The sequence below is a fragment of the Paraburkholderia sp. J94 genome (assembly GCF_905220285.1).
Taxonomy (GTDB): Bacteria; Pseudomonadota; Gammaproteobacteria; order Burkholderiales; family Burkholderiaceae; genus Paraburkholderia; species Paraburkholderia tropica_A.
The window spans coordinates 115344-173014 of sequence record NZ_CAJMZH010000011.1 but is presented as its reverse complement, the minus strand read 5'-3'; the positions used below and the strand labels follow the sequence as shown (position 1 = coordinate 173014).

General features: G+C 65.1%; 50 protein-coding genes and 1 pseudogene (2 of these 51 cut by a window edge). 28 read left to right on the top strand and 23 right to left on the bottom strand.

All coding sequences use genetic code 11. The features are described from left to right. The 4 genes in view from U4Y88_RS24105 to otnK are tightly spaced (at most 57 nt apart) and all read right to left on the bottom strand, a layout consistent with a single transcriptional unit that may run on beyond the window. A protein-coding gene (locus U4Y88_RS24105; protein ID WP_321786926.1) for an amidohydrolase family protein crosses the window boundary here: on the bottom strand, nt 1-605 show its 5' portion. It extends 325 nt beyond the left edge of the window; 605 of the gene's 930 nt are visible here — the first part of the coding sequence; the start codon lies at nt 603-605; its stop codon lies beyond the left edge, outside the window. Then, the gene (locus tag U4Y88_RS24100; protein ID WP_321786924.1) at nt 602-1999 is read right to left on the bottom strand and encodes an MFS transporter; all 1398 of its coding nucleotides are present in this window, start codon (nt 1997-1999) and stop codon (nt 602-604) included. The genes U4Y88_RS24105 and U4Y88_RS24100 overlap by 4 nt, the downstream gene beginning before the upstream one ends. Before the next feature lie 57 nt (nt 2000-2056). After that, nucleotides 2057-2704, bottom strand: a complete 648-nt coding sequence (locus U4Y88_RS24095) for an aldolase (protein ID WP_310633372.1) — start codon at nt 2702-2704, stop codon at nt 2057-2059. An 11-nt stretch (nt 2705-2715) separates the two neighbouring features. Beyond that, nucleotides 2716-4008 (bottom strand): 3-oxo-tetronate kinase, encoded by a 1293-nt coding sequence (gene otnK, locus U4Y88_RS24090; protein ID WP_321786922.1) that lies wholly within the window; start codon nt 4006-4008, stop codon nt 2716-2718. Nucleotides 4009-4200: 192 nt separating this feature from the next. Between otnK and U4Y88_RS24085 the strand changes: the two genes are divergently transcribed. The 4 genes and pseudogenes from U4Y88_RS24085 to U4Y88_RS24070 all read left to right on the top strand — a co-directional run. Continuing rightward, nucleotides 4201-5586 (top strand): homoserine dehydrogenase, encoded by a 1386-nt coding sequence (locus tag U4Y88_RS24085; protein WP_321786920.1) that lies wholly within the window; start codon nt 4201-4203, stop codon nt 5584-5586. Nucleotides 5587-5707: 121 nt separating this feature from the next. Continuing rightward, nucleotides 5708-7060, top strand: coding sequence for a gluconate:H+ symporter (locus U4Y88_RS24080; protein ID WP_321786918.1), 1353 nt, complete (start codon nt 5708-5710; stop codon nt 7058-7060). A 48-nt stretch (nt 7061-7108) separates the two neighbouring features. After that, entirely contained in the window at nt 7109-7939 is an 831-nt protein-coding gene (locus tag U4Y88_RS24075; RefSeq protein WP_310634213.1) for a DeoR/GlpR family DNA-binding transcription regulator, read from the top strand. Between the two features lie 191 nt (nt 7940-8130). Continuing rightward, a pseudogene (locus U4Y88_RS24070) lies at nt 8131-8403 on the top strand (transposase); the annotation flags it as partial. Between the two features lie 140 nt (nt 8404-8543). On the opposite strand, the gene U4Y88_RS24065 reads toward U4Y88_RS24070, so the two are convergent. Next, on the bottom strand, nt 8544-9494 hold the full coding sequence (locus tag U4Y88_RS24065) for a LysR substrate-binding domain-containing protein (RefSeq protein ID WP_321786916.1): 951 nt from the start codon (nt 9492-9494) through the stop codon (nt 8544-8546). Between the two features lie 246 nt (nt 9495-9740). On the opposite strand from U4Y88_RS24065, the gene U4Y88_RS24060 reads away from it, so the two are divergent. Beyond that, on the top strand, nt 9741-10157 hold the full coding sequence (locus U4Y88_RS24060; RefSeq protein ID WP_310633449.1) for a nuclear transport factor 2 family protein: 417 nt from the start codon (nt 9741-9743) through the stop codon (nt 10155-10157). Nucleotides 10158-10252: 95 nt separating this feature from the next. On the opposite strand, the gene U4Y88_RS24055 is transcribed toward U4Y88_RS24060, so the two are convergent. Next, a complete protein-coding gene (locus U4Y88_RS24055) occupies nt 10253-10384 on the bottom strand; it encodes a hypothetical protein (protein ID WP_321786914.1) in 132 nt (43 codons plus the stop codon). A 190-nt stretch (nt 10385-10574) separates the two neighbouring features. Between U4Y88_RS24055 and U4Y88_RS24050 the strand changes: the two genes are divergently transcribed. After that, the gene (locus U4Y88_RS24050) at nt 10575-11123 is read left to right on the top strand and encodes a YbhB/YbcL family Raf kinase inhibitor-like protein (protein WP_321786912.1); all 549 of its coding nucleotides are present in this window, start codon (nt 10575-10577) and stop codon (nt 11121-11123) included. A 469-nt stretch (nt 11124-11592) separates the two neighbouring features. Here U4Y88_RS24050 and U4Y88_RS24045 read toward each other — a convergent pair whose 3' ends face one another. After that, nucleotides 11593-12366: a helix-turn-helix transcriptional regulator gene (locus U4Y88_RS24045; protein WP_321786909.1), complete on the bottom strand. Its 774-nt coding sequence runs from the start codon at nt 12364-12366 to the stop codon at nt 11593-11595. 116 nt (nt 12367-12482) lie between these two features. Here U4Y88_RS24045 and U4Y88_RS24040 point away from each other — a divergent pair, with 116 nt between their 5' ends. Beyond that, nucleotides 12483-13424, top strand: a complete 942-nt coding sequence (locus tag U4Y88_RS24040) for an EamA family transporter (protein WP_321786907.1) — start codon at nt 12483-12485, stop codon at nt 13422-13424. Here the strand turns inward: U4Y88_RS24040 and U4Y88_RS24035 are convergent. Continuing rightward, on the bottom strand, nt 13372-14274 hold the full coding sequence (locus tag U4Y88_RS24035; RefSeq protein ID WP_321786906.1) for a LysR family transcriptional regulator: 903 nt from the start codon (nt 14272-14274) through the stop codon (nt 13372-13374). The two genes, U4Y88_RS24040 and U4Y88_RS24035, sit on opposite strands and share 53 nt — an antisense overlap. A 193-nt stretch (nt 14275-14467) precedes the next feature. Between U4Y88_RS24035 and U4Y88_RS24030 the strand changes: the two genes are divergently transcribed. The 3 genes from U4Y88_RS24030 to U4Y88_RS24020 all read left to right on the top strand — a co-directional run bounded on the left by U4Y88_RS24030 (nt 14468) and on the right by U4Y88_RS24020 (nt 20085). Then, nucleotides 14468-15496 (top strand): D-alanine--D-alanine ligase, encoded by a 1029-nt coding sequence (locus tag U4Y88_RS24030; protein ID WP_321786904.1) that lies wholly within the window; start codon nt 14468-14470, stop codon nt 15494-15496. After that, a complete protein-coding gene (locus U4Y88_RS24025; RefSeq protein WP_321786902.1) occupies nt 15493-16602 on the top strand; it encodes a D-cysteine desulfhydrase family protein in 1110 nt (369 codons plus the stop codon). The genes U4Y88_RS24030 and U4Y88_RS24025 overlap by 4 nt, the downstream gene beginning before the upstream one ends. A gap of 912 nt (nt 16603-17514) precedes the next feature. After that, the gene (locus U4Y88_RS24020) at nt 17515-20085 is read left to right on the top strand and encodes an autotransporter outer membrane beta-barrel domain-containing protein (RefSeq protein ID WP_321786900.1); all 2571 of its coding nucleotides are present in this window, start codon (nt 17515-17517) and stop codon (nt 20083-20085) included. Between the two features lie 222 nt (nt 20086-20307). On the opposite strand, the gene U4Y88_RS24015 is transcribed toward U4Y88_RS24020, so the two are convergent. The 3 genes from U4Y88_RS24015 to U4Y88_RS24005 form a co-directional block, all read right to left on the bottom strand. Next, nucleotides 20308-20943, bottom strand: coding sequence for a flavin reductase family protein (locus U4Y88_RS24015; protein WP_310633458.1), 636 nt, complete (start codon nt 20941-20943; stop codon nt 20308-20310). 66 nt (nt 20944-21009) lie between these two features. Further along, complete coding sequence (locus U4Y88_RS24010) at nt 21010-21723, bottom strand: GntR family transcriptional regulator (protein ID WP_310633462.1); 714 nt, start codon at nt 21721-21723, stop codon at nt 21010-21012. Between the two features lie 198 nt (nt 21724-21921). Next, nucleotides 21922-22926, bottom strand: a complete 1005-nt coding sequence (locus U4Y88_RS24005) for a polysaccharide deacetylase family protein (protein ID WP_321787080.1) — start codon at nt 22924-22926, stop codon at nt 21922-21924. A 323-nt stretch (nt 22927-23249) separates the two neighbouring features. Between U4Y88_RS24005 and U4Y88_RS24000 the strand changes: the two genes are divergently transcribed. Genes U4Y88_RS24000 through U4Y88_RS23985 form a run of 4 tightly spaced genes read left to right on the top strand, consistent with a single transcriptional unit; the run spans nt 23250 to nt 29674 of the window. Beyond that, entirely contained in the window at nt 23250-24500 is a 1251-nt protein-coding gene (locus U4Y88_RS24000; RefSeq protein ID WP_224011230.1) for an ABC transporter substrate-binding protein, read from the top strand. Between the two features lie 25 nt (nt 24501-24525). Further along, nucleotides 24526-25404: a branched-chain amino acid ABC transporter permease gene (locus tag U4Y88_RS23995; protein ID WP_224011231.1), complete on the top strand. Its 879-nt coding sequence runs from the start codon at nt 24526-24528 to the stop codon at nt 25402-25404. Continuing rightward, complete coding sequence (locus U4Y88_RS23990; protein ID WP_321786898.1) at nt 25401-28028, top strand: branched-chain amino acid ABC transporter ATP-binding protein/permease; 2628 nt, start codon at nt 25401-25403, stop codon at nt 28026-28028. The genes U4Y88_RS23995 and U4Y88_RS23990 overlap by 4 nt, the downstream gene beginning before the upstream one ends. Then, on the top strand, nt 28025-29674 hold the full coding sequence (locus tag U4Y88_RS23985) for a gamma-glutamyltransferase family protein (protein WP_321786896.1): 1650 nt from the start codon (nt 28025-28027) through the stop codon (nt 29672-29674). The genes U4Y88_RS23990 and U4Y88_RS23985 overlap by 4 nt, the downstream gene beginning before the upstream one ends. A 130-nt stretch (nt 29675-29804) precedes the next feature. On the opposite strand, the gene U4Y88_RS23980 is transcribed toward U4Y88_RS23985, so the two are convergent. The 4 genes from U4Y88_RS23980 to U4Y88_RS23965 all read right to left on the bottom strand — a co-directional run bounded on the left by U4Y88_RS23980 (nt 29805) and on the right by U4Y88_RS23965 (nt 32659). Continuing rightward, nucleotides 29805-30257, bottom strand: coding sequence for a phosphate-starvation-inducible protein PsiE (locus U4Y88_RS23980; protein WP_224011236.1), 453 nt, complete (start codon nt 30255-30257; stop codon nt 29805-29807). Between the two features lie 97 nt (nt 30258-30354). Beyond that, nucleotides 30355-31071: an amino acid ABC transporter permease gene (locus U4Y88_RS23975; RefSeq protein ID WP_415774493.1), complete on the bottom strand. Its 717-nt coding sequence runs from the start codon at nt 31069-31071 to the stop codon at nt 30355-30357. Beyond that, nucleotides 31071-31847, bottom strand: coding sequence for an amino acid ABC transporter permease (locus U4Y88_RS23970; protein WP_321786892.1), 777 nt, complete (start codon nt 31845-31847; stop codon nt 31071-31073). Before U4Y88_RS23970 ends, U4Y88_RS23975 begins: the two co-directional genes overlap by 1 nt. After that, nucleotides 31847-32659, bottom strand: a complete 813-nt coding sequence (locus U4Y88_RS23965; protein ID WP_321786890.1) for an ABC transporter substrate-binding protein — start codon at nt 32657-32659, stop codon at nt 31847-31849. The genes U4Y88_RS23970 and U4Y88_RS23965 overlap by 1 nt, the downstream gene beginning before the upstream one ends. A 137-nt stretch (nt 32660-32796) precedes the next feature. On the opposite strand from U4Y88_RS23965, the gene U4Y88_RS23960 reads away from it, so the two are divergent. Further along, nucleotides 32797-33636 (top strand): phosphate/phosphite/phosphonate ABC transporter substrate-binding protein, encoded by an 840-nt coding sequence (locus U4Y88_RS23960; protein ID WP_321786888.1) that lies wholly within the window; start codon nt 32797-32799, stop codon nt 33634-33636. Nucleotides 33637-33833: 197 nt separating this feature from the next. Then, complete coding sequence (locus U4Y88_RS23955; RefSeq protein WP_321786886.1) at nt 33834-34853, top strand: sulfate ABC transporter substrate-binding protein; 1020 nt, start codon at nt 33834-33836, stop codon at nt 34851-34853. A 9-nt stretch (nt 34854-34862) separates the two neighbouring features. On the opposite strand, the gene U4Y88_RS23950 is transcribed toward U4Y88_RS23955, so the two are convergent. Then, complete coding sequence (locus U4Y88_RS23950; protein WP_321786884.1) at nt 34863-35822, bottom strand: zinc-binding alcohol dehydrogenase family protein; 960 nt, start codon at nt 35820-35822, stop codon at nt 34863-34865. Nucleotides 35823-35977: 155 nt separating this feature from the next. Here U4Y88_RS23950 and U4Y88_RS23945 point away from each other — a divergent pair, with 155 nt between their 5' ends. Beyond that, nucleotides 35978-36790, top strand: coding sequence for a helix-turn-helix transcriptional regulator (locus U4Y88_RS23945; protein ID WP_321786882.1), 813 nt, complete (start codon nt 35978-35980; stop codon nt 36788-36790). A gap of 27 nt (nt 36791-36817) precedes the next feature. Here U4Y88_RS23945 and U4Y88_RS23940 read toward each other — a convergent pair whose 3' ends face one another. Together U4Y88_RS23940 and U4Y88_RS23935 are read right to left on the bottom strand one after the other, a co-directional pair. After that, entirely contained in the window at nt 36818-37735 is a 918-nt protein-coding gene (locus tag U4Y88_RS23940) for a TauD/TfdA dioxygenase family protein (RefSeq protein WP_415774492.1), read from the bottom strand. A gap of 134 nt (nt 37736-37869) precedes the next feature. Further along, nucleotides 37870-39108: an acyl-CoA dehydrogenase family protein gene (locus U4Y88_RS23935; protein ID WP_321786880.1), complete on the bottom strand. Its 1239-nt coding sequence runs from the start codon at nt 39106-39108 to the stop codon at nt 37870-37872. 254 nt (nt 39109-39362) lie between these two features. Between U4Y88_RS23935 and U4Y88_RS23930 the strand changes: the two genes are divergently transcribed. Then, a complete protein-coding gene (locus U4Y88_RS23930; RefSeq protein WP_321786878.1) occupies nt 39363-40595 on the top strand; it encodes an acyl-CoA dehydrogenase family protein in 1233 nt (410 codons plus the stop codon). A 24-nt stretch (nt 40596-40619) separates the two neighbouring features. Here the strand turns inward: U4Y88_RS23930 and U4Y88_RS23925 are convergent, their stop codons facing one another. Further along, the gene (locus tag U4Y88_RS23925) at nt 40620-41501 is read right to left on the bottom strand and encodes a LysR family transcriptional regulator (protein WP_321786876.1); all 882 of its coding nucleotides are present in this window, start codon (nt 41499-41501) and stop codon (nt 40620-40622) included. Nucleotides 41502-41606: 105 nt separating this feature from the next. Here U4Y88_RS23925 and U4Y88_RS23920 point away from each other — a divergent pair, with 105 nt between their 5' ends. Together U4Y88_RS23920 and U4Y88_RS23915 are read left to right on the top strand one after the other, a co-directional pair. After that, the gene (locus U4Y88_RS23920) at nt 41607-42143 is read left to right on the top strand and encodes a lactoylglutathione lyase family protein (protein WP_224011257.1); all 537 of its coding nucleotides are present in this window, start codon (nt 41607-41609) and stop codon (nt 42141-42143) included. After that, nucleotides 42140-43144 (top strand): zinc-binding dehydrogenase, encoded by a 1005-nt coding sequence (locus U4Y88_RS23915; RefSeq protein ID WP_321786874.1) that lies wholly within the window; start codon nt 42140-42142, stop codon nt 43142-43144. Before U4Y88_RS23920 ends, U4Y88_RS23915 begins: the two co-directional genes overlap by 4 nt. Nucleotides 43145-43184: 40 nt before the next feature. Here U4Y88_RS23915 and U4Y88_RS23910 read toward each other — a convergent pair whose 3' ends face one another. Continuing rightward, a complete protein-coding gene (locus tag U4Y88_RS23910; protein ID WP_224011260.1) occupies nt 43185-44306 on the bottom strand; it encodes an NADH:flavin oxidoreductase/NADH oxidase in 1122 nt (373 codons plus the stop codon). Between the two features lie 137 nt (nt 44307-44443). Then, a complete protein-coding gene (locus tag U4Y88_RS23905; RefSeq protein ID WP_224011262.1) occupies nt 44444-44962 on the bottom strand; it encodes an SRPBCC domain-containing protein in 519 nt (172 codons plus the stop codon). Nucleotides 44963-45296: 334 nt separating this feature from the next. Between U4Y88_RS23905 and U4Y88_RS23900 the strand changes: the two genes are divergently transcribed. The 3 genes from U4Y88_RS23900 (at nt 45297) to fusA (ending at nt 49905) form a co-directional block, all read left to right on the top strand. After that, entirely contained in the window at nt 45297-46874 is a 1578-nt protein-coding gene (locus tag U4Y88_RS23900; protein ID WP_321786872.1) for a nodulation protein NfeD, read from the top strand. Next, the gene (locus U4Y88_RS23895) at nt 46871-47638 is read left to right on the top strand and encodes a slipin family protein (RefSeq protein WP_224011266.1); all 768 of its coding nucleotides are present in this window, start codon (nt 46871-46873) and stop codon (nt 47636-47638) included. Before U4Y88_RS23900 ends, U4Y88_RS23895 begins: the two co-directional genes overlap by 4 nt. Nucleotides 47639-47853: 215 nt before the next feature. Next, on the top strand, nt 47854-49905 hold the full coding sequence (gene fusA / locus U4Y88_RS23890; RefSeq protein ID WP_310633990.1) for an elongation factor G: 2052 nt from the start codon (nt 47854-47856) through the stop codon (nt 49903-49905). A 54-nt stretch (nt 49906-49959) separates the two neighbouring features. On the opposite strand, the gene U4Y88_RS23885 is transcribed toward fusA, so the two are convergent. Continuing rightward, a complete protein-coding gene (locus U4Y88_RS23885) occupies nt 49960-50991 on the bottom strand; it encodes a LacI family DNA-binding transcriptional regulator (protein ID WP_310633989.1) in 1032 nt (343 codons plus the stop codon). A 240-nt stretch (nt 50992-51231) separates the two neighbouring features. On the opposite strand from U4Y88_RS23885, the gene U4Y88_RS23880 reads away from it, so the two are divergent. The 3 genes from U4Y88_RS23880 to U4Y88_RS23870 all read left to right on the top strand — a co-directional run bounded on the left by U4Y88_RS23880 (nt 51232) and on the right by U4Y88_RS23870 (nt 54069). Beyond that, nucleotides 51232-52284, top strand: a complete 1053-nt coding sequence (locus U4Y88_RS23880; RefSeq protein ID WP_321786870.1) for a sugar ABC transporter substrate-binding protein — start codon at nt 51232-51234, stop codon at nt 52282-52284. 31 nt (nt 52285-52315) lie between these two features. Next, nucleotides 52316-53314: a fatty acid desaturase gene (locus U4Y88_RS23875; RefSeq protein WP_321786868.1), complete on the top strand. Its 999-nt coding sequence runs from the start codon at nt 52316-52318 to the stop codon at nt 53312-53314. Nucleotides 53315-53457: 143 nt separating this feature from the next. Then, a complete protein-coding gene (locus U4Y88_RS23870) occupies nt 53458-54069 on the top strand; it encodes a glycine zipper 2TM domain-containing protein (RefSeq protein ID WP_224011345.1) in 612 nt (203 codons plus the stop codon). A gap of 269 nt (nt 54070-54338) precedes the next feature. On the opposite strand, the gene U4Y88_RS23865 is transcribed toward U4Y88_RS23870, so the two are convergent. Continuing rightward, entirely contained in the window at nt 54339-55295 is a 957-nt protein-coding gene (locus U4Y88_RS23865; RefSeq protein WP_224011276.1) for a LysR family transcriptional regulator, read from the bottom strand. A gap of 240 nt (nt 55296-55535) precedes the next feature. Here U4Y88_RS23865 and U4Y88_RS23860 point away from each other — a divergent pair, with 240 nt between their 5' ends. Together U4Y88_RS23860 and U4Y88_RS23855 are read left to right on the top strand one after the other, a co-directional pair. Further along, the gene (locus tag U4Y88_RS23860; RefSeq protein ID WP_321786866.1) at nt 55536-56726 is read left to right on the top strand and encodes a M20 aminoacylase family protein; all 1191 of its coding nucleotides are present in this window, start codon (nt 55536-55538) and stop codon (nt 56724-56726) included. After that, nucleotides 56723-57671: the 5' portion of an MFS transporter gene (locus U4Y88_RS23855; protein WP_310633985.1), read on the top strand. It continues 359 nt past the right edge of the window; 949 of the gene's 1308 nt are visible here — the first part of the coding sequence; the start codon lies at nt 56723-56725; the stop codon falls past the right edge of the window. Before U4Y88_RS23860 ends, U4Y88_RS23855 begins: the two co-directional genes overlap by 4 nt.

Below are 57671 nucleotides of genomic sequence, written 5' to 3'. Positions count from 1 at the left end.
CGCCATCCGTGCAGCGTGCTGGCCGAGCGGTCGCCGGGCACGCCCGCGTGATTGACGATCAGCAGCGTGTCGGGAAAATCGCGCGCGAGCGCCGCCGCTTCGCGCAGGTGGTGCCACGGCGTTTGCAGCTCGAAATGCAGGCCGTATTGCGCGAGTTGCGCGTAGCCGTCGCGCCAGCGGCCGTTCGACATCAGCGTGTTGCCCGACGAGGCGTGCGCGTGCGCGGGTTTGTGGCGCACGCTGCGCACGAGTTCGAAGCGGCTTTGCGCGGCCAGCACCTCGCCGACATCGGCGGCGTCGAGCCAGGCCTGCGCCGCCATCGCGTTCGGCAAACCGTGCTCGCGCGCGAGCGCCGTGACGAAGCGCGTTTCGTCGAGCGGCGTGGCCGGGTCCCATTCCGCTTCCACGTAGACGGTGGCGGCCACGTCGTGGCCGGCCGCGTCGCGGCGGTAGTCGGCGGGCAGATAGTCGCGCTTGATGGCGTCGTAGTCGCCGTAACGATGCGGCACGCGCACGCCCGGCGCGAGCCACGGATGATGTCGCCCCGCGAGCGCCCAGAAGTGCTGATGCGCGTCGACGATGGGGCCGTCGTACTTCGTGTTCATGTGCGTTCCGCCGTGTGCGTTGCGGCGCTTGCTGCGCTCGCGCTGCCTGTATGGCCTGCATGGCTCGCAACCGGCTTCGCGCCGAAGTCGATCAGCAGCGAGCCGATCAGATAGGTCAGCGCGCTCGCCGCGAGAAACAGCAGCGCCATGTGATATCCGCCCGTCATCTGCACGATCACGCCGACCACGATCGGCACCGCGATCGCCCCGCCCGTGCCCGCGAAGTTCATCACGCCGCCCACCAGGCCGACTTGCTCGCGCGGCGCGAGCATCGCGGGAATCAGCCAGTAAAGGCCGCCCCACAAGTGGAAAAACACGCCGATCGAGAGCACGGCTACGGCAAGGCGCACGTCCTCGACGAACGGCAGCGCGACGAGGCACAGCAGCGACATGCCGCCCGACACGCCGAACAGCAGTTTCATCGCCCGCGCGCGCGGCATCACGCGTTGCAGCCAGTCGGCGATCGCGCCCGAGAAAATTTCGCCCAGCGCGCCCGCGAGAAAGATCGCGAACGTGGCGATGCCCATGCTGCGGATATCGAGTCCGCGTCCCGCCGAGAGATAGTTAGGACCCCAAGTGACCAGACCGAAGAACACCGTGGCCCAGCCGATGCGCCCGATCACCATGGCGGCGAGCGTGCCGCGCGTGAGCGGCGCGCGTGCGGCGCCGCCGGGCATTTCGCCGGCCACGCGTTTGGCTTCGCGAATCTCGTGCGCTTCCTCCGCGTCGAGGCGCGCGTGCTGCTCGGGCGTTTCGCGCAGCATCAGATACACGGCGACGCCGAGCACCACGGTCGAAATGCCGACCACGATGAACGCGGTGCGCCACGAGCCCGACGCGCCAATCAGCGCGCTGATGACGAGCCCGCCCACCGCCGATCCGAGCGGCGCGCCGCTGTCGATCAGCGTGAGGCCGCGCGCGCGTTCGCCGGGCGGCAGCCACGCGGCGGCGAGCTTGGTCGCGGAAGGCATGTAGGGCGCTTCGAACACGCCGAGGCCGATACGCGTGAGCAGCAGCATCACGCCGTTGATCGCGAATCCGGCGACGCACTGGAAGCCGCCCCACAGCACCGCGGCGATGCCGATCATGCGGCGCGCGCCGAAGCGGTCGGCGGCCCAGCCCGCGGGAATCTGGAACGTGCTGTAGGTCCAGAAGAACGAGGAAAGCACGAGACCTTGCATCGCCGGACTCAGCGCGAATTCATGCACGATCGACGGCATGCCCACCGAGAGCGACATGCGGTCGATGCAGTTCACCGTGTAGAGCGCGAACAGCATCAGGATCATGCGCCAGCGCGTGGTGGCGAGCAGCGCGCGCAGCGAGCGCGGCTTGCCCTGCGCCGGCTGAAGCGCATGGGGCGCATCGGGCGAATGAGCGTCGGTATCGGTTTGCATGGTCTCCTCCGGGTATCGTCTCGTCTATCGCGTGGCGGGCGTCGCCGCCGAATCCGCTTACCAGCGCGCGCCGAACGTCGTGCGCAACTCGTCGATCTGCTCCTCGCCGAGCGGCTCGACGCTCCTGCCCTGCGCCTGCATCATCAGAACGAGGCGCGCCGTTTCCTCGAGTTCTTCGAGCATCGCGGACGCTTCGCGCAGGCTGCGATGCCATACCACCGGCCCGAGCCGTTCGAGCAGCACGCCGCGCACGCTGCCCGCCAGCTCGCGCACGCGCTCGGCCACCTGCGGGTCGCCGGGGCGGCAATAGGGAATCAGCGGAACGTGGCCGACCTTCATCACGTAGTACGGCGTGATCGGCGGCAGCACATCGTCCGCGCGCCAGACGCCCGCGAGCGTGAGCGCGACGAGATGCGTCGAATGCGTGTGCACGACCGCGTGCATGTCGGGCTGATGGTCGTAGACGGCGCGATGCAGCGCGAGCGTCTTGGACGGCTTGTCGCCGGCCACCCACTCGCCCGCCGCGCTCACCTTGGCGATGCGCGCGGGATCGAGATCGCCGAGACACGCGTCGGTGGGCGTGATGAGCCAGCCGTCGTCGAGCCGCGCGCTGATGTTGCCCGCCGTGCCCGCCGCGTAACCGCGATCGAAGAGACTTTTGCCGATGCGCGCGATCTCTTCGCGCAGCGTGCTTTCCTGATTCATGGAGATCCTGGTCATGACTGAAGCGCGAGGGCGCGCGTGAAGAAGTCCGTGCCGCCGAAATTGCCGGATTTGAGCGCGAGCGCGATGGGGCCTTGCGGGCCGTCGCCGAGCGTCCAGGGCACGCCCGGATCGATGGGCGCGCCGATGCGCAGCCGCGACACGCCCAGCGCCTGCACCACCGCGCCCGAGGTTTCGCCGCCCGCCACCACGAAGCGATGCACACCGCGCTGCGCGAGTTCGCGCGCGATGGCGGCCAGCGCGCCTTCCACGAGTTGCCCGGCCCGTTCGACGCCCAGTTGCGCCTGGATCGCGCCCAGTTCCTCGGGCGCGGCCGTCGCGTAGATCAGCACGGTTTCGTCGGGGTGTTGATCGAAGAACGCGAGCGCCGCGTCCACTACCGGCTCGCCGGCGGCGAGCGCGAGCGGATCGATGCGCAGCGCGGGGCGGCTCGCGCGCCAGTGCGCGACCTGCGCCTGGCTCGCGCGCGAGCTGCTGCCGGCGAGCACCGCCGCGCGGCCGCCCACGGCGGGCAGTTGCGCGGCCTCTTCGCCCGCGCCGAGCAAACCGGCGCGGCGGAAGTTGTCGGGCAGACCGATGGCGAGGCCCGAGCCGCCGGTGAGCAGCGGCGCGTCGGCGAAAGCCTGGCCCAGCGAGCGCAGGTCGTCGTTCGACACGGCGTCGGCGATCGCGAGGCCCACGCCTTGCGCGCGCAGCTTCGCCGCCGCCTCGCGCGTGGCCTGCTCGCCCGCGGCGATGGCGTCGTAGCGCAGCAGGCCGACCGGCAGCGTGCTTTGCGCGGCCAGCACGCGCACGAGGTTCGGGTCGGTCATCGGCGTGAGCGGATGCTTTTCCATCCCCGATTCGCTGAGCAGCGCGTCGGCGACGAACAGATAGCCGCGATACACCGTGCGGCCGTTCTCGGGGAACGCGGGACAGGCGATGGCGAAATCCGTCCCGAGCGCCTTCATCAGCGCCTCGGCGACCGGGCCGATATTGCCGGCGGGCGTCGAGTCGAAGGTCGAGCAGTATTTGAAATAGAACTGGCGGCAGCCCTGCGCCTGAAGCCAGGCGAGCGCGGCGAGCGACTGCGCGACGGCCTCGTCGGCGGGGATCGTGCGCGACTTGAGCGCGACCACGAGGGCGTCGGCCGCGACGGGTTCCGCGCCGCCCGGCACGTCGATGAGCTGCACCGTGCGCATGCCGCCGCGCACCAGCATGCTGGCGAGGTCGGTCGCGCCGGTGAAGTCGTCCGCGATGCAGCCGAGCAGTGGCGCGTTCGGGGCTGTTTGCAGAATAGGGGTCATTGCCTTCTTCTCCTCAATGTCAACCGATTATAGCCTCGATGTTCGAATATGTTAAAGCCTGATAGAAAAGTTGACGACGATGGTAATGAAAGTTAAATTCGCGTTCAGACAACGTGCGATCCGTAGCTCGCGCATCCGTTCGCTGGCGAAGTGCGCAGCCGAGCGGCCACCCAACCACTGGGGACACCCTTTATGAACTTCGAACTGCTTTTCCGCGCGGCTTCCGCGTCCCGCTCGCCCGCCAGCCCGGTCATCCGCTACGCGCTGACCGGCGCGGGCGGCGGCTTCGCGCGCACGCTGCTCGCACAGACGCGCCTGATCGACCGCCTCGCGCCCACGGTGCTCTGCGATCTCGATCTCGCGGGCCTGCGCGCGCTGTGCCTCGAACTCGGCTACGACGCGGCGTCGCTCGTCGAATGCAGCGACGCCGCCGCCGTGCGCGCGCTCGCGCCGGGCCAGATCGCGCTGGTGCGCGACGTGGCGCTGCTCGATCCGGCCGCGTTCGACATTCTTGTCGAAGGCACGGGCAATCCGTCGGTCGGCTACCGCGCCGCGCGCGCTGCGCTCGAAGCGAAGCGCCATGTCGCGATGGTCAGCAAGGAAGTCGACGCCGTGGCGGGCGTGTCGCTCGCGCAATTCGCGGCGCAGCAAGGCGTGGTCTACACCACGGCGGACGGCGACCAGCCGTCGAACCTGATCGGCTGGGTCTCGTGGGCGCGCACGCTGGGTCTCGATATCGTGGCGGCGGGCAAGTCGAGCGAATACGACCTCGTGTTCGACGAGGCCACCGGAGAAGTGACGCAGCTCGATCAGCGCTTTGCCGCGCCCGAACTGGCGAACCTGATGACGCTCGGCGACGACGTCGCCGCCACGCTCGCCGCGCGCCGCGAAGCGCTGCGCGGCCGCAAGACCTCGGCCACGGCCGACTACTGCGAGATGACCGTGGTGGCGACCAACACCGGTCTCGTGCCCGACGTCGAACTGCTGCACTACCCGGTCGCGCGCACCACCGAACTCGCCGATATCTACGCGCTGCGCGAAGACGGCGGCGTGCTCTCGCGCACCGGTGTGATCGACGTGTTCAACATGCTGCGCCGCCCGGACGAGGCGAGTTTCGCGGGCGGCGTGTTCGTGGTCGTGCGCACGACCGACGCGCCCACCTGGGCGCTGCTCGCGCAGAAGGGCCACGTGGTGAGCCGCAACGGCCGCTATGCGTGTCTCTATCTGCCGTATCACTTCATGGGCGTCGAAACCCCGATCACGCTGCTCGAAGCCGTGCTGCACGGCCGGCCCACGGGCGCCGCGCAACCGACCCAATGCGCGGTGCTCGCAGGCCGCGCGACGGGCGACATCAAGGCGGGCACGGTGCTGCACATGGGCGGCCACCATCACGACGTGACCGGCGTGCAAGCCGTGCTGCTGCCGCGCGAAGCGGCGGGCGCGAATGTCGCGCCGCTCTATCTGGCGGCGCATGCGACGCTCGCGCGCGACGTGGCGGCCGGCGAACTGCTGACGCTCGATCATCTGCAAAACGCGGACGAAGCGCTGCTGGCCGCGTGGCGAGCCGGCGCGAAGTGAGACAGGCGTCGGCGACGCGGCCCGGCAGGCGCGTCGTCGCGGCGATTGCCGCCAGGGCTGCGGTTGCAGCGATGCGCGCCTGAGCCCGCGCGGCGACGCGAAATAAAGACAGGGAGACACCATGCGGGGAGAGATCGCAACCATCGCGATGGCCGTGAGCGCCATCGTCGTGCTGATCTTGCTGATTGTGCGCGTACGGCTGAGCCCGTTCGTGGCGCTGACCTTGTCGGCGCTCGGGCTCGGCCTGCTGGCCGGCGTCACGCCGGAGCACAGCATCGAAAGTTTCACCAAAGGCTTTGGCGGCGCACTCGCGCGCACGGGGCCGGTCGTCGGCCTGGGCGCCGTGCTCGGCGGCATCCTGATCGGCACGGGCGGCGCGGATCGCATCGCCAATGCGTTCGTCGGCAAGCGGCCGCTCTGGCTCACGCCGTGGACGATCTGCGCGGCGGCGCTGCTGGTCGGTATGCCGCATCTGTTCGACGTGAGCTTCATCATGCTCGCGCCGCTCGTCTACACGATCGCGCGGCGCACGAACAGCCATCTGCTCTATATCGGCTTGCCGGTCGCGGCGGGCCTGTACGTGTCGCACGGCTTGCTGCCGCCGCATCCGGCGCCCACGCAGGCGGTGTCGGCCTATCACGCGAATACGGGGCTCACGCTGCTCTACGGGCTGACGATTGCGATTCCGAGCGCGATTCTCTGCGGCCCGCTATTCACGCTCGCGGCGCGGCGTTTCTTCGGCCCCGCGCCCGATCTCGCGGCGGGCCCCGGCGGCACGCGCAGCGAGGACGTGCGCGAATCGACGGCCTCGCTGCCGTTGTCCGTGATCTCGCTGCTGATTCCGCCAGGCCTGATGTTGGCGGGCACGGTGGGCATGGGGCATGTCGCGAAAGACAGCGGCGCGTTCGTGTTCTTCCAGGCACTCAACGACCCGATTCTTTCGCTGCTCGCCGCCGTGGTGTTCGCGTGGTTCGCGCTGGGCGTGCGCGGCGGCTACGCGCTGGCGACGATGCAGAAAATGGTCAACAAGGGCGTGGCGCCGCTGAGCACGATCCTGCTGATTCTGGGCGCGGGCGGCGGCTTCAGCCAGATGCTCAAGTCGATTCACCTCGACACGATCATCGTCGACCATTCGATGCACTGGGCGATCAGCCCGCTGCTGCTCGCCTGGGCGCTCGCCGCGCTGCTGCGCATCTGCGTGGGTTCGGCGACGGTGGCGACCGTGGCCGCGAGCGGTATCGTCGCGCCGCTGCTCGTGGCGCATCCGGGCGTCTCGCCGGAACTGATGGCGCTGGCGACGGCCTCGGGCGCGGTGATGCTCTCGCATGTGAACGATTCCGGCTTCTGGCTGTTCAAGGAATACTTCCAGCTCTCCGTCGCGCAGACGCTGCGCACGTGGACGCTCATGCTCTCGCTGCAATCGCTGGTCGGGCTCGCGGGCGTGATGCTGCTGAGCACGTTGATCGGCCGTTAACATCGGTTAACATAGCGGCGTTCCGAACGGCCCCCGCAGAGATTCCGTATGCCGAGCAAGACCAAACCCGACGAAACCCAGACGGCGCCGCTGATTCCCGATCAGCGTCGCGAAGCCATGCTGCGCCTGCTGCGGCGCGACAAGGTGCTGTCGCTGCATCAGTTGATGGAGTCGCTGGGCTGCTCGCACATGACGGTGCGGCGCGATATCGCGCTGCTGGAGCGCGAAGGGCTCGTGCATTCGGTGCCCGGCGGCGTGCGCGTGGCGAGCCAGCTGGCGACCGAGCCGAGCCATGTCTCGAAGGCGCTGATCGATCCCACGGAAAAGCGCGCGATCGCGCAAGTCGCGGCGTCGTTTCTGCGGCCCGGCATGACGGCGTATCTGGACGCGGGCACCACCACGCTCGCGCTGGTGCCGCACATTCTCGCGCTGCCCGACATCACGGTCATCACCAACGACTTTCCGATCATGCAGGAGTTGATGAACGCCGGGCATGTCGCCGCGATTCACACTGGCGGCCTGCTGGACCATGCGAACCAGTCGAGCGTCGGCGAACTCGCGGCGGCGACGCTGCGCCAGCTCGCTGTGGATGTTGCGTTTATCTCGGCGAGTTCGTGGGATTTGCGCCGCGGCGTGACCACGCCCTCGCCGCCCAAGATCGACGTAAAGCGCGCGGCGATGGAAGTGGCCGAGCAAACCGTGCTGCTCGCGACCAGCGCGAAATACGGCACCTTCAGCACGTACAAGATTGCCGGGCTGGAACGCTTCGACCATATCGTCAGCGACTCGGCGCTACCCGAGGCTGCCGCTTCGGGCATTCATGCAGCGGGGCTTTCGTTGAAGCTGGCGTCGATGGGTAAGAAGGCGGTTGATTCGTAGCGGGGGGGAAGCGTCGATGGGTTTTGGTGGGAATGAGACGCGGATGTGAAGTGCGCGCGTGAGTTGTTGCGGGGCCACTCTTACAGAACATCAATCGACGACTGCCACTGTAGTTGAGGGGCACCGGTATGGCGCCGCGCGATGCGGCCAGGTGCTTGAGCTGCGATTTTCTCAATGCTGCTGTTCGGCCACCCACCGACTACCGGCGTCACGAAGCGGTGCTTGAGGCGATGCAGTCCAGGCTGGATCGCCAGCTCGACGCCATGACGATGCGACGGCGGACGGTCGAGCACGTGTTCGGCACACTCAAGCACCGGATGAGGGCGACGCATTTCCAGACGCGCGTACTTGGCCATGTAGCCGCAGAAATGAGTTTGCACGTGCTGGCCTGCAACCTAAAACGGGTCATCAGGATTCTCGGGTTCGTGAAGTCGGTGCGTGCAATGAAGCTGGCAGGCGAGTGAACCCCGGCGCGCCGACGTCGTTTGCCAGCAAGCACGATCACGTCACCTGCCTGCGCCTCGGCCTAACACAACTGCGCTGCCAACAGGGCGTCACCGGAGGGCCATTCTGCTCGTTTTTACACGACCCGAAGAATCGGCATTCAAGCCGGCCGCCGAGCCTTTTGTCGTTTCGGCTCTTCGGATTTAGTGACCAGGTGCTTGCCGAAATGAGCGTGCACGAAGTCCACGAATACCCGCACTTTTGGCGTCATTTTCCGACTGCTCGGCCACACCACGTGGATACTGTTGGAGTCCGTCACGTACGGGTGCAGTATGGCTTTCAAGCGGCCATCGGCGAGCGCGTTCTTGACAGAAAAATCGGGCACGCATGCGATCCCACGTCCTGCCATCGCCATATAAAGCAACATGTCCAGGCTGTTGCACACCGCCGTCAAAGGCAGCGACGAGCCTGCCGCTGTGAATGTCGAATGCCGCAGAGGCCATTCGTACAGTTTTCCAGTGGGCGTCCAACGATAGTGCAGACATGCATGATTCAAAAGGTCGTCCGGATTCCTGGGGGTTCCGTTTCGTTTCAGATACTCCGGCGCGGCGACCAGACAAGCGTGCCAGGAACCCAGCGGACGAGATACCAGCCGTGAATCCCGAAGCGCACTCCCGCGAATGACGACATCAAATCCTTCATCGATGACATCGACCAGTCGATCAGTGAAATCAAGATCGAGTTCAATCTCGGGATGTTGCTCCATGAACGCGGAAAGTACCGGAAATGGTAGTCCCGCCGAAAGTGACAGCCCCACCCTTAGTCTTCCTCGAGGATGTTGAGCCATTGCGCTGAGTTCATCTTCGGCCGCCTGAACTTCCCCGAAAATCCGTCTGCACCGCTCCAGGAAGACCTCGCCTTCCGACGTCAGCCGGACGCTTCTCGTGCTGCGCTGGAAAAGCCGCACGCCAACGCGCTCTTCAAGCCTCGAAATGCTTTTGCTGATGGCCGACGCCGAGATGCCGAGTTCCCGCCCTGTGGCCGCAAAGCTCCGCGTTCGCGCAGTGTGAACAAAGACTTCCAGCCCGCCCAGCGCACTCAGGTTTTCCACATTAGCTCCCCCACGTGGGATTCGTGACATTTTTGTCATGACATATATGAACGCTACCCCGATTACTGATGAGGGGTCAACGGCTTTACGATGGATTTGAGAGGCGGCCCGCACGAGCACCATGCCGGCCGCGCTTCATCCAGTCCTTGGCGCACCTGTGTGCAGTGATCGAACAATGGGAGCGCCAGTGTTTTGGCAACTCAACGCGCCGTGCCGGCGCATCGGTTCTTCCAGGAGAATATTGTTATGGTCACCACTGAACATCTCGACGCTTACCTCCAGGCCATGGGCAATCGCGACGTCGAAGGGACCAAGGTCCACATGGCAGATAATGTCGTCCTTAGAAGTCCAATCGTGCCTGCCCCGTTCGTGGGGAAGGAGCGCGTCGCAGCTGTGCTGACGCAGCTTCTCGCGACAGTGGACGCCTTCGAGCCGAAGCTTCTCTTGCGCGACGGTGCGGACTTTGTCGCTGTGTTCACGATCAGATTCGGTGAGCACGTGATTGACGGCATGGATCACATGCATCTAAACGAAGCGGGCCTTGTCGATAGCATGACCGTGGCATGGCGTCCGCTTCCGTCGGTGGTCGCGGTCCAGCAGAAGCTTGCGCCGAAACTCGGAGGAAAGGCGATGATGCTGATTCCAGCGGATCAAACTGCGTGAATCATCATCAGCGCGGTGGGTGGCCACATTCAGCCGTTCGCCAGAGACAGGCAGTTCGTTCGCAATCTGGGATGGCATGGTCGAGACGACATTGTTCATTCGATAAGCGTTCGCTGTTTCACCCGCCCCTCGATTTCCGCGCCTAATGCGAGCGCGCCATCGACGCACAGATCGGCCAGTGTGAGATCGAGGTCGCCGACCTTCAACTCGGCATTGGCATTACTCAAGTTTGACTCCCACATGATTGACCAAAGGCGACCGGCCTTCGCCGACGGCGATATCGAGGGTCAACGTGTGCCGAGTAGCGCGAATACCGGTATCGCTGCTTGTCTTGTTCACATCGATGGAGATCGCAACAATCGTGCTCAGGCTCGGCGTTCGACGAGTCATCGCGTGATCAGCCCAAGGAGCTATCCGATGAAAAAGACAATGTGGACAGCCGTTTTGAGTGCCGCGGCCATGTGTGCGAGTCATGCACGCGCCGGTGACCTTGCTATTGAGAGCATCGATATCGGACACGGTCGGTTTCGCGATGCGCAGATTTCAAACGGCTTCGGCTGTCATGGCGGCAACGTGTCGCCCGCGATCAAGTGGTCGGGCGAACCAGGCGAAACGCGGAGCTTGATGATCTCGATGTACGACCTCGACGCCCCGACGGGATCGGGTTTCTGGCACTGGGTCGTGGCGGACATTCCCGCATCCGTTCACTCGCTCGCGGCGGGTGCGGGCACCGACGTCGCGAAGTTGCCGGCCGGCGCGCTGCCCATCCGCAACGACACGGGAAGCACGGCATATCTCGGCCCCTGCCCGCCGCAGGGCGAAAAGCATCGCTATCTGATCACCGTGACCGCGCTGAAAGTCCCGAAGCTCCCGGTCGAGGCAACCGCGACACCGGCGGTCGTCGGATTCGTTGCGCATTACCAGCAGTTGGCAAAAGCGACGATGACGATTGAGATGGAACGTTAGTCCGCCTCGTATGCACCACTCAGGGAGTTAATGCGCGCCATGCACTACGACTTCAAAGTCGTCGCCTACATGAACGACCACCTGAACGATCTCCGTGCGGTCGACATACCAGTGCTGCTGATGGTGGGAGATCGGAGTCCGCAGTACCTTAAAGCGGCGCCTCCAACATTGCAAGGACATGTCCAATTGCAAACGGGTCGATCATCGTCGACGCATCATCTGAACGACACGCAAGAGTTGGCGGACATTTTCTTTCGACTCACTGAAGGTCCGCAACGGGGTCGCATTCCACCAGTCGTTCAACTGCATAGCGGAGCGCGATCCTCCACCGACTATGTACAGCCGTTCGTCGTGCGCCGGACGCCGACATTCGGATGCACGCGACTCAAAGATAGCAGCCGCACACAGACGGAATCATCCAGGCGGAGTCGGCGCCCGCTCCCGGCCAACCAGGGCGGCACGCCGCGGCTCATTGCGCAAAGTACCGACTAGGCGCTTCACCCAGTGCCGCCTTGAACGCCGTCGAGAACGCGCTCGGACTACTGTAGCCAAGCTCCATGGCCACCCGCGTGACGGGTTCGCCGCGACCTAGCCGCACCACGGCGGCTAACAGGCAAGCCTGCTGCCGCCATTCGAGATAACTGATGCCCGTGTGCAGGCGGAACTGGCGGGTGAACGTGCGGCGGCTCATGCCGGCGCTCGCGGCCATCTCATCGATGCCGATCTCAAGCGAGGGCTTGGCCAGGAAATCGCCGCACGCTCGCGCAAGACGCGGCTCGCCAGGCAACGGCGCATTGAGTGACAGCGCGGGCATGTCGGCGATCTCATGCAGCAAGAGCCCCATCAGGTGCCCCTCGCGCCCTTCCGTGCGATATCGGGCAGGAAGATCGACGGCTTGCTCCAGCAGTTGCCTCAGCAGCAGAGAAACGCCAAACACCTCGCAATGTTCAGGCAAGCCCACGCGCCGCGCTGCCTGCGGGCGGATGTAGGTATTGAGCATCGTGACGGGGCCGCGCATCTGCATGGCATGCGCGAGGCCCGCGGGCACCCAGATCGCCCTCAGCGGCGGAACGGCCCAATTGCCCTCGTTGGTTTCTACCGTAATGACGCCGCTTGCCGCATAGGCGAACTGACCACGGCGATGACTATGGGATGGAAACCGCTCGCCATCGACATAGGTCTGCGCGGTCACGACCACATCGCGCGGTATGTTTTCGTGCGGATCAAGGGCAATTTCAGGCATGGCCCAATTTTAAACATAAATGACCTTGAATCGAAGGCGGGCCAGCCGTCGGCGAGGCACATTCTCCTCTGTGCCAACGCTCCCTGCCCTGACTTTCTCCAACGCGCCCGCCGACCATGCAAAGAAAGCACCTGATCCTCGCCGTCTTCGTCACGGCAATCTGGGGACTCAATTTCCCCATCACCAAACTGGGCCTAGCCCAGATCAATCCACTACTCCTGACCGCGATACGGTTCACGTTCGCCGCGTTTCCGTGGGTGTTCGTGGTGAGAAAACCGAACGTGGCCAACCGATGGCTGGCCGCATACGGACTGATCTTTGGTGTCGCGATGTGGGCGTTGATCAATCTGGGCATCTCGATGGGCGTACCGCCTGGAGACGCGTCGCTATTGATTCAGTTCAGCGCCTTTTTCACGCTCGGCTGGGGCGTCGTGCTCTTTCGGGAAAAGCTGATGGCGTCTCAGATGACCGGTATCGTCATGGCAGCGGCCGGACTGATCGGCATCCTTCACGGCAGCCCCGGCAAGGCAACCACCATCGGCTTCGCGCTGGTCATGGTCAGCGCGCTGGCGTGGAGCATCGGCAACGTCGTGATCAAGATTTCGAAGGTGCGGGAAATATTGGCATTCGTGGTGTGGGCCAGCCTGATTCCGCCGATCCCGCTGTTCCTGCTCACCTGGTGCTTGTACGGATCACAGCCCTTCGTCGCGCTCGCATCGCACGTGAGCGCCGTCGCGCTGTTCTCATTGGCCTTCCAGGTGTATGCCGCGACGCACTTCTGCTACTGGGGCTGGAACCTGCTATTGCGCGAATATCCAGCCTCGACCGTTGCGCCGCTTTCACTGCTGATACCGGTGTTCGGTACCCTCAGTTCGATTTTCATCGTTCATCAGGTTCCGAATACCGCAAGCTGGATTTCCATCGCGCTAATTTTGTCAGCATTACTTATCAGTCTGAGCGAAAGACGCCCCGGTCCGGGCTCGGGAAGCGAAGGACTCGACTCAACTAGCCCGGAATGCTCGATACCGCCCGAACGATTTCCTCGACGAACACCTTGATCGTTGGATGATTACGTTCTCCGCGACGATAAGCGACATAAATCTTGCGACGCACCTCCGGCTTCAACTTGATCCACGCCACACCGGCAGGCGCCCGCAGCACGCGCAGGCCAGGAGCAACCGATACCGAGCAGCCGGAGGCCACCATCGCTTCGACCATTTCGGAGCCGCGGCATTTCGCGTTGATACGAGGCTCGAAGCCGGCGCGGCGGCATAACTCAATGACGAAACGGCCGAAGGTGCTCCACGTCGATTCCATCGCCCAGGTTTCGTCACGGAGATCGGCAACACCCAGCGATCGCCTTTTGCTCAACGGATGATCCGTCGCGACCGCCACGTAAAGGACATCTTCTGCGAGCGGGACCAGCTCGATGTTCTCTCTGTCTTTACCGGCTTCGATCGATAGATCGTCGATCAGCGCGATGTCGGTTCGCCACGCCCGCAGCGCCGCAACCGCATCAATAGGCTCCAGTTCCTCCAGTCCGATTTCCAGCCGCGGCCAGGCGAGCCGCAACCGCTTGACCGCATCAGGCAGGATGAGCGAAGCAATCGAAGGAAACGCAGCAATACGAAGTTCTCCGACGATCTCGCGCCGCAACTCCGCCAGCTCCGAACGCGCCTCGTCCAGCACAACCATCACCCGTTCGGCATGCGTGACCAATGCGTGACCGGCCGGCGTCAACCTGACGCCGCGGCCGATTCGTTCCGTCAGTTGAACGCCCGCCTCCTCTTCCAGTTGAGCAATCTGCTGTGATACGGCTGATGGCGTCAGGTGCAAAGCCTCCGCAGCGGCCGCCATCGTCCCATGCCTCGCGAGTTCCAGAAGCGCCTTCAGTCGACCGAACTCCAACACTCACCTCCACCCGACAAATCATTAAGATTGGCTAATGCATTACGCCAAAAACAATAAACATACATGGATGAAATGGCAACTTACAGTGGCCAGCCAGTAGCAACAGAACGGACGGATTTTTCCCCCGCTACATTTCGCGCGAGGGAACGTTGCGCTGTCCCCCACTATTTTTCATCGCGTGAAGAGAACAATGCACGACCCCAAACTGAAGATCGCGGTACTTTTCGGCGGCACCAGCGAAGAGAGAGAGGTCTCGATTTCCAGCGCGGCTCAAGTGATCGAGGCACTGCGCAGCATCGGTCACAGCGTGGCGGCCATCGACACGGCACTCGGCCCACTCTCGCCAGAAGAGGACGCGCGCATCCTGACGTCGAGCGTGAACGACACACCGCCGCCGCCCAATGTCTTGGCCCAATTGCCGTCGGCGGCTTTCGACCTGCTCCGTTTTCGCGAACTGACCGATGCCGATGTCGTGTTTCTCGCACTGCACGGTGGCACAGGCGAGGACGGCACCATTCAGGCGATGCTCGACATGGCGGGCGTGCCCTACACAGGCAGCGGGCACGTGGGCAGCGCGATTGCCATGAACAAGAACGTTGCGAAGCGCCTGTTCTCCGCGGGCGGCATCCGTACGCCCCGCTGGTCGATGCTGCCGGGCGACGCCGATGACATAGTCAGGCGCGTCGGCTATCCGCTCATCGTCAAACCGAATCGGCAAGGCTCGACCGTTGGACTGTCGCTGGTGCGCGCTCCCGATGCACTGGACGACGCGGTGAAGCTCGCTCGCCGGTTCGATACCCAGGTGATGGTGGAGCAATACATCGAGGGCCGGGAGCTTACGGTCGGCGTGCTGGGCGCGCGCGCGTTGAGTGTCGGTGAAATCTTCGTGAAGGCTGGTGAGGTTTTCGACTACCGGTCGAAATATCAGGCAGGCCATGTGGTCGAACAGTTTCCGGCCGACTTGCCCGCGGACACGCTGGAAGCGGCGCAACGCATCGCCTTGCGTGCTCATGCACTGCTGGAACTCGACGGCTACAGCCGCACTGACTTCAGACTCGATGCTCAGGGAAATCTGTGGTGTCTCGAAGTCAACACGCTGCCCGGCATGACCGCTACGAGCCTGCTCCCGCAGTCCGCAGCGGCATCCGGCATTGAGTTCTCGCATCTGTGCGAGCAGATCTGTCTTGCAGCCATTCATCGCCACAAGGTGCTTGCATGAGTATCGACATGTCAGCCGCTTTCGCGCGCAATGCACGAGTGCGCTCCGAGGGTTTGTTCGGCTTCGATTCTTCGATCCGGTTACCGCAATATCGTCTTCTTGACGGCGCAACGCCAATCCACGCGTTGCCTCGCCTCAGCGCGCATCTCGGAGGTGCGAACATCTATGTCAAGCGGGACGACCTGGGTAGCGTGGGAGGTGGCGGCAACAAGTTGCGGAAGCTGGAACTCCTGATCGGCGAAGCATTGCAAGGCGGCGCCGACACGGTCATCACGGTGGGCGCGCGGCAGTCGAATCACGCGCGGCTGACTGCGGCTGCGGCATCCCGCGCGGGCCTGCAATGCGAGGTCGTTCTCGTACGATCGGTGCCGCGCGAGGACGCCGACTACGTCGAAAGCGGCAACGTCTTGCTCGATAGCCTGTTCGGCGCGCGCGTGCACGACTTGCCGGCTTGCGCCGATGCGATGGCCTACGCAAACGCCCGCGCGGATGAATTGCGCGCCGCTGGCCGCCGGGTCTATGTCTGCCCGTTCGGTGGATCGAGTCCGATTGGCTGCGTCGCCTATGCGGCTTGCGCAGCCGAAATCGTGCAACAGTCGAAGGTTGCCGGCCTGCACTTCGATCGTGTCGTTGTGCCGAATGGAAGTGGAGGCACGCATGCCGGGCTCGTCGCCGGGTTTGCGGCGCTCGGTTACGGCGCAATCGAAATCGACGCCTACACCGTCTATGCCCCTGCCGCAGACGCTCATCGCATCACGCTCGACAAAGCAAGACAGACGACCCGCATCCTCAATTTCCAGGGGGAGATTGCGCCCGATGCCGTTCGCGTCGACGCCTCGCAACTCGGGCAAGGCTACGGATTACCCACGGACTCCATGCGCAGCGCCGTCCGGTTGCTGGCCTCGCAAGAAGGACTGCTGCTCGATCCCGTCTATAGCGGTAAAGCGTTCGCGGGGCTGATTGAAGGTGTCACGTCAGGTCGTTATGCATCGGATAAAAACATTCTCTTTGTCATGACCGGCGGATTGCCTGGCTTATTCGCCTACCGGAAAGAATTTCAGGCTCCCCGAAATCATTTCGCCGGGCGGCAGCTTTCGCGATATTGAAATGCCTGCGCATAAACGGTGATGCTTGTCTACACATGCATCAACTTGACAATCGTTCACATTATTTCGATGCGCCCACAACGGAATCGGGAAAGACCACACAGCATTACTCATACGAAATAAATACTTCGCATATAAATTGTTATCGAAGTTCCAAAAGACGTTAAAAGCTATTTATTTTCAACTGAACCCACTTTGGCTGCGTCGCCTGCGTTGAATCGGGCGCGCCACATTTTGTTCCATAGGCGAACCACAAGCCAAGCCAAAACACCCCCTATCTCCTTGTAGTTAAAGGATTTCGAAGGAAATCCGTCACTCCTTTTCCTTTGGGATTCATTGCGCATCGACTGTTGCTCTGCCGCTGCATGGCCATTTTCACCACCAAATTCTTACCAATCGTTCTGATATCTTTCGCGCCGATAAGAATTGCGGCGGTTGATTAAATAATCAGAACGGAGGTCGGAATTGAAAGTGCAAGGCATGGGTGGTGGTTTCAGCGCTTCAGCAGGGAGACGCAGTAAAAGCGGCTTTTCGAAGAAGGAATCAACGCGCAGCAAGCGACGTGACCTTTTTTCTCTTTCGTGCCTCACGCTCGCCGTTGCGGGAACACTGCCCGAATCGGGTCACGCCGCAACCTACCTGGTATCCAACTCGACCGAATTGTCTCAGGCCATCAGCGATGCCAATGCGTCGAGCGACGCCAGCTCGACGATCCTGCTGACCAGCAGTTTTTCAGTGGCCGGTGGCACTCTGCCGCAGGCAACGAAGGCGATCACGCTCGATACGAACGGTTACACGTTGACAAGCAGCAGCAACGTCGTCTGGTCGGGGACACCGCTGACATTTGACGGCACATTCGTCGGCACGCCGGCAACCACGACCACATCGGCGACACCGATACAGCTGACAGGAGTGGCCACAACCACGACCGCTGTGAACAACGGGACGATGACGGGCGGCGCGGCTGGAGCGGGTCAAGTCGGCGGCGCGGGCGCATTGCTGACTGCCGTCACCTTCGTCAACAACGGCACGCTCAAAGGCGGAAGTGCCTCTGCAACAGGTACGTCTGGGGTGGGCGTCACCATTGGCCGTGGCACGATACTGACCAACAATGGAACGATCGCCGGGGGCGATGACGTCGATGGAACAGGATCGGCCGGAACAGGCATCACCTATGGCGTCAACGGCGGAACGATCATCAATAACGGCACGATCAAGGGCGGGAATGACCTGTCGGGGACCGCGGTCGGTGCTGTTGCTATCAGCGTTCGGGTTGCAGGGAAGACCTCGTCCATCACGAACACGGGGACGATCGTCGGAGGCAACAGCGCAATCGCCATTGCAGCCTCGACTGGGCTGAGCCTGGTCAACAGCGGCACAATCGAGGCAGGGGCCGGTCAGGACATCGCGATCCGAATGACGGGCGGCGCAGCTTCGCCATTAACGCTCGAACTCCAGGCGGGATCGAACATTGTTGGCGAAGTCGTCGCCAGTGCTCTGGCGACGAACACGCTGAAACTTGGCGGCGCGGCGAACGACGTGTTCGACGTTTCGTCGATCGGTTCAACGGCGCAATACCAGAACTTCACCGCCTTCCAGAAAACCGGCACGAGCACGTGGGCGTTGATCGGCACGGGCACCACCTCCACGCCCTGGTCGATCCAGCAAGGCACGTTGCAGATCGGCAATGGCGGCACGAGCGGCAGCGTCATCGGCGACATCACCGATAACGCCACGCTCGCCTTCGACCGCAGTGACGTGTTCACCTTCGACAATCTGGTGAGTGGCACCGGCGTCGTGAATCAGGTCGGCACGGGCACCACGATTCTCACCGCAGCGAACACCTACACGGGCGACACGAACGTGCTCTCCGGCGCGCTCGCGATCGGCGACGCGGCGCACACCAACGCCTCCATCGCCTCGGGTCTCACCACGGTCGCGGCGGGCGCGATGCTCGGCGGCTACGGCACCGTGTCCGGTTCGGTGGACAACAACGGCACGATCGCAGCTGCCAACGCGCTGGCCGCATTTGCGTCGTCGACCAACGGCACGCTCGCCATCGGCGGCGATCTGAACAACGCGGGCGTCATCAATCTGGCGGCCGCGTCGGGCAGCATCGGCAACGTGCTCGATGTCGCGGGTAACTACTCGGCCACGAACGGCCTGCTCGTGCTCAACACGGTGCTCAACGCGGGCGGCGCGGATTCGCAGAGCGACCGGCTCGTGGTCGGCGGCAATGCGAGCGGCACCACTGCGATCAAGCTGAACGCGTCCGGCACGGGCGCGCTGACCGTTGGCGATGGCATCGAGCTGGTTCAGGTCAACGGCACGTCGAGCGCAAACAGCTTCCATCTCGCGACGCCGGTTCAGGCGGGCGCCTATGAGTACCTGCTGTATCGCGGCGGTGCGGCCGATGCGAACAGCTGGTATCTGCGCTCGGAACTCGAAGCCGCGCAAACGACGTCGCCCTCGGACTCGTCCGCTGTCGGCAGCGGCGGCGTGGTGGCCTATCGTCCCGCAACCGTTGGCTATTCCGTCACGCCGCTGCTCGATGCGGACTACGGCTTCGATATTCTCGGACGCCTGCACGAACGCGTCGGCGATGTGGCGAATCTCGATGCCGCGCAACCGGCGCACGGGAATAGTGTGAATGGCGTGTGGGGCCGCATTGGCGGGCAGAATCTCGAAGCCGACGCAGGCGACCGCTTCTCCACCGACGAACACACGTTCTTCGCGCAGTTCGGCAAGGACTGGACGCTCTCGCGCGACACCAACGGCGGCAGCACGCACACCGGCGCGACGATCACGATCGGCTCGACATCGGCGAACTTCGCCGATAGCGCGCGCAGCATCGCGGGCCTGTCCGATGCAACCGGCAGTGTCGAGACGCAAGCGCAATCGATCGGCGGCTACTGGACGAAATATCTGCCCGACGGCACCTATTTCGACGGCGTGGGCCAGCTGACGCACTACCACAACCGTTACGGCGATATCTACGGCGGCAGCGCGAGCCAGAATGGCGTGGGCGCGGGTGTCTCGGGCGAGGTGGGCAAGCCGTTCGCGATCGGCGCGACCGGCGTGGCGATCGAACCGCAAGCGCAACTGCTTTATCAATACCTGCATCTGAATGGTTTTGATGACGGCATCGCACAGGTAAGCTCGAACACGACGAATGGATTGCGCGGCCGGATCGGCTTCCGTGTGTTCAGCGCGAACCTGAGCAACGATTCGAAGACGTCGAGCGTCACGCCGTATTTCACGGCCGACGTGCTGCACGACTTCTTCTCGCCGGGGCAAACGACGGTCGGCGATACGCCGTTCGACAACGCGATGCAGAAGACCTGGTATGACGTGGGCTTTGGGATCACGGGCAGCTTCGGCAAGCATTCCGAAGTCTATGCGAGCGTGAAATACGAACACAGTCTGGGTGGCGAATACCGCCGCAATGTGTTCGGTCAGGCTGGCTACCGGTTTAGCTGGTAATTCGACCTGTCATTGCCGCTTTGCGCGGAAATTGAGCCGTCGTTGCCCAGCGCGACGACGGCTTCAGCGCTGGCAGCAGACGTTCGCGTGGATGGCAGAGGGCGACGGCGCCGCAGCACTGCTCCGATGCTGACACCTTCGCTATCTGAGGCGAATAATCGACAGCATTCGATTAGCAATGCCACGTTATAAACGTGCCAAAATACCCCCTCCCGCACCGCCTCACATCTCATCCACCGCCGTACTCGCAGCCCCCGCACCACCCTGCCCTTCCATAGAAAATCGATTGCGCGTATCGACATAAAAACTCGCGCCAAAACGCCCGACCGGAAAGTAATGCTGCAAACGCACGCGACAGCGCTCGCGGTCGATCAGATCGTCGCGCGCATGCAGTCGTTCCACGCGTCCGATGAAGATATGGCGGCTCGGTGTTTCGAGCGTCTCCCATAGCGTGCATTCAAACGCCACCGGCGCTTCGGCGATACGCGGCGGACCGCCGCGCGTCGATGGCACCGACGTGAATCCCGCATGCGCAAGCTCGCTCTCCGAAGCAGGCAGACGCTCCCCGCAGGCATGCATTTTTGCGGCGATCGCTTCGTCGGTCAGATGCACGACGAACTCGCGCTCGCGCAGGATATTGGCGGCGGTGTCCTTGAGCGAATCGTCGTCGTGGCGATTCACGGACAGCATCACGATCGGCGGCTCCTCGCCGAGCATGTTGAACATCGAGAACGGCGCAGCGTTGATCACGCCGCCGGGGCTCAGCGTCGTCACGAGTGCGATCGGACGCGGCACGATGAGGCCCGCCATCAGCTTGTAGCGCTCGTAGGCCGTGAGTTCGTTGAAGTCGATTTCCATAGCGTTCCCGCACCTTCATGTGCGTTCGTTGGCGTTCGTTCGGTTCGCGGCGCCGCGCCGCGCGCATCAGCCGCGCACGCTGGCCGCCTTCGGTTCTTTCGGTTCAGCCAGCCCGAGCAGCGAGGCAAGGCTCTTTTCGCCGCGCATGCGAGTGGTTTCGATGCGCTGTTCGAGATCGACGAGGTGTGCCTGCATGCGCGCAATCGCGCCTTCAGCATCACGCCGTGCAATGCACTCGACGATGGCCGCGTGTTCGTCGTGCTCGCAGGGCGCATAGCCCGGCGGCTCATACAGCCCGACGATCAGCGAGCAGCGCGACACCAGTTCGACCAGATAACGTTGCAGCACCGCATTGCCCGCCAGCGCCGCCACGCGCAGATGAAAATCGCTCGCCAGACGCGCCCATGAAGGCTGATCGAAACGGTGCATGGCCGCGTGTTCGTCGTCGAGTTGCTTGCGCAATTGCGCGAGGTCGGCATCGGTCACGCGCGCAACGGCCAGTTCGACCAGCGCGCGTTCGAGCGCGCGGCGCGCCTCGAAAATCGTGCGCGTTTCTTCGGGCGTGGGCTCCGCGATCACCGCGCCCTTGTTGGGCCGCAGCGTGACGATGCCGTCGTGCGCGAGCTTTTCGAGCACGCGCCGCACGCTCGCACGGCCCACGTCGAACAGCTGGCACAACTCCGGCTCCGGCAGTTTCGTGCCGGGCGTGAGCCGGTGCGCGAGCACGCCATCGACAATGGAACGGTACATCTGCATTTCGATGCCCGTTTCGGTCTGCATCGCGTCAGGCTCGCTCGCGCTCGCTTCGTGGCTCGTTTCGCGCACGCTGGACTGCTTCGCGGCGGCTTGCTTCGCGGCAGGTTTCTTGACGGCGGCTTTTTTCGCGGCAATCGATCGGTCAGGTCGGGTCGGTCGGCTAGTGGACATGATGTGCAAGGCGTGCGGCGCAGGCGTGGGTAACGGGAATCGTGAGCCAGTTTAGCGGATCGTCGCCGCTCTATCGTTACCGGATTGGCTGCCGACTGCGGCTTCGCCCCCGGCCTCCAGCGCGTCCATGTGCGCGCCGAGCGCGCCTGGCGTCGTCATCCAGATCGTGCCCGCGCGCGCCGCCTGTGCGATGTGGGCGAGCGCGCGTCGGAGATGGCGCAGGCGATACGGCTGCCCCACCAGATACGGATGCAGCGCGATCCCCATCACCAGCGGCTGCCCGCGCGTCGGGTGCGTGGCCTGCGCGAGCATCTCGTCGAACTGATCGACGATCATGTCGGCGAACGCGGCGCCGTCGAGATGCCGCCCGACGATCATCGGAATGTCGTTCACTTCCTGCGGATACGGAATCGACCACAGCGGCCCATGTTCGGTGCGCATGCGCACGGGACGGTCGTCGTGACACCAGTTGAGCGTATAGCGATAGCCCGCCTGCGCGAGCAGATCGGGCGTGTCGAGCGTCTCCGAGATCCACGGCGACAGCCAGCCCGTGGGCGCTTCACCCGTGAGCGCCGCGAGCCGCTCACGGCAATGCACGATCAGATCGCGTTCGTGTGCGCGCTCGAAGTCGCTTTGCCGATGCGCATTGGTGTGCCCGTGCGCGATCAGTTCGTCGCCGCGCTTCACGCAGGCTTCGATCAACTCCGGGCAATGATCGAGCAGCGCCGTATTCATGACGATGCCCGCCGGCAACGCGAGATCGTCGAACAGATCGAGGCAGCGCCACGCGCCCACGCGATTGCCGTATTCGCGCCAGCTGTAGTTGAGCACGTCCGGCTGCGGCGAAAGCGGACCGAGATTCGCGCCCAGCCCTTCGCCGAACGCGAAGTGCTCCAGATTGAAGCCGAGATAGACAGCGAGGCGCGCGCCATTGGGCCAGCAATACGTATCGCGCGCGACGATCGGCTGATAGTCGAAGCGTCCATGCGTGCGCAGCGCACCGAAGCGCGGGTCGTCGCGCTGGGTGGTGCTCGCATCGATCGGCGCAGCGTCCATAAAGGTAGTGCTCATTGTGTCCTTGCGTAGTGTGCGATTGCAGTCGGCGGCGGCGTGCACCGCTTTGTGGCCATCACGGGGTGCCTGTCGTTGCGCATTCCGCACCGCGGTTGTGCGAACGCGAACCGATTTGGCGCACCGCAAATGGTTAACCATCCGCCACTCAAATCGTATGCAATTGGCGTTCCATATCGTTCGCACATTGTGCTTATTGATGTCGCGAGCAATCTCCACGAATCGCGAACGAAATGGCATGGCTCTTGCGTGAAGCGACGCGTCCGCGGTCTCGCCCGCGTCCGTCAAACTCACTGGAGAACCGTCTCATGCCGCTACGCCACGCCGCCCTCAAGGCCGTCCGCCCTGCTTCCTCGCCGCGCCGCCAGTGGTTCAAGACCAGTGCGGTCGCCCTCGCGCTCACGGCGGCGGCGCTGTCGTGCGGCGTCGCTTACGCCGCCGACACCATCAAGATCGGCCTCGTCACCGCGCTCTCGGGCCAGTCGGCGCGCGCGGGCGAAGCGCTCACGCGCGGCATGACCATCGCCATCGACGAGATCAATGCAAGCGGCGGCGTGCTCGGCGGGCGCAAGCTCGAACTCGTGCGCCGCGACGACGAAGGCAATCCCGCCAAGGGCGTGCTGGCCGCGCGCGAGCTGATCTACAAGGACAAGGTGGCGGTGCTGTTCGGCGGCCTCGATACGCCGGTTTCCATGGCGATCGTGCCGCTCGCCAATCACGAGAAAGTGCCGTTCATGGACCCGTGGGCCGCGGGCACGCAGATCACGCACAACGGCGCGAATCCGAACTTCGCGTTCCGCGTGTCCGCCGTCGACGAACTGGTGGACGTGGCGATGGTCGCGCACGCGCAGCAGGCGTTCGGCGCGAAGAAGCTGGGCCTCGTGCTCGTCAACAATCCGTGGGGCCAATCGAACGAGAAAGGCATCGTCGCGGCGCTCGCCGCCAAGGGCATGAAGCCGGCCGGCATCGAAAAAATCGAGGCCACCGACGTGGACGTCACGCCGCAACTCGGCCGCCTGAAGGCCGCGGGCGCCGATACCTTGCTGATGGTCGGCAACGTCGGACCGTCGGCGCAGGTCGTGAAATCGCTCGACCGCATGGGCTGGAAGGTGCCGATCGTCTCGCACTGGGGCCCGGCGGGCGGCCGCTTCACGGAACTCGCGGGACCGAACGCGAAGAACGTGCATTTCGTGCAGACGTATAGCTTCTTCGGCGCCACCTCACCCGTCAGCGCCCGCGTGGTGGCCGAACTGAAGGCGAAGTACCCCGACATCAAGAGCGCCGACGACATCACGCCCGCCGTGGGCGTCGCCAATGCGTACGACGCGATGCATCTGAGCGCGCTCGCCATCGACAAGGCCGGGTCCACCGACGGCGATGCAATTCGTAAGGGATACTATGCAATCGACCATTACGACGGGCTGATCAAGACCTACGTGCATCCGTTCAGCGCGCAGCAGCCCGACGCGCTCAATGCCAGCGACTACGTGTGGGCGCAGTTCATCGACAACCGCATCGTGCCGGTGAGCGCGGCGGGCGGCCAGATGGCGTCGAAGTAAGGCACAGGTCCCCGGAGATTCGCTCATGCAATGGATATCGGCGCTGGTCGCGGGCCTTGGCCTCGGCAGCATGTACGGGCTCATGGCGCTCGGCTTTCATCTGACGTTCGCGGTCAGCGCGACGGTCAACTTCGCGCAGGGCAGCTCGATGATGCTCGGCGCGGTGCTCGCCTACACCTTCGCGCAGACGCTCGGCTGGCCCATGCCGATCGCCATCGCGCTGGCGCTGGCCGCGTGCGCGCTCTACGGGCTCGTCGTCGAGCGCCTCGCGGTGCGGCCTTTCGCGCGGCGCGGCTCGAACGCCTGGCTCATGGCGACCGTGGCGCTCGGCATCGTGCTCGACAACGTCGTCATGCTGACCTTCGGCACCGAGCCGCGCAGCCTGCCCTCACCGCTCGCGCAGTCGTCGCTGCATATCGGCGGCGCGGGGCTCGGCGTGTATCCGTTGCAGCTCGTGATTCCCGCGGTCGGCCTGCTGCTGGCCGCCGTGCTGCACTACGTGCTGCGCCGCTCGCGCTGGGGCGTGGCGATGCTCGCCGTGGTGCAGAACCGCGACGCCGCGCGCCTGATGGGCATTCCGATCCAGCGCACCATCGCGGCTGCGTTCGCGGTTTCCGCGCTGCTCGCGGGCATTGCCGGCGTGCTGATCGCGCCGCTTTTCAACGTGCAGTCGGACATGGGCACCGTGTTCGGGCTCAAGGCCTTCGCGGTGGCGATCCTGGGCGGGCTGTCGAGCGCGTGGGGCGTGATGATCGCGGGTCTGCTGTTCGGCGCCGCCGAAGCGATGATCACGGCCACGCTCGGCTCCAGCTACACGCAGATCATCACATTCGGGCTCCTGATTATCGTGCTGGCGATCCGGCCCAACGGCCTCTTCGGGCGCGCGGAGGTGCGCAAGGTATGACCGATTCCCGACTTTCTCTCGCCGCACGCCTCGCAGTGACTGCGCCGCGTGCGGGCGAGGCGCGCTCACGCGGACTCTGGCAAGGCGCGGCGCTCGCCGCCGTGCTGCTCGCCGCCGCGTTTGCCGCTTGCAACGTCAACGGCTATTTCGTCGTCGTGCTGGCAGGCGTGGTGCTGCTCGCCATTTGCGGCGTCGGCCTCAATCTGCTGCTCGGGCTCACCGGCCAGGTGTCGTTCGGCCACGCGGCGTTCTTCGCGATCGGCGCGTACGCCGTCGCCATCCTCACCACGCAGTTCGGCTGGAGCTTCTGGAGCGCGTGGGCGCTCGGCGCGGGCGTCGCCGCCATCGCCGGTGCGCTGCTCGCGCTCACCGCGCTGCGCGTGCGCGGCCCGGGCCTCGCGATGGTGACGATCGCGTTCGCCTTCGTGATCGAGCAAAGCGCCGTGGAAGGCGGCGATCTCACCGGCGGGCAGAACGGCATCATGAACGTGTTCGGCCCGGCGCTCGGCGGTTTCGCCGATGGCGAGCGCGCCGTCGCCCTCATCGCGCTCGCGCTGCTCGCCGTCGTGCTCGCGCTGTATGCGCTCGTCGCGCGCGGCGCGTGGGGCGCGGCCATGCGCGCGGTGCGCGACAGCGAAACGGCGTCGGCCTCGATCGGCGTGAACGCGCTCGTGGTGAAAGCCGTGGCGTTCGCGTTCTCGGCGGCGCTGGCCGGTTTCGCGGGCGGGCTGTTCGCGCCGCTGCAAGGCATGGTGACGCCCGGCATGTTTTCGTTTTCGCAATCGATTCTCTTCGTGCTCGTCGTCATGATCGGCGGCGCGGGGTCGCTGGCCGGGCCGCTCGTGGGCGCGGCCGTGGTCGGTCTGCTGCCCGAATTGCTGGCCGGGCTCGAAAACCTGCGTCTGTTGTGCTTTGGCGTGCTGCTGCTCGTGGTGCTGTGGAGCGCGCCCAATGGCGTCGCCGGGGTGGCGGCTGCGCTGATGCGTCGGCTGGTTTCGCAGCCGCGTGCGCAGGCTGGCGAGTCGGCGCACGATCAGGACGCTTCCGCTCAGGCCGCGCTTGAGCCGCTCGGCGCCGATGCGCGCCGCTCGCTCGCCGCGCAAGGACTGTCGATGACGTTCGACGGCGTGAAGGCCGTCAGCGATCTTTCGTTCGACCTGCCCGCCGCGCGCGTGACCAGTCTGATCGGTCCGAACGGCGCGGGTAAATCGACGGTCCTCAACATGCTCTCGGGCTTCTATCGCCCGCAAACCGGCACGCGCAAGCTGGGCGCGGTGCAACTGGCAGCAGGCAGCGCGTTCGAAAGCGCGCGCGCCGGTGTCGCGCGCACGTATCAGACTTCGCAGCTGTTCGGCAGCCTGTCGGTGCTCGACAACGTCACGCTCGCGCTCACACGCGGCCGTCTCGGCGCGCTCTTTGGCACCGCACGCATGCAGGGCGATGCGCCGCGCGCCCAGGCGCTCGCGCTGCTGCGCGCCTGCGGCTATCACGGCGACGCGAACATCGACGCGGCCAACCTCGCGCACGTCGACCGCCGCCTCGTCGAAATCGCGCGCGCGCTCGCCACGCGCCCCGCCGTGCTGCTGCTCGACGAACCCGCAGCGGGACTATCCAGCGAGGACAAGGCGCGCCTCGGCGCACTGCTGCGACGCATCGCCGATTCGGGTGTGACCGTCGGCCTCGTCGAGCACGACATGTCACTCGTGATGGGCGTCTCGGATCGCATTGTCGTGATCGACGCAGGACGCTTTCTCGCGCAAGGCGAACCGGCCGCGATTCGCGCCGACGCCGCCGTGCGCGAAGCCTATCTGGGCGCATCGAACGACGCCGCGCTGCATGCGCTGCGCCCCGCGCGCGGCGCGGAGCAAGACGACGCCACGGCGCGCGAAGTGCTCGGCGTGGGCAACGTGACGGCGGGCTATGGCGCCGCGCCCGTTCTGCACGACGTGAGCGTGCAGGTGCGCGAAGGCGAACTGGTTGCGCTGCTCGGCGCGAACGGCGCGGGCAAATCGACGCTCATGCGCGCCCTCGCCGGCCTGCATCGCCCCGTGGCCGGCGGCGTGACTTTCGAAGGCCGCGATCTCGCGCGCCTCGACGCGGCGCAGATTGCCGCGCTCGGCGTCGTGCTCGTGCCCGAAGGCCGCCAGGTCTTCCCCGAACTCTCGGTGCTCGACAACCTCAAGCTCGGCGCGTTTCCCTCGGGCCGTCTGCCGCGCGGCGAACTGGAGGCGCGCATCGAGTCGATGTTCGCGCGCTATCCGCGTCTGCGCGAGCGCCAGCATCGCCGCGCCGGACTGCTCTCCGGCGGCGAACAGCAGATGCTGGCGATCGCGCGCGCGTTGATGTCGAAGCCGCGCGTGCTGCTGCTCGACGAACCGTCGCTCGGCCTCGCGCCCAAGGTGATCGCCGAACTGTTCGCCTCGCTCGACGATCTGCGCGGCGAGTCGCTGTCGATGCTGCTCGTCGACCAGATGGCGGCGATGGCGCTGGCGATCGCCGACCGCGGCTATGTGCTCGAAGAAGGCCGCGTGAGCGCGAGCGGCACGGCTGCCGAACTGGCCGCCGATCCGAAACTGTCCGCCGCCTACCTGGGCGGCCACGCCGACGCCGAAGTCACCGCATGACGATGACGACGAACACCAGGCAGCAAAGCTCGACCGCCAACGCGCGTGGCCGCGCCGGCCTCGTCACGAGCCCGCACACGCTCGCCAGCGAAGCGGGCCGCGATGTGCTCGCGCGCGGCGGCAACGCGATCGAAGCCGCTATCGCGATGGCGGCGGCGCTGTGCGTGACCATGCCGCATTTCACCGGTCTGGGCGGCGACGGCTTCTGGCTGATCGCCGCGCCCGGCGAGCCCGTCGAAACGATTTCGGGCATCGGCCAGGCAGCGCGCGAATTGCCCGCCTTCGACGGCGCGATTCCCGTGCGCGGCCCCGCGTCCGCGCTCACGAGCGCCGCCACCGTCGCCGCGTGGGAGGCCGCGTATCGCACGAGCCGCGAACGCTGGGGCGGCACGCTCGCGTGGGATGCGCTGCTCGCGCCCGCCATCGCGCTCGCGGAAGACGGCTTCGCGCTGACGCGCTCGCAGCACTTCTGGTCCGCGTATCGCGCCGATGAATACGGCAACGCCCAGGTCTGGCGCGGCTTCGCGCAAACCTTCCTGCCGGGCGGCGCCCTTCCCGCCATCGGCGCGACGTTCCGCCAGCCCGCACTCGCGGCCACTTTGCGCACGCTCGCGGCGAACGGCCCGCGCGACTTCTACGAAGGCGCACTGGCTCAGCGCATTGCGCGCGGCCTGCGCGAAGCGGGCTCGCCGCTCAGCGCCGACGACCTCGCGGCCACGCGCGTGCGCAGCGCGCCGCCGCTCACGCTGCGCTATGGCGAAGGCGTGCTCGCGACCCTGCCGCCGCCCACCCAGGGCGTGACGACGCTGCAGATCATGGGCATCCTCGCGAAGCTGGGCCTGCGCGATTGCGCGCACGGCAGCGCCGATTATTATCATCGGCTCGTCGAAGCGGTGAAGCAGGCTTTCATCGACCGCGACCGCCATCTCGCCGATCCCGATACGCACGCCGTGCCCGTCGACACGCTGCTCGGCGACGCCCATCTCGCCGCCTGCGCGGCGCGCATCGCACCCGAGCGCGCGTTGGCCTGGCCGCATCGATTCCGCGAAGGCGACACCGTCTATCTCGCCGCCACCGACCCCCAGGGCCGCGCCGTGAGCGTCTTGCAGACGATCTTCCACGACTGGGGCAGCGGCGTGATGGCGGGCGACACCGGCATCCTCTGGCACAACCGTGGCGCGGCGTTTCGCGCGCCCGGCGGCGAAGCGCAGCAGGACGCGCATCCGAATGTGATTGCGCCGGGCAAGCGGCCGTTCCATACGCTCAATCCCGGCATGTATCTCGTCGATGGCCGCGCGCGCCTGCTCTACGGCACGCAGGGCGCGGACGGCCAGCCGCAGACGCTCGCCGCGCTGCTCACGCGGCTGATCGACTATGGGATGGATCCGCTTACGGCGCTGACGCAGCCGCGCTTCCTGCTCGGGCGCACGTTCTCGGACAGCCGCGACAACCTCAAGCTGGAATCGCACGCGGGACGCGCGGCGTTCGACATACTGGCCGCGCGCGGTCACGAAATCGCCGAATTGCCACCGCTGAGTCCGCTCGCCGGACAGGCGGGCGTCATCCGCCTCGATGCCGACGGCCTGGCATCCGTGGCATGCGGCGCGCACGATCCGCGCAGCGACGGACTGGCTTTAGCCGTCTAATGGCGCAATACGGTAATTCGATTTCTCGTGGGGAAGTTGCCGGTGGAAATGTATTGCCCTGCCGCCACGCCGGGCGATGGCCGCCCGGCGCTTTACAACACGTCCGCTTTACAACACTTCAATCCGCGCTTTACGCGCCTTCGACTTTCTTCGGCTCGTGCTTCTTGCTGTTGTCGTCGGTGCTGCTCGGGTATTTCGCCTGACCAAAGCGAATCAGCAACACTCCCACGGCGATCAGGACAATCGCACCCGCCGACGCCAGCAAATGGATTTCCGTATTCGCGCCAGCGCGCAGAATCAGATCTCGCGCAATCGACACCATGGCAATATAAAGCGGGAACCGCACCGGCAATTGCCCCGCCTTCAGATATTGCCCGACCATCGCGAACACTTCGAGGTACAGGAACATCAGCAGCAGATCGGTCAGCGTGACGCCATCGGAATTGATCATCCGCCAGATCAGATGCACCATGGCCGCCACGGTGCCAATGCCGATAATGAAGAGGCCGAACAGCTCGGCCAGCTCCATTGCGCGTTCGAGCCGCCCTTTGATCGCACTCTGCAAGGCGTTTTCGTACTTCACTTTTACCGATCCTCCAAAATAAACACGGTTGAAGGATAGTAGCGCGATATGTCGGGAATTTAAAAATTGCGGCGACGCTTTTTTTAAACCACGGCGATCAATGCGCGGCGGGCGCCGTTTCGAACGTCCGTGCCTTAATGCGCCGTGTGCGCACGAGCAAGGACATCGCCACGCGGTCGAGCGCAGTACACATCACGAGATAGAGCGCGGCCACAAAGAGAAAAATCGGAATCGGATAAATCATCAGTCTATTATTTATCTGCGTGGCGACAAACGACAATTCGCCCACGCCGACAATATACGCAAGCGACGTGTCCTTCACGAGCGACACCCACTGATTCACGAACGACGGCGCCATGATGCGCAAAGCCTGCGGCAGCACCACGTAGCGCAGCGCCGCGAAACGCGAAAAGCCGAGCGACAAACCGGCCTGCCATTGCGCCTCGCCCACCGCCACGATGCCCGCATGCACCGAATGCGCGAGATACGCGCCGCCGATCAGCGAAAGCGCACACACCACGGCCGCGAGACCCGGCACGTCGATATGAAACACCACGGGCAACAGGAAATACGTCCAGAAAATCAGCATCAGCACGGGAATCGCGCGAAAGAAGCCGATCACGAGCAGCAGCAGCGCGCGCAGCGGACCGGACGCGAGCGCCAGCGCAATGCCGAGCGCAAGGCCCAACAGCGCAGACGCCAACGCGGACGACACCGCCAGCACGAGCGTGAGCGCCGCGCCGCCGAGCGGCCCGTCGGGAAACGCGCCCACGAGCAGATACGGCACATTGGCCGCGAATACATGCCACGGCATCATCGGCGTGCTCCGCGCGCGGCCGTCCGCGCATATTGGCGCCAATGCAGCACCGCTTCGAGCAGCGCGATCGCGCCGACATACAGCAGCGTCGCGATACCGAAGGCCGCGAAGGTCTGAAACGTTTCCGTTTCCACCTGGCGCGACGCATACGACAATTCGGCGAGGCCGATCGCCATCGCCAGCGAGGAATTCTTCACCAGATTCATGTATTGCCCGAACAGCGGCGGCAGCGCGATACGAATCGCCTGCGGCAGCACGACATAGCGAAACGACTGCCACGGCGTCAAGCCGAGCGCGGCGGCCGCATGGCGCTGCGCGAGCGCCACGCCCGCGATGCCCGCTTCCACTTCGCCCGCGATAAACGCCGCCGTGTAGCACGTGAGCCCCAGCCACGCCGCCACGAATTCGAACGACGGCCAGCGCAGCGCACCGAGCGGCGTGCTCAGCACGTGCGGCGTATTGAGCCATTGCATCCACGCATCGGGCAGCAGCGTGGCCGCGCCGAAATACCAGAACAGCAATTGCACGAGCAAGGGCGAATTGCGGAACGCCGTCACATAACCGTTGCCCGCGCGCCGAAACACGGCAAGGCGCGACTGCCGCGCGAGCGCGATCAGCACGCCCCAGACCGTCGACGCGAACGCGGCGCACAGCGTCACGCCCACCGTCACGCCGAAGCCCTGCCAGAGCCACAGCAGATACTTCGGCGCGAGCGGTAAATCAGGCAAAGCAGGCAAATGCGGCGGCACGAGCGCCGCAAAGAGCGATTGCATCAGACCTTGTCGCCAATCTTGAAGGTACGCGCGAGCGGCGTCTTCGTCGTCGGGCCGAACCAGCGGTTATAGATCGTCAGCGCCGTGCCGTTCGCTTCGAGACCGCGCAGCGTGTCGTTCACGAATGACGTGAGACGCGGCTCGCCCTTCGGAATGCCCACGCCCATATAGTCGTTCGAAATCGTGAACGGCGGGATTTCGTAATTCTGCTTATCGGGCACGTTGGCGAGCAGGCCGACGAGTTTCGGACCATCCTGCGTGATCGCCTGCACATTGCCCGCGCGCAGCGCCGCGAACGCGAACGGCGTGTCGTCATAAGCGACGAGCGTGGCTTGCGGATATTTATCGCGCACCGTGATCTCATTCGTCGTGCCCTTGTCCACGCCAATGCGCAGGCTCGAAATCTGATCCGGCGTTTTCAGCACGCCCTTCTTCGCGAGAAACTGCTGACCCGACGAGAAATACGGAATGCTGAAATCGACCTGCTTCGCGCGCTCGTCGGTAATGGTGAAATTCGCGAGCACGAGATCGACCTTGCGCGACGCGAGAAACGGAATGCGGTTGGCGGGATTGGTCGGCTGCAATTCGAGCTTCACGCCCAGTTTGTCGGCGATGGCGCGCGCATAATCCACGTCGAGCCCGACGATATGATTCGTGGCCGGATCGACGAAACCGAACGGCGGATTGCTGTCGAAGGTGGCCACGCGCAGCACGCCGGCCTTCTTGATGTCGTCGAGACGATCCGCGTGTGCGAGACCGGAAGTCAGCGCCGTGAATGCGACGAGTCCAGCGGCGAGCCATTGCTTCTTCATTGTTTTTTTCCCGTGTGGTGTGGTGCGAATCCTGAATGAAAGGCGAGTATAAAAAGCGCGCGCGCCGCGTTCCAATAACGGATTCGCGAATCGTTATATGCTCGTGGCATTTGCAGAATTGACGCAGGATTGACACGATGACGCACTGGATCGCCGCCCTGCCGATGTACAACGTCACGCCGCAGCACGGCACGCTATGGCGTGCGCTGCTGCGCGATACGCTCGGCGAATACGCGCGCCGTGCCGGCGTGCGCGAGCGTATGACGCTGCTCGACGAAGCGCTCGGCGATCTGTTCGCGCTCTGGCGCAGCCCCGACCTGCTGATGTCGCAAACCTGCGGCTTTCCGTATCGCCTGCTCGGGCTCGACAAGCAGGTGCATCTGCTCGCGACGCCGAGGTTCAATGCGCCCGGTTGCGAGGGCGCGTTCTATCGCAGCGTGCTCGTCGTGTCCGCGCAAGCTTATGAGAATGGCGCGACGACGCTCGCCGCGTGCGGCGGCTTGCGCGCGGCCTGCAATAGCGCCGACTCGCATAGCGGCATGAATGCGTTACGCCATTCAGTGGCGACCACCGTTGCGCAATCCGCGCGCGGCGCGCGCTTCTTTGCCTCGGTCTCATTCGTCGGTTCGCATCTGAATGCGTTGCGCGCCCTCGCCGCGAACGAAGCGGATGTGGCCGCCATCGACTGCGTGACGCTCGCCTATGTGCGCGACGCACTGCCCGACATGCTCGAATCCGTGCGCGAAATCGGCATGACGGCGGCGGCACCGGGTTTGCCGTTCATTGCCTCGCGCACCGTGCCCGACGCGCACGCCGCCACGCTGCGCGACGCGCTCGATCATGCCTGCACGCTCGATCCGCTGCGCGCGAAAACACTGCGTTTACAGGGCTTTTCGCGTCTCGCGCCCGCCGATTACGCGACCATCGAACAGTTCACCGACGAAGCGCGCGCCGCCGGTTACGCGGAACTCGCCTAACCGCGCGCATCGCGCAACTCCCTTTATCAGTTTCCCCGCAAAGCAAAGCACGGATCGATATAAGCCCATTGCAAGCTGCCGATAGAATGGAATGCTGGCCTTCCGGCGCTCGCCTTGCCTACGCGAAGCATTCTCGACAGATTCGCGAACGATTCGCGCACGGCGCAGCGCCCCATCACAATCATTCGGGGATTCGCATGGCATCACTCACACGCGCCGCGCGCTGGATCGGCGCGGGCATCGTCGCCAGTTCGGCATTCGCCACTACGCTCGCTTACGCGGACACGTCGCTGCTCAACGTCTCGTACGACGTCACGCGCGAACTCTATAAAGACATCAACGTGAGCTTTATCGCCGACTACAAGCAGAAAACCGGCGAGACCATCACGATCAAGCAGTCGCACGGCGCGTCGAGCGCGCAGGCGCTTTCCGTGCTGCAAGGCCTGCAGGCCGACGTCGTGACGATGAACCAGCCCAACGATATCGACCTGCTCGCCGAACGCGGCCAGATTGTGCCGAAGGACTGGCGCACGCGTCTGCCCGACGCCAGCGCGCCCTACACCACCACGATGGTGTTTCTCGTGCGCAAGGGCAATCCGAAGCACATCAAGGACTGGGACGATCTCGTGAAGCCCGGCGTCCAGGTCGTGATCGCGAATCCGAAGACCTCGGGCAATGGCCGTTATGCGTATCTGGCCGCGTGGGGCTATCGCAAGCTGCAAGGCGCGAGCGACGCGCAGGCGCTCGACTTCGAACGCGCGCTGCTCAAGAACGTGCCGGTGCTCGACGCGGGCGGTCGCGGCGCGACCACCACGTTCACGCAGCGCGGCATCGGCGACGTGCTCGTGACGTTCGAGAACGAAGTGGCGCTGATCGATACGGGCGTGGGCGCGAAGGATTTCGATGCGGTCTATCCGTCGGTGAGCCTGCTGGCCGAACCGCCCGTGACGGTGGTCGACAAGGTCGTGGACAAGCGCGGCACGCGCAAGGAAGCGACGGCGTATCTGGAGTATCTGTACTCGCCCGCCGCACAGGAAATCATCGCGCAGCATCATCTGCGTCCGCGCGACAAGGCCGTGCTCGCCAAACACGCCGACGAGTTCAAGCCCATCAAGACCTTCACGGTCGAGCAGGTGTTCGGCAGCTGGCAGAAGGCGCAGGCCACGCATTTCGCCGATGGCGGCACCTTCGACCAGCTGTTCGCGGATCGCAAATAAGCCTGTTTTTCAGGCCTCGATCGTAAAGACCGTGCGCGGGCCGCTCGATGGCTCGCGCCAATGTTGCGCGATCTGCGCGAGCGGCACGGCCTGCGTCTCGACCGCCAGCCCCGCCGCTTGCGCCGCGCCGAACACCGCGCGCATGCTTTCGAGCAAACGCGGCATCGCCACACTGCCGATACCGCTGCCCAGCAGCGTGATCGGCGCCGCGCGCAACGCCGCGCCAGGCAGCGCAATTTCGCCGCCGCTCGCCGAACCGATCTGCACGAAGCGCAGCGCGCGGTCATCCGGCAACGCGCGCGCGGCGGTCGTCAGCAGCGCCTGCGCGCTCGCGCCCCAGAGATAATCGAGCACCACGTCCACGCCCGCTTCGAGATGCGGCGCGAACTTCGCGGCGAGTGCATCCGCTTCGGCATTCAATTCGATCGCGACATCGGCGCCCGCTTCGCGCAGCGCGTCGAGCACGGCGCGATTGCGGCCCGTCACGATGATCTTGCCCGCGCCCAGATGCTTCGCGATACGCACCGCGAGCCGCCCGGACACGCCGGTCGCGCCGTTCACGAGCACGGTCTCGCCCGCGACGAAGCCCGCGCGCTCGACCAGCGCGGCCCACGACGACATGCCGGGAATCGCGAGCGCGGCGGCGCTCACGTCGTCGAGCGTGTCGGGGATCGGCGTGCACAGCGATTCCGCTACGAGACACTGTTGCGCCAACGCTCCGTAGGGCGCGCGCGGCAGGCAGAAGTACACGCGCTGTCCGTCTTCGAGACGGCCCGCGCCGTCGAGTCCCGCCACGAACGGAAAGCGATGCGTGGACGAATAATGCTTGCCGGAAGCCTTCGCATAGGCAACGCGGCTCAACGCGCTGGCGCGCACGTCGACGAGGCGATGGCCCGCCAGCGCGGCGGGCGCATCGAAATCGGCATAAACAGGCGTCTCGCCCATGCCGTAAATGATGGCAGCTTTCATCAGGATTCCTTTCAAATGACCGGAGAAAAACGCTCGGCGCGAGACACGTCGCACGCGTCATCGGCCATGCAGGCAGTCTAGACGTGCAAAACCGGCGCGTCTCCGGTATAACAGCCATTCGATACGGAAATCCGGCCACTCAGAGGTGCCACAACGTGCGTCAAACCGCCGACCCGCCATCCAGCCAGCAGCCCATCGTCCGGCCCGACCGCGTGCTGGCGACGCACGGCCCGTTTCTCGCCGCGGGCGAACTCACGCAGCGCACGGCGCGCACGCGCGCGGCGCATCATCACGCGCGCGGGCAGTTGATGGGCGCGCTGAGCGGGCTCGTTTCCGTGGGAATAGATGGGGCGCAATGGGTCGTGCCGGCGGTGCATGCGATCTGGATTCCGCCGCATCATCTGCATTCGGTGCGTTCGCACGGGCCGTTTTCGGGCTGGAGCGTGTTCGTGGCGCAAGCGCGCTGCGCCGCGCTGCCTGACGCACCGCGCGCGATCCGCGCCACGCCCTTGCTGCGCGAAGCCGTGCGCCGCGCTGCGACCTGGGACGACGCGCCGTTCGACACCGCCCGCACGCGGATCGCCGAGATGATTCTCGATGAAATCGCCGCCGCGCCCGCCGAACCACTCGGCCTGCCGCGCCCCGTGGATGCGCGGCTCGCACGCATCGCCGACGCGCTCGCCGCCGAACCCGGCAACGAACGCAGCCTCGAAGAATGGGCCGCCTGGGGCGCGCTCGCACCGCGCACGCTGAGCCGCCGCTTCCTGGCGGAAACCGGTTGGACCTTCGCGCAATGGCGTCGCCAGGCGCGCCTGCTGCGCGCGCTCGAATGCATTGCCGAAGGCCGCAGCGTGACGGCCACCGCGCTCGAACTCGGTTACGGCAACGTGAGCGCGTTCATCGAGATGTTCCAGCGCGCCACGGGCGTGACGCCGGGGCGCTATCTGGAAACGCGCGAAGGCACGTAAGGCAAGGGTCTGCTCACGACAGCGCCCTTAAAACGGCGCATCGCCTTCAATCGTCGTGCGATACAGCTTGCGGCGCAGATGATCGGGCGTGCCCGCCGCCAGATGCATGAGCGAGCGGTTGTCCCAGAACACGAGATCGTGTTCGCGCCACACATGGCGATACACATGCTCCGCACGCACGCTATGCGCGAACAGTTCGTCGAGCAGCGCGCGGCTTTCGTCGTCGGGCAGATCGACGATGCGCGTGGTGAAATGCTCGCTCACGAACAGCGCCTTGCGCCCCGTTTCCGGGTGCGTGCGCACGACCGGATGCACGACCGGTTTCACCTGCGCGATCTGTTCCGCCGAAAGATTCGGCCGCCACGGGCTGCGCGCCTGCAACTCCGCGTAACGCGCGAGATAGGTATGTTCGGCGCGCAAGCCTTCGACGGCCTTGCGCAACTGCGCGGGCAAACTGTCCCACGCGAGATGCATGTTGGCGAACAACGTGTCGCCGCCTTCGGACGGCAATTCCTGCGCGTGCAGCAGCGAGCCGAGGCTCGGCTTCTCCTTGTACGAGAGATCGGAATGCCAGAAATGGCCGGCGTCGCCGAGTCCGATCGGCTTGCCATTCTCGACGACATTCGACACGATCAGCACATCGGGATGCCCCGGCAGCGCGAACTGATGCAGCACGTGCTGCTGCAACGGCCCGAAGCGGCGGCTGAAGTTCACATGCTGCTCGGGCGTGATGCGCTGATCGCGAAACACCAGCACATGATGATCGAGATGCGCGCGATGAATGCGCGCGAAATCGTCGTCGGCGAGCGGCGCGGCCAGATCGAGGCCGACCACTTCCGCGCCGAGCGGTGCATCGAAGGCGCGAATCTCGAAGCGTTGCGGCGCGGCGTGCGCCGTGCGCACGATGGGCGGTTGGGCGGAAAGCGAAGCGGCGGTCGTAGTCACGCGAAATGCCTTTCTGGAATCGAGAAGAACAATCTACGTCCGCACGCGCCGCGCGACAACCAAGCAATTTCCATACGCATATCCGTTCGAGTCATTAAGGCGTCGCTCGTGCAGATACACGAAGACGTGCGGACTTAAAACACGCGGCCTTCGGTCAGATGCGTGGTGACGTCGTTGAGCACGTAGTCGCCGACCACGCGCGCCTTATGCAGCAGCGGATTGTGGCTGAAGATCGTGCGCAGATTGCGCCAGTGACGGTCGAGATTATGCGCGCGCGAGGTCGCCGACGCGCCGCCCGCTTCGAACATCCGCTCGCCCGCTTCGAGCGCGAGCTTGCTCACCACGAGCTGCGTGCGCGCGGTCGCGAGCGCGCCTTCGAGCACGAGCGATTCGGCATCGGCATCGCCATCAAGCAGGGCTTGCGACGAGCGCTCCAGCACGCGCGCGTTCTCGCGCACGAGCGCGTCGATCGCATGACTATGCGCCGACAAGGTGCCGACGATCTGCTGAATGAACGCGTCCTCGCGCGCGCTGGGCGCGGGGCTGTGCAGCGCCGGGCGGCCGTGATCGAGCACGTAGCGGCGCGCATCGCTCACGATATTGCGCACGATGCCCGCCGCCACCGCCACCAGATGCAGCTGGCGCAGCGCGCCCGTATGACGCCCGACCAGCGTGGTGAGATCACGACCGGTCACTTCGTCGGCATAGACGAGCAGGTCGTCGAATACGAGGCTGCCGCTCGCGGTCATGCGCTGGCCCATGCCGTCCCAGTCGTCGAGCACGCTGAAGCCCTCGCGCTTCACGGGCACGATGGCGATCACGCCGCGCCCCTCGTCGTCCTGCACGTTCAGGCGCGCGTAATCGGCGAAGGCCGTGCCCGTCGAATAATATTTGCGGCCGTCGAGCCGGTAATGCTCGCCTTCGCGGCGCAGCGCGGTCTGGATTTCGCCGGGCCGCGAAGTCGTGGCTTCCGTCGACGCGCCGCCGAAAATCGCGCCGTCGATCACGCGCCGGATCTGCACCTCGTTGAACGGCGTGCGCCGCGACAGCAGCAGCACTTCCGTCTGGTCGTAATGCAGCCGCAAAGCGTGCGCGAGATGGCTGTCCGCCGCCGCGAGCGTGGCGATCACGTCGAATTCGTCGATCAGCGTGCCGCCGAGGCCGCCCCATTCGACGGGCAGGCGCAGCCGTCCGAGCGCCGAACGCCGGAACTGCTCGAAGCCCGCGAACGGCAATTCGCGGCGCGCCTCGCGTGCGGCTGCGTCGGCGCCGATGGCGGTGGCAAGTTCGGGCAACGCGGCGAGCGCTTCGTCGAGCGTGGGCGCGCCATGAGGTTCGGAAAACTCCGGCGAAAGCGATTGAAGTGCGGACATCGGCCATCCTTGTGATACGCGGTATCGGACGAATCAGTATAAGAAGCGCGGCGCGCGTGCCTAACCACGTAATTCGACTTTTGTTATGCGCATCGCTGCTTTGTGCGTCGATTTGCGTGCTGCGGCGACAGCGGCAAAAGCAGAAAAGCAAATCAGCACGCACCCCGCACCGTTCGCACGAATCGTTCTTTGACCGTGCGCGCCGCCGCTGCCGATAATCGTTCGCTCCAGCATCATCAAGGATGGCTAAGCATATGAACGCCCCCACTCCGCCCGCCGCGCTCGATTCCACCGACGACGACGCCAGCCGCGCCGCCCACGCCACGCTGATCGAGCGCGCGGCGCTGCTAGGCCGCGTGTTCGCCAATCTCGCCGACGACTACGACCGCAGCGGCGCGGCGCCTCTGGAGCAATTCCAGGCGCTGCGCGAAGCGGGCCTGCTGCGCGCGAACATCGCGCGCGCCGACGGCGGATACGGCGCGGGCCTCGCGGTCACGCGCGCCATCGTCGGCGAAATTGCGTACGGCGATCCTTCGGTCGCGCTGATACTCGCGATGCATTACAGCCATCACGCGATGATCGTGCACGACGCGCGCACGGCTGCACGAGGCGGCGCGCGCGACTGGCCGACCGCGCTCGCGCAGCGGCTCACGCGCGCCTCGCTCGAAGGCCGCGCGCTCATCAACGCGGCGCAGGTCGAGCCCGCGCTCGGTTCGCCCTCGCACGGCGGCCTGCCCGATACGGTCGCGCGGCGCGACGGCGCGCACTGGCGCATCACGGGCCACAAGCGTTACGTGACGGGCGCGCCGCTGCTCGGCTGGATCAGCGTGCTCGCGCGCACCGACGAGACCGAGCCGCGCCTCGGCCATTTTCTGGTGCCGCGCGACGCGCCCGGCGTGCGTATCGACGAAAACTGGGACCCGGTCGGCATGCGCGCGACCGTGAGCCACGACGTGCTGTTCAAGGACGTGGCGATCCCGCTCGACGACGCCGTGGGCCTGAAACCCGCGAGCCTCGGCGTGCAGCGCGATCCGCATGCGACGGCGTGGTATTTCAGCCTCGTCGCCACGATTTACGATGCGGCGGCGCGCGCCGCGCGTGACTGGCTGCTCGGCTTCATCAACACGCGCACGCCCGGCGCGCTCGGCGGCGCGCCGCTCGCGAGCCTCGCGACGGTGCAGGAAAGCGTGGGCCGCATCGAAATGCGGCTCGCCACCAGCGACTGGCTGCTGCGCTCGCACGCCGACGCCATCGACGCGGACAACGCGCCCGCCACGCTCTCGGCGCTCGTGAAGCACAACGTGGTCGACAACGCGATCGAGGCCGTGCAGACCGCGCTCGAACTCGCGGGCAATCACGGCATCACGCGGCGCAATCCGCTGGAGCGCCATCATCGCAACGTGCTGTGCGCGCGCATTCACGCGCCGTCGAACAGCCTGCTGCGCACCAACGCGGGACGCGCGGCGCTCAATGCGGCGGTGAAATAGGCGGCCCGGAAAGCGGCGCGCGGCTCAAGCGCCCGCGCCGTCCATCTGCGCGCAGAGAAATTCGACGACGCGCTGCGCGCGGCGCGGCAGCGGCCATTCGGCGCGATGAATCAGCCAGAGCGTATCGACCACGGCCACATCGCATTCCACGACTTCGATCGCGTCCTGCCGCGCGAACGCGCGCCGCGCATAGCGCGGCAGCACAGTAAAACCGAAACCGCGCGCAACCGGTTCGAGGATCAGGCCGATCTGGTTGCTGAAGCCGCGCCGCGGCAGACTTCGCGCGCCCGCATTGCCAGGAAAACGGCGGCTCAGCAGGCGATTGGCCATCGCGAGGCCGTCGGGGTGATCGACGAAACCGATGCGCTCCAGATCCTCCCACGTGCTCACCGTCTCTCCGGCCGGAATCACCATTTCCAGCGGTTCTTCGGCGAAACGCGTGGCTTTCAAGCGCTCGTCGTCGGGCTTGAGCGTGAGCAGGCCCAATTCGTACTGATTGGCGAGCACGGCCGCCAGCACCTCGGAATCGGGCGCGAAACGGTGACGGATCGACAGCCCCGGATGCGCCATCTGCAAGTCGAGCAGCAGCGGATACAGCGCCAGGCCGATGCTGCCCGGACTGATCAGTGCGATCTCGCCCGCGTCGGCGTCGGTGGCCGCGAGGCGCTCGCGCAACTTGCGGTCGGAGACTTCGAGTTCCGCGCAATAGTCGAGCAGCGCGCGCCCGGCGGGCGTGACCTCGATGCCGCGCGGACGGCGGAACACCAGCAGCCCGAGCCGGTCTTCGAGGTGCCGCAGATGCTGGCTCACGGCGGCCTGCGTGATGCCCAGCCGCTCGGCGGCGCGCGTGAAGTTGCCGACCTCGGCCAGCATCTCGAAGGTGCGCAGCCATTGCGGATTCAGCATAAGGAAGATTTATCGAAACGATAAGAATAGCGTCGTTGTGATTATAGCCACGCTGCCTAAGATTCGAAGGGTGCCCGCCAGCCGGGCGTTTTTCGAGGAATCAGCATGAGCATCGTTTATCCGCGCAGTTTTTCCCACATCGGTCTTTCGGTGACCGATCTCGACGCCGCCGTGAAGTTCTACACCGAGGTCATGGGCTGGTATCTGATCATGCCGCCCACCACCATCGAAGAGGATGAGAGCGCCATCGGCGTGATGTGCACGGATGTGTTCGGCGCGGGCTGGGGTTCGTTCCGCATCGCGCATCTCTCGACCGGCGACCGCATCGGCGTGGAGATTTTCGAATTCCGCAACGCGCAGAAGCCCGAGAACAATTTCGAATACTGGAAGACCGGCGTGTTCCACTTCTGCGTGCAGGACCCGGACGTGGAAGGCCTGGCCGCAAAGATCGTCGCGGCGGGCGGCAAGCAACGCATGCCGGTGCGCGAGTATTTCCCGGGCGAGAAGCCGTATCGCATGGTCTATATGGAAGACCCGTTCGGCAACATCCTCGAAATTTACAGCCACAGCTATGAGCTGACGTATTCGGCGGGCGCGTATCAAGGCAATACGCAAGGCAATACGCAAGGCAACAAGGCATGAGCGACGTGAAAACGTCCATGCCCGCGACCTGGCCCGCCTGGACGTGGCGCGGATCGCCGGACGCGCTCGGCCTCGCGCTGGGCAGCGTGCCGCGTGAACCGCTCGCGCCGGGTGAAGTGCTCGTGCGCAATGCGGTAATCGGGCTGAATCCGGTCGACTGGAAAGTGCTCGGCGGCGATCTCGTGAACTGGCAGCGCGGCAAGGTGCCGGGCGTCGATGGCGCCGGCACGGTGGTCGCGCTCGGTGAAGGCGTCGCGCCCGAATGGCTCGGTCGTCGCGTGGCGTATCACCAGAGCCTGCACGCGCCGGGCAGCTTCGCGCACTACACGCCGCTCGCGGCGCGCGCGCTGCTGCGCGTGCCCGATGCGCTCGACTTCGCCACGGCGGCGAGCTTTCCGTGTCCGGCGCTCACCGCGTGGCTGGCGATCGAAAAGCTGCCGCTGCGCGCGGGCGCACGCGTGCTGATCGCGGGTGCGGGCGGCGCGGTCGGCCAGTATCTCGTGCAGTTGGCCGCGAAGCGCGGCTTCGAGGTGACGGCGATGTGCCATCCGCGTCACGCTGAACGACTGGCGGGAATGGGCGCGCATGCGTGCGTGCCGGGACCGCTCGACGATTCGAGCACGTGGGCCGGTAACCATGCAGGCCGCTTCTACGCCGCGATCGACAGCATCGATGCGCCGCACGCCGCGCGCCTCTCACCCGTGCTCGAAGCGAACGGCCATCTCGTCTGCATTCAGGGGCGGCTCGACACCGCACCGTGCCCGCCGTTCGGGCGCACGCTCTCCGTGCACGAAGTCGCACTCGGCGCGCTGCACGTCTACGGCGACGACACCGCCTGGCAACGTCTCACGCAAGCGGGCGAGTCGATGCTCGCGGCCATCGCGGGCGGCACGCTGCAAGCCGAAGCGCAGCACATCGCGCCGTTCGATGCGCTCGCGGAGCACCTCGACGCGCTGCGTCACCGCGCGTTTTCGGGCAAGGCGCTCGTTGCAGTGGAGTGAGTCGATGAACGCAAACGCGGGCTGATCCGCGCGACGCCGCTCAATCGCCGCAATCGCGCGCCTGCGGATCGGGCTGATAGCGTTCGAGCCAGTACGCGTATTGCGCGGGCAGCACCCACGAAGGCCGCTCGACCTTCAGGTGCTGCGCCGCGCGGTACGGATAGTGCGGATCGGCGAGATGCGCGCGGCCGATCATCGCGAGATCCATCTGCTCCTCGGCGATCACGCGTTCCGCCACGCGCGGAATATCCACGCCCCACGACGACGCCACCGGCACGCCCGCCTCCCTGCGCACGCGCGCGGAGATGGGCGCGAGAAACGCCGGACCCCACGGAATCTTCGCACCCGGAATCGAAAAACCCACGCTCACGTTGAGCAGATCGAGCCCTTCGTTGCGCAGCGCGCGCGTGAGTTCGATCGATTCGGCGAGCGTTTCCTCGTCGCGTCCGTCGTATTCGATCACGCCGAAGCGCGCGGTCAGCGGCAGATTCCCGGGCCAGACTTCGCGCACGGCCGCGAGCGTTTCGACGAGAAAGCGGCCGCGTCCTTCGAGATTGCCGCCATACGCATCGGTGCGCGTGTTCGAGTGAATCGAAAAGAAACTTTGCGCGAGATAACCGTGCGCGAAATGCAGTTCGAGCCATTCGAATCCGGCGGCCCGCGCACGCCGCGCAGCATCGACGAACGCCTGCTTCACGCGCGCGATATCGTCGAGCGTCATGGCGCGCGGCACGCGCGGCAGATTCGCGCCGAACGCAATCGCCGAGGGCGCAATGGGCTGCCAAGCGCGCGGGTCGTCGGCGGGAATGTGATCGTCGCCTTCCCACGGACGATTCGCGCTCGCCTTGCGGCCCGCGTGCGCGATCTGGATGCCGGGCACCGCGCCCGCCGCCTTGATCGACGCGGCGATGCGCGCCATGCCTTCGGCTTGCGCGTCGTTCCACAGACCCGTGCAGGCGGGCGTGATGCGCCCTTCGGGCGACACCGCCGTGGCCTCGACGATCACGAGTCCCGCGCCGCCGCGCGCGAGCGCCGGATAGTGCGCCCAGTGCCAGTCGTTGGTGACGCCGTCGACCGCGCTGTACTGGCACATCGGCGGCACCGCAATGCGGTTGCGAAGGGTCACGTCCTTCAGTTTGAACGGGCTGAACAGTGCAGACATACCGCGCCTCCAGAAAGGAAAACCGCGCCGCGCCATGGGTGTGCGCGGCGCGGCATCGCGTTCAACGGGATTGCGTTCAACAGTAGGCGAAAATTTCGCGCGGCGGCGCGGACGCGTTCATGCTGCGTCGTTCAGCGTTATTTGGCTTTGCGCGCGGCGCTCACGAGACCGTCGAGCCATTCCTGATGACCGTTGATCATCGGATTGGGACGCGTGTTCGCGAGTTCGGCGGCGGGCTTGCCCTTCTGCGTTTCCTGCGTGAGGATGCGCACGCGGCCGCCCGACAAATCTTCGACGAGCCACGCGTGATGCACATCGAGACGCGTATCGCCCTCGCCCGCCCAGCCGTGCCAGGCCACGCGGCCCGGCTCGCCGTTCGCGGGCGGCACATATTCCGTTACCTCGCCTTCGACCGGAAAGCCAAACGTGCGGAAGAAGAAGCGCACGCCGGTTTCGAGTTGCGGACCCTTGCCGTCATAGAAACGGATATCCGACGAGTTCGCGTAATACTCGGGCCAGCGCGGCGCGATGGCGAGCAGCGGCCAGACGTCGGCTGCCGAAATGCCGGCGACGATCATTTCATTCGAGGCGAAGTTTTCGGTGGTGCCCGGCAGATAACCTTCGGGCCAGATGATGGCGTTCATACGTTCGGCCATGGTGTGTGCTCCATTCGATGCGGGATGAAAACGCGCGGACGGTCTTCCGTTCGCGCTGCATGGACGTCATGATCGGCGTTACGATGAAATAACTCCAATTATGAATTCGTATTTCAGTCATCAGTGAATATGATATTTAAAGCACGCTTTGCCGATGCGGCAGGCTGAGCAGAGGGAATTCATCGGATGAAACGGCGGGCGCGAAATTCAATCAGGATGTCGAAACAATTCGATCCGCCCCCACGCTTTGCGCCAAAAGCCTAAACTTGAATCATCGGGCCTAGCCCTTTCCTGCGAGCCGGCGGCGTGCGATCCGCGCCGCGCGGCCGAGCCGATGCGCGTTCATCGCCCAGCGCAGATCGCCACGCCTTGCGCGCGGCGCTCACGTGCGTGTCAACCACGTCGTCCGCTTGCGTGGCGGAGCGTGCGCCGCGCATTGCCCGAATTTCGGCTCGTACCCTCGTTTTTTGCGCTGCTGCTGCTCGTATTGGCGACGCTGTGCGCCGCCGTCTTCGCGCAAACGCCCGCGCGCACGCAACCCGCTGTCGTCGTGATCACGGTGAACGGCGCGATCGGTCCCGCCAGCGCCGATTTCATCGTGCGCACGCTCGAACGCGCCGCACAGCAGCGCGCGCCGCTCGCGATCCTCCAGCTCGACACGCCCGGCGGCCTCGACACCTCGATGCGCCAGATCATCAAGGCGATCCTCGCCTCGCCCGTGCCGGTCGCCGCTTACGTCGCGCCCGGCGGCGCGCGCGCGGCGAGCGCGGGCACCTATATCGTCTATGCGAGCCATATCGCGGCGATGGCGCCGGGCACGAATCTCGGCGCGGCGTCGCCGGTGCAGATCGGCGTCGGCGGCGCGCCGGGTCCGACGGGTGCGCCCGCCTTGCCCGGCGCGGCCAGCGCGGCCTCGGGCGCCTTGCCCACCGACACGGCCTCGACCGAAACCCGCAAGGCGACCCAGGACGCCGCCGCCTATATTCGCGGCCTCGCCCAACTGCGCGGACGCAACGCCGAATGGGGCGAACGCGCCGTGCGCGAAGCCGTGAGCCTCTCGGCGAGTGAAGCGCTCGCGCAGCACGTGATCGACCTGATCGCGCCGAGCGCCGCCGATCTCGCGCGCGTCGCCGACGGCCGCGTCGTCGCAACGGCGGGCGGCATGGTGCGGATCGCGAGCGCGCACGCGCCGCTCGTGAGCTATGCGCCCGACTGGCGCAATCGCTTCCTCTCGATCATCGCCGACCCGAACGTCGCGCTCATTCTGCTGACCATCGGCGTCTACGGCCTGTTCTTCGAGTTCGCGAATCCCGGCTTCGTGCTGCCCGGCGTGGCGGGCGCGATCTGCCTGCTGGTCGGGCTGTTTGCCATGCAGATGCTGCCCGTGAATTACGCGGGGCTCGGCCTCGTGCTGTTCGGGCTCGCGTGCCTCGTCGCCGAAGCGTTCTTGCCGACCTTCGGCGTGCTGGGCTTCGGCGGCATTGTGGCGTTCGCCATCGGCGCGCTGATGCTGATCGACACGGACGTGCCCGGCTACGGCGTGCCCCTGCCGCTGATCGCGGGCCTCGCGCTCGGCGGCGCGGCGCTGGTGGCGCTGATGTCGGGCGTCGCGCTGCGCGCGCGGCGGCGGCCCGTGGTGACAGGCGCGGAAGCGATGGTCGGCAGCCGCGGCGAAGTCCTCGACGACGGCCTGCACGCCGACGGCGCAGGCGCAGCGCCAGGCGCCCCGCCCGCGGCGGCGAGCGGCTGGGCGCGCGTGCGCGGCGAGCGCTGGCGCGTGACGTGCGCCATGTCGCTGGCGGCCGGCACGCCCGTGCGCGTGACCGCGCGCAGCGGCCTCACATTGAGCGTCGAACCGCTGCGCGACGCGGGCGCGCCATCGCAAACGCCGATACAAGGAGAATCGACATGATCGGTTACACGTTTGGGTTTTCGAGCCTGCTGGCCGTGCTGGTGGTGCTGCTCGTCATTTCGTCGATCCGCATCTTCCGCGAGTACGAACGCGGCGTGGTGTTCATGCTCGGACGCTTCTGGAAGGTCAAGGGACCGGGCCTCGTGCTGATCATTCCCGTGGTGCAGCAAGTCGTGCGCATCGATCTGCGCACCGTCGTGTTCGACGTGCCCGCGCAGGACGTGATCACACGCGACAACGTGTCGGTGAAAGTGAACGCCGTGGTGTATTTCCGCGTCGTGGACCCGGAAAAAGCCGTGATTCAGGTCGCGCGCTTTTTCGAAGCCACGAGTCAGCTCGCGCAGACGACCTTGCGCGCGGTCCTCGGCAAACACGATCTCGACGCGCTGCTGGCCGAGCGCGAGCAATTGAACGCCGATATCCAGAAGACACTCGACGCGCAAACCGACGCGTGGGGCATCAAGGTATCGACCGTCGAAATCAAGCATGTCGATCTCAACGAAACGATGATCCGCGCGATTGCGCGCCAGGCCGAAGCCGAACGAGAACGCCGCGCGAAAGTCATTCACGCCGAAGGCGAATTGCAGGCTTCGGAGAAACTCTTGCTGGCCGCGCAACGGCTCGCGCAACAACCGCAGGCCATGCAATTGCGCTATTTGCAGACGCTCACGACGATTGCCGCCGACAAGAATTCGACCATCGTGTTTCCGTTGCCAGTGGATATTCTGAATGCGGTGATCGACCGCATGGGTCCGCCGCGTTAATGTTGAACGTGGCCGAGCGCGCTTTATTGCATCGCACAGGTTTTATCGGCGCGCGCGGGCGCAAGCATTTCACGCAGAAAACCCCTGAAAACTGGGGCTGAAATACTGCACCGCAACGAATTGAAATCGCGCGCGCGGCGCGTTCGCTAACGCTGGCATGCGCGAGAAATTTCGCCAATAATGCCCCAACACGCCTTTACAGGACGATGGCGATCATGGATTACAGTCCCGAAGCCATCCGCACGATCGCACTGGTCGGCCACGCCGGATGCGGCAAGACCTCGCTTGCCGAAGCGCTCCTGCATCGCGGCGGCGCCGTGCACACACCAGGCAGCGTGAGTCGCGGCACCGCGCTCTGCGATTACGACGCGCTCGAGCGCAAATATCATCACTCGCTCAATTCCACGGTCGCGCATTTTCATCATCAGGACACGCGCGTCTATCTCGTCGATACCCCCGGCTATCCCGACTTCGCGGGGCTTTCGATCGGCGCGCTGCCGGCCGTCGAAACAGCGGCCATCGTCATCAATGCGCGCAACGGCATTGAAATGACCACGGCCCGCATGATGGATTATGCGCAGCGGCGCAAGCTCTGCCGCATGATCGTCGTGAACGGCATCGACGGCGAGAAAGTCGATTTACCCGGTCTGCTCGCGGAGATTCAGGAGCGCTTCGGCAAAAACTGTCTGCCGATCAATCTGCCCGCAAAAGGCGGCAGCGAAGTGGTGGACTGCTTTTTCAATCCGGCCGGCGAGGCCGATTTTTATGCCGTGGACGCGGCGCACAACGCGCTCGTCGACCAGGTGATCGAGCTCGATCCCGAACTGATGGAGCTGTATCTCGAACAGGGCGAGGCCATCACGCCCGAGCAGTTGCACGCGCCATTCGAACGCGCGCTGCGCGAAGGCCATCTGGTGCCGGTGTGTTTCACCTCGGCGGCCACGGGCGCGGGCATCGAGCAATTGCTCGACGTCTTCGTGCGCCTGCTACCCAATGTGACCGAAGGCAATCCGCCGCTTTACTATCGCGAGACGTCGAACGGCAAGACCGAAACCGTCCAGCCCGAGCCCGACGCCGACAAGCACGTGCTCGCGCATGTGTTCAAGATCGTGATGGATCCGTATATCGGCAAGATGGCCGTGTTCCGCATTCATCAGGGCACGGTCGCGCGCGACAGCCAGCTTTATATCGGCGATGGCCGCCAGCCGTTCAAGGTCGCGCATTTGTGGCGCTTGCAAGGCAAGGACCATACCGACGTGCCGCGCGCCGGACCCGGCGATATCTGCGCGGTGGCGAAAGCCGACGGCATCGACTTCGACACCGTGCTGCACGACGCGCCCGAAGACGGCAACGTGCATCTCGTGCCGCTCGAATTCCCCAATCCGATTTACGGGCTCGCCATCGAACCGGCGCGGCGCGGCAACGAACAGCGCCTCTGGGAAGTGCTGCAAAAGCTCGCCGCCGAAGATCCCTGCCTCTCGATCAGCCATCCCACGGGCACCAACGAAACCGTCGTGCGCGGGCTCGGCGAACTGCATCTGCGCTATATGCTCGAACGGCTCACCGAGCAGCACAAACTCGAAGTCATTACGCGGCCGCCCACCATCGCGTGGCGCGAGACGATCGGCGGCAAGGCGGAAGGCCATTGCCGTCACAAGAAACAAACGGGCGGCGCGGGCCAGTTCGGCGAAGTGATGCTGCGCGTGGAGCCGCTGCCGCGCGGCGCGGGTTTCGAATTCGTCGATGCCGTGAAAGGCGGCGCGATTCCCACGCAATACATTCCCGCCGTGGAAAAAGGCATTCAGCAGGTGATCGACAATGGACCGCTCGCGGGCTTTCCGATGCAGGACGTGCGCGTGACGGTATTCGACGGCAAGAGCCATCCGGTCGATTCGAAGGAAGTGGCGTTCGTGACGGCGGGACGCAAGGCGTTTATCGATGCCGTTTTGAAGGCGCAGCCCATCGTGCTCGAACCGATCGTCGATATCGAGGTGATGACGCCCGAGGCGTCGATGGGCGACATCATTGGCGATCTTTCTTCGCGGCGCGGGCAACTGCACGGCACGCGCACCGTGGGCGGCAATGCGATGGTGATTGCGGGCAAGGTACCGCTCGCCGAACTCAACGAATATCAATCGCGCCTGAATTCGCTCACCGGCGGCAACGGCAATTACAGCATTCAATTGAGCCATTACGATCCGGTGCCGCCCGCGCAGCAGGACAAACTCGCGGCACAACACAAGAGCCGTGGCGGTAATGAGGAATAACGCGAGGAATAACGCGAGGCATAAAGCGAGGAATGAAATAAGGCAACGGCGCGCTTAAAACTCGGCGGGCAGATTCTCCTGAAGATAAATGGAAATGGGCGTCTGCAAGGGCAGGCCCGATGGCGCGCCGCGATTGTAATGGCCGAGAATCGCCTCGACCGCGCGCACCGCTTCCACGAACGGGCTCTGATCGAGCACCGCATCCATCACACCTTCGATCAACAAGGCGCGGCTCACGGGCGTGAGTTCGTGGCCGATCAACACCGTCTGCTGTTCGCGCCTGAGCGCCTTCAACGCGCGCGCGATGCCGTCGTCGCCGACCGAAATATTGTAGATGCCGCGCAACTCGGGATATTTACGGAACGCCTCGCGCGTGAGCCGTTCGGTCGAGCGTTCGTCCTCGCGGCTCTCGACCGTCGCCACCACCTCGCACGCGGGAAAGCGCCGCCGCAGCACGGCGCGAAACGCGCCCTCGCGCTGCTCGTGGCCGAGATAGGTGCGCAGTCCCGCGATCACCATCACCTGGCCGCCATCGCGCCCGACGAAGCGCCCCATCAACTCGCCCGCGATGCGCCCCGCCACGCGATTGTCGATGCCCACATAAGCGAGCCGGCCGCTGTCGGGCAGATCGCTTGCGACCGTCACCACCGGAATCTTCTTCGCAACCGCCGATACCGCATCCACCACGAGCGGATGCTCGTAGGCCACGACGATCATCGCGTCGGCCTTTTGCGAGGCGCGTGCGATGACGTTTGCGAGCGAGCGCGGTTCGAGGTCGTCGAAGAACGTCACGCTGCAGAGCACGCGATAAGTCTCGAACGACTTCTGCGCGAGTTCGAATCCTTGCCGAAGCGCCGCGTAATACGGCGAATCGGGCTTCTGCGTGAGGATGGCGATGCGCAGCCAGCGCACCGACACCTCATGCAGCGCGCGGTCGAGCTTGAGCTTGCGCGCGGCGTCGAGCACGCTCGCTTCCTTCTCGCGCGACACGCCGCCCCGTCCGTTCAAGACACGCTCGACGGTCGCGTAGCTCACGCCCGCGGCTTTCGCCACATCGTCCATCGTCGGCTTTCGTCTGACGTTCATGCACGCCTCGCAGCTGCGGAAAGTGAAATGCGCGAATCGCATTCGCATGCGCCGTGAATTGAGGAAAAGTCCTCAAGATTCCGTTTGAGCGCTGAGATTGCTTCAACTACATTTTATTCGTCATTCGCGAATAGAAGGCGCGCCGATGCACCGGAACAAGCGCCGCGAAGACCGCCGCCGCGCGTACAGGCATGGACGTACGCGAGCGGACCACGACAACTCATTCAGGAGACAGTCAACATGGAGACGACCGGATTCCGTCTGGCCCGGCGCGCGTTCGCCGCGCTCACGGCCGTGGCGCTGGTGAGCGCGTTCGGCGCATTCGGCGCGGGCAGCGCCGCCGCCGAGGAACGCTTCGTGATGGTGAGCCACGGCTCGGATTCGAACGCGTGGTGGAACACCGTGAAAAACGGCATGCGCGACGCGAGCGAGGATTTCAATGTGCCGGTCGATTATCGCAATCCGCCCGGCGGCGATACCGGCGACATGGTGCGCATTCTCGAACAGGCGTCCGCGCGCAATTACGCGGGCGTGATTACCACGGTGCCGAATGTCGAGATGATCGATAAAGGTCTCGCGGGCGTGAAAGCCAAGCATATTCCGCTCATCACGATTAATGGCGGCCCGCAGGACGGCATGAAAGTGGGCGCGATGCTGCACGTGGGGCAGCCCGAATATGAAGCGGGCAAAGCGGCGGGCGAACGCGCGAAGGCCGCGGGCATCCGCAATTTTCTGTGCGTGAATCACGGCGCCGATATTCAGGCGCTCTGGGATCGCTGCAAAGGATTCGCGGATGCACTCGGTGTCGATTACAAGAAGTCGACGCTCGATAGCGGCGAAGACCCCACGCTCATCGCGAGCAAGGTGGCCGCGTGGCTGCGCGCGCATCCCGACACGCAAGCCATTCTCGCGCTCGGCCCCGATCAGGCGATGGGCGTGCTGCGCGGCGTGAAGGACGCGGGCAGGAGCGGCAAGATCTATGTGGCGACCTTCGATCTCTCGCCCGACATTCTCAAGGCGATCCAGTCGGGCCAGGTGGCCTTCGCCATCGATCAGCAGCCGTATTTGCAGGGTTATCTTTCGGTCGCCGCCATGGCGATCGCCGTGCGCGACAAGACCAGCGATCCCGCGCGTATCGTCGCGGCGCTCAAGAGCGACAAGAAGGTCGCCGCGCGGCTCGATAAATACGGACTGAAGCCTGTGTATACCGGCTCGACCGTGAGTTCCGGCCCGAGCTTCGTCACGCGCGACAACCTCGCCGTGGTCCAGCAATACGCCGGTTCGTACCGCTGATGCGCGCACGCTCGATCAAGGGAGCCCATTCATGAATATCGACATGCAGTCCTGGTATCGCGTGGACATCGACCGCAAGGCGCTCAAGGAACTTTCCACGCGCTCCGATGCGCGCGGAATCGTGCAGGCGGGCGGCTTCTTCGCGCTCGTGATCGGCACCGGCGTGCTCGCGTGGTATTCGCTCGGCACGGTCTGGGCCGTGCCCGCCTTCCTGCTCTACGGCACCGTGTTCGCGTTCAGCGAAGCTGCCGCGCACGAACTCGGGCACGGCACGGCCTTCAAGACGCGCTCGCTCAACGAAGCGGTGTACTGGGTGATCTGCTTCATGTCGTGGCGCGAGCAGGTGTATAGCCGCTGGCTGCACGCGAAGCATCACACCTATACGCATCTGACTGCCGCGCCTTACAAGGACCCCGAACTCGCGTTCAAGCGCCCGCTCAGCTATCTGAAACTGGTCACGGATTTTGTGCGCATTTCGCACGGCATTCAGTTTCTCGGCGCGATCGCGCTGCATAGCTTCGGCATCGTCACGCAAGGCGCAAAAGAGGTCGTGCCGGAATCCGAATACAGGAAGATGTGCGCGAATTCGCGTGTGTTGCTGGCCTGTTATGTGGCGGTGTTCGTCTGGGCAATCGCGGCGCATAGCTGGCTGCCGATTCTGTTTCTGTTCGTCGCGCGTGCGTATGGCACGTGGCTGCACGAACTGTGCGCGCTCACGCAGCACACGGGACTCAAGGAGAACGTGCTCGATCACCGCGTATCGAGCCGCACGGTCAGGCTCAATCCGCTCGTGCGTTTTCTCTACTGGAACATGAACTACCACATCGAACATCACATGTTCCCGACCGTGCCGTTTCATGCGCTGCCGCGTTTTCACGAAACGGTGGCCGCGCAGATGCCGACGCCGTATGCGGGACTGTGGCCCGCCTGGCGCGAAATACTCACGATCTTCGCGAAGCAGCAGCGCGATCCCGAGTATGTGGTGGTGCGCGATCTGCCGAGCGGCAAGCGGGGCGATGCGGTGGCGTGAGGATTGGTGCTAACAGACTTTACACGTTGTTACCCGGTGGCATCGGACGAGCGAACGCGCATTCCTTATACTCCCGCGCATTCGCTCTCCACATTGACATCGGCCGCCTCGCGCGACGCCGATGCGGGAATCACACCATGCCGATGCTCACCACGAAGTCCGCCTTTCTTGCGACGATTGCCGCCGTCACGACGCTCTCCCTGACTGCCTGCGTGGCGCCGGGTTATGGGCCGGGCTACGGCTCCGGTTATTCGGGGCAATATGCCCAGCCCGCCTACGCGCAGCCGGCCTATGCGCAACCGGCGACCGTGCAGCAGCCCGTCTATGCACCGCCGCCGCCGCCCGCGCCTGTCTACGACACGCAGAACGGCGGGCAATATGGCAATCAATACAACACCCCGTCCGCCGCGCAATATGGCGCGCAGTACGGCACGATCACGAATGTGCGTCCGGTCAGCAGCGCATCGCCGGTATCGGGCGTGGCGGGCACGGTGGTGGGCGCGGTGCTCGGCGGCGTGATCGGCAATCAGTTCGGACGCGGTCACGGCCGCGACGCGGCGACCGTGATCGGCGCGCTCGGCGGCGCGGTCGCGGGCAATCAGATCGGCCAGCAGATGGGCGCGCAAAACACCTCGTATCAGATCGACGTGCAGGTAAGCGACGGTTCGATGCGCGCGTTCAATGTGCCGACGCCCGGCGATCTGCGTCCGGGCGACCGCGTGCAGATCAACGGCAGCCAGCTTTCGCGGTATTGACCGCGGCGAGATTTGAATGAGCCGATAAAAGGCGGCGCGTGAATCGCGTCGTCTTTTTTCATTTCATTAATTTGGATGCCGAATTAATTCGGGCGATGCACTCAACGCACGACGTTGAATATCGAACGATCGTGATATCGTGCGCGCCGCCGTCTGCTCGGCCATGTCGGGCGGGTGAGTCGATTACCGTGCGGCGCGCGATATTCCGGTTTTTGGGTGGGTGGCGGGGCTGACCGTTAGTAGCATTTCAGAGCAAAAACGCGATCCCCCTACTTCCCCGTCGTCTGCACGAAACTCCGCGCCAACTGCTTCCACAGGTGATCCGCCGCAGGCGACAGCCGCCGCCCCACGCGCGTCATCATCTGGCTGCCGAAACCCGCCGCGATCGGATGATCGATCGGCACCGCCACCAGCTCGCCAAGCTCGATGCCGCGCCGCGCCGTAATCGACGACATGAACGCCACGCCCAGCCCGCCTGCCGCGAGCGTCTGCGCCGTGTTGAACAGATCCACGCGATAGGCGGGAATCACGTTCAGGCGCACGTCCTCGAATAGCGACTGCACGATCTGCTGCACGCCAAACGCCTCGCGCATGAAAATCAGGCGCTCCTGCGCCAGCGCTTCGGGCGGCACCTTCGCCATGCGCGCGAAACGGTGCGTGGGCGCGACCACGGCGCACAACGGTTTCGACGCGAAGGTATGAATGCGCAGCGCGGGATCGTCCGCGGTGCGCGTGCACAAGCCGATATCGACCACGTCGTCGCGCACCAGCGAGAGCACCACGGGCGTCGGCCCCGAACGGATCTCGACGAGAATGTCCGGGTACGTCATCGAAAATCGCTGCAACGCGCGCGCGATCAGATTGCCGATGAAGCCCTCGCCCACACCAAGCGCCACGCGTCCGCGCCGCAATTGCCGATATTCCTCCAGGCGCGCGGCGAGATCGCGCTGACGCCGCTGACTGTCGCGGTAATGATCGATCAGCACCTGGCCGATCTCGGTCACGACCACGTTGCGTCCGCGCCGCTCGATCAGCGGAAAACGCAGCCGCCGCTCCAGCGCCGCCACCTGACGGCTGATCACCGAGGGATTCACACCGAGCGTTTCGGCGGCCATGCGCACGCCGCCGCTCGCGGCGATTTCGGCCAGATAACGCAGCGTGCGCTCGCCGATTTCGTCGATCCAGCGTTCTGCCAGCGGCTCCGCTCCGCCTTCCGTTGGATTCATTTTCATTCCTTTCGCGAACCTTTCGACAACGATTTGCCCCCCATGAGCCTGCACTGCCCCGGGAACGCCGCGCGAATCGTTGACTTGAAGGCAACATTTTCGACGCGTTTCAGTCATCGGTCGAGTTTTTCGTCGATGCAATACTCGGGCTTGAACATTGCAATTTGAAATCTGCAATTTGCAATACGCGATCCGCACTACGTATTCCGCATTCCGCACAACAAGGAGGAGCCCCACGTCATGAGCGACAGCCGTTATTGCCAGATCGAAGACCTGGCCGATGCCCGCGCGCAACTCGACGAAATTCGTCATCACATTCACCAGCATCCCGAGCTGTCGTACGAAGAAGCCGATACGGCGCGCTTCGTCGCCGACAAGCTGCAATCGTGGGGCTACGAGGTGACGCGCAACGTGGGCGGCCACGGCGTGGTGGCCGCGCTCAAGGCGGGCACGAGCACGCGCACGGTGGGCGTGCGCGCCGACATGGACGCGCTGCCGATCCACGAGCAGACCGGTCTCGACTACGCCAGCATCCACGACGGCAAGATGCATGCGTGCGGTCACGACGGCCACACCACGGTCCTGCTCGGCGCGGCGCAGCAACTCGCGAAGACGCGCAATTTCGACGGCACCGTGCATCTGATCTTCCAGCCCGCCGAGGAAGCCGGTTCGGACAGCGGCGCCGTGCGCATGCTCGCCGACGGCCTGTTCGAGCGCTTCCCCTGCGACGCGATCTTCGGCCTGCACAATCATCCGGGCGTGGCTGTGGGCACGTTCGGCTTCCGCTCGGGCGCGCTGATGGCCGCCTGCGATACGGTGAAAGTGCGCGTGAACGGGCGCGGCGGCCACGCGGCGCGTCCGCATCTGGCCGTCGATCCCGTGGTGGTCGGCAGCAGCATCGTGATGGCGCTGCAATCGGTGGTCGCGCGCAATGTCGATCCGAACGAAGCGGCGGTGATCACGGTCGGCTCGTTCCATTCGGGCCACGCGGCCAACGTGATTCCCGAGAGCGCCGTGCTCGAAATGAGCGTGCGTTCGTTCTCGCCGACCGTGCGCGAAACGCTCGAAGCGCGCATTCGCGCGGTGGTGAATGCGCAAGCGGAATCGTATGGCGCAACGGCAGAAATCGACTTTATCCGCGGCTATCCGGTGCTCGTAAACAGCGAAGCCGAAACCGCGTTCGCGCGCGAAGTCGCCGAAGAACTGGTCGGCCCCGAGCGCGTGATCGCGCCGTTTCCGCCCATCGCGGGCAGCGAGGATTTCGCCTACTACCTGCAACAGCGGCCCGGCTGTTTCGTGCGCCTCGGCAACGGCGAGGGCCAGCCGATGCTGCACAACCCGCGCTACGACTTCAACGACGACAACCTCACGATCGGCGCCGCGTTCTGGACGCGTCTCGTCGAACGTTTTCTCGCCAAGGCCCCCGCATGAGCGTCAGCACGTCCACCCTTTCCGCGCACGAGGCCGATGCGCCACCGATGACGCCCGGCCAGCAGCGCAAGATCGTGCTCGCGGCGGTGATCGGCAATCTGCTCGAATTCTTCGACTTCACGGTCTATAGCTATTTCGCGCTCACGATCGGCCATCAGTTCTTTCCCGCCGACGATCCGATCACCTCGTCGCTGCTCGCGTTCGCGGTGTTCGCCGTGGGTTTCGTGATGCGTCCGCTCGGCGGCATCGTGCTCGGCCGCTACGCCGACCGCGCGGGCCGCAAACCCGCACTCACGCTCACGATCCTGCTGATGGCGATCGGCTCCGCGTCGATCGGCCTCGCGCCCACGTACGCGCAGATCGGCCTCGCCGCGCCGGTGCTGATCGTGGCCGCGCGTCTGTTGCAGGGCTTCGCGCAAGGCGGCGAATTCGGCGCGGCCACGGCGACGCTGCTCGAAATGGGCGGCACCGCCAGCCGCGGTTTTCGCGCCAGCTGGCAGCTCGCGAGCCAGGGCGCGGCGGCGCTGCTCGGCTCGGGCCTCGCGGCGAGCCTCGGCTTTCTGCTCTCCGCCGACACGATGCATAGCTGGGGCTGGCGCATTCCGTTCCTCTGCGGCACGCTGATCGCGCCCGTGGGCATCTATCTGCGCCGCCATATCCGCGAGGAACCGCCCGCACCGAAAGCCGTCGCCGATCGCGACGACCCGAAGCGCGGCCTCTACGTGCGCAACTGGTTCCTCACGATCTTCTCGATCATGGGCATGTCGGTGTCGACGTACGTGATGATGTATTACATGCCGACCTACTGCATCCAGTACCTGGGACTACCGAGCAAGATGTCGATGCTCGCGGGCGTGGCGTCGAGCACGATCTCGCTCGTGATGTGCCCGATCTACGGCGCGTGGTCCGACCGCATGGGCCGCCGCAAGCCGCTCACGATCATCG

Coding starts and splice junctions, on each gene's coding strand:
- U4Y88_RS24100 (WP_321786924.1), bottom strand. CDS start 1,999: ATGCAAACCGATACCGACGCTCATTCGCCCGATGCGCCCCATGCGCTT.
- U4Y88_RS24095 (WP_310633372.1), bottom strand. CDS start 2,704: ATGAATCAGGAAAGCACGCTGCGCGAAGAGATCGCGCGCATCGGCAAA.
- otnK (WP_321786922.1), bottom strand. CDS start 4,008: ATGACCCCTATTCTGCAAACAGCCCCGAACGCGCCACTGCTCGGCTGC.
- U4Y88_RS24085 (WP_321786920.1), top strand. CDS start 4,201: ATGAACTTCGAACTGCTTTTCCGCGCGGCTTCCGCGTCCCGCTCGCCC.
- U4Y88_RS24080 (WP_321786918.1), top strand. CDS start 5,708: ATGCGGGGAGAGATCGCAACCATCGCGATGGCCGTGAGCGCCATCGTC.
- U4Y88_RS24075 (WP_310634213.1), top strand. CDS start 7,109: ATGCCGAGCAAGACCAAACCCGACGAAACCCAGACGGCGCCGCTGATT.
- U4Y88_RS24060 (WP_310633449.1), top strand. CDS start 9,741: ATGGTCACCACTGAACATCTCGACGCTTACCTCCAGGCCATGGGCAAT.
- U4Y88_RS24050 (WP_321786912.1), top strand. CDS start 10,575: ATGAAAAAGACAATGTGGACAGCCGTTTTGAGTGCCGCGGCCATGTGT.
- U4Y88_RS24045 (WP_321786909.1), bottom strand. CDS start 12,366: ATGCCTGAAATTGCCCTTGATCCGCACGAAAACATACCGCGCGATGTG.
- U4Y88_RS24040 (WP_321786907.1), top strand. CDS start 12,483: ATGCAAAGAAAGCACCTGATCCTCGCCGTCTTCGTCACGGCAATCTGG.
- U4Y88_RS24030 (WP_321786904.1), top strand. CDS start 14,468: ATGCACGACCCCAAACTGAAGATCGCGGTACTTTTCGGCGGCACCAGC.
- U4Y88_RS24025 (WP_321786902.1), top strand. CDS start 15,493: ATGAGTATCGACATGTCAGCCGCTTTCGCGCGCAATGCACGAGTGCGC.
- U4Y88_RS24015 (WP_310633458.1), bottom strand. CDS start 20,943: ATGGAAATCGACTTCAACGAACTCACGGCCTACGAGCGCTACAAGCTG.
- U4Y88_RS24010 (WP_310633462.1), bottom strand. CDS start 21,723: ATGCAGACCGAAACGGGCATCGAAATGCAGATGTACCGTTCCATTGTC.
- U4Y88_RS24005 (WP_321787080.1), bottom strand. CDS start 22,926: ATGGACGCTGCGCCGATCGATGCGAGCACCACCCAGCGCGACGACCCG.
- U4Y88_RS24000 (WP_224011230.1), top strand. CDS start 23,250: ATGCCGCTACGCCACGCCGCCCTCAAGGCCGTCCGCCCTGCTTCCTCG.
- U4Y88_RS23995 (WP_224011231.1), top strand. CDS start 24,526: ATGCAATGGATATCGGCGCTGGTCGCGGGCCTTGGCCTCGGCAGCATG.
- U4Y88_RS23990 (WP_321786898.1), top strand. CDS start 25,401: ATGACCGATTCCCGACTTTCTCTCGCCGCACGCCTCGCAGTGACTGCG.
- U4Y88_RS23985 (WP_321786896.1), top strand. CDS start 28,025: ATGACGATGACGACGAACACCAGGCAGCAAAGCTCGACCGCCAACGCG.
- U4Y88_RS23975 (WP_415774493.1), bottom strand. CDS start 31,071: ATGCCGTGGCATGTATTCGCGGCCAATGTGCCGTATCTGCTCGTGGGC.
- U4Y88_RS23970 (WP_321786892.1), bottom strand. CDS start 31,847: ATGCAATCGCTCTTTGCGGCGCTCGTGCCGCCGCATTTGCCTGCTTTG.
- U4Y88_RS23965 (WP_321786890.1), bottom strand. CDS start 32,659: ATGAAGAAGCAATGGCTCGCCGCTGGACTCGTCGCATTCACGGCGCTG.
- U4Y88_RS23960 (WP_321786888.1), top strand. CDS start 32,797: ATGACGCACTGGATCGCCGCCCTGCCGATGTACAACGTCACGCCGCAG.
- U4Y88_RS23955 (WP_321786886.1), top strand. CDS start 33,834: ATGGCATCACTCACACGCGCCGCGCGCTGGATCGGCGCGGGCATCGTC.
- U4Y88_RS23950 (WP_321786884.1), bottom strand. CDS start 35,822: ATGAAAGCTGCCATCATTTACGGCATGGGCGAGACGCCTGTTTATGCC.
- U4Y88_RS23935 (WP_321786880.1), bottom strand. CDS start 39,108: ATGTCCGCACTTCAATCGCTTTCGCCGGAGTTTTCCGAACCTCATGGC.
- U4Y88_RS23930 (WP_321786878.1), top strand. CDS start 39,363: ATGAACGCCCCCACTCCGCCCGCCGCGCTCGATTCCACCGACGACGAC.
- U4Y88_RS23925 (WP_321786876.1), bottom strand. CDS start 41,501: ATGCTGAATCCGCAATGGCTGCGCACCTTCGAGATGCTGGCCGAGGTC.
- U4Y88_RS23920 (WP_224011257.1), top strand. CDS start 41,607: ATGAGCATCGTTTATCCGCGCAGTTTTTCCCACATCGGTCTTTCGGTG.
- U4Y88_RS23915 (WP_321786874.1), top strand. CDS start 42,140: ATGAGCGACGTGAAAACGTCCATGCCCGCGACCTGGCCCGCCTGGACG.
- U4Y88_RS23910 (WP_224011260.1), bottom strand. CDS start 44,306: ATGTCTGCACTGTTCAGCCCGTTCAAACTGAAGGACGTGACCCTTCGC.
- U4Y88_RS23905 (WP_224011262.1), bottom strand. CDS start 44,962: ATGGCCGAACGTATGAACGCCATCATCTGGCCCGAAGGTTATCTGCCG.
- U4Y88_RS23900 (WP_321786872.1), top strand. CDS start 45,297: ATGCGCGTTCATCGCCCAGCGCAGATCGCCACGCCTTGCGCGCGGCGC.
- U4Y88_RS23895 (WP_224011266.1), top strand. CDS start 46,871: ATGATCGGTTACACGTTTGGGTTTTCGAGCCTGCTGGCCGTGCTGGTG.
- fusA (WP_310633990.1), top strand. CDS start 47,854: ATGGATTACAGTCCCGAAGCCATCCGCACGATCGCACTGGTCGGCCAC.
- U4Y88_RS23885 (WP_310633989.1), bottom strand. CDS start 50,991: ATGAACGTCAGACGAAAGCCGACGATGGACGATGTGGCGAAAGCCGCG.
- U4Y88_RS23880 (WP_321786870.1), top strand. CDS start 51,232: ATGGAGACGACCGGATTCCGTCTGGCCCGGCGCGCGTTCGCCGCGCTC.
- U4Y88_RS23875 (WP_321786868.1), top strand. CDS start 52,316: ATGAATATCGACATGCAGTCCTGGTATCGCGTGGACATCGACCGCAAG.
- U4Y88_RS23870 (WP_224011345.1), top strand. CDS start 53,458: ATGCTCACCACGAAGTCCGCCTTTCTTGCGACGATTGCCGCCGTCACG.
- U4Y88_RS23865 (WP_224011276.1), bottom strand. CDS start 55,295: ATGAATCCAACGGAAGGCGGAGCGGAGCCGCTGGCAGAACGCTGGATC.
- U4Y88_RS23860 (WP_321786866.1), top strand. CDS start 55,536: ATGAGCGACAGCCGTTATTGCCAGATCGAAGACCTGGCCGATGCCCGC.